At 69.7% G+C, this 57,252-nt stretch carries 47 protein-coding genes and 3 pseudogenes (1 of these 50 only partly in view); 25 read left to right on the forward strand and 25 right to left on the reverse strand.

The genetic code is table 11. The features are described from left to right. Positions 1–90: 90 nt before the first annotated feature. Positions 91–3,741, reverse strand: a complete 3,651-nt coding sequence (locus tag ACGFW5_RS21265; RefSeq protein WP_393835829.1) for an FG-GAP-like repeat-containing protein — start codon at positions 3,739–3,741, stop codon at positions 91–93. A 975-nt stretch (positions 3,742–4,716) separates the two neighbouring features. Here ACGFW5_RS21265 and ACGFW5_RS21270 point away from each other — a divergent pair. Both ACGFW5_RS21270 and ACGFW5_RS21275 read left to right on the forward strand, forming a co-directional pair. Beyond that, positions 4,717–11,445 carry an RHS repeat-associated core domain-containing protein gene (locus ACGFW5_RS21270; RefSeq protein ID WP_393835830.1) on the forward strand — a complete coding sequence of 2,243 codons (6,729 nt, stop codon included), beginning with the start codon at positions 4,717–4,719 and terminating at the stop codon, positions 11,443–11,445. A gap of 26 nt (positions 11,446–11,471) precedes the next feature. Continuing rightward, on the forward strand, positions 11,472–11,873 hold the full coding sequence (locus ACGFW5_RS21275) for a hypothetical protein (RefSeq protein ID WP_393835831.1): 402 nt from the start codon (positions 11,472–11,474) through the stop codon (positions 11,871–11,873). Positions 11,874–12,022: 149 nt separating this feature from the next. On the opposite strand, the pseudogene ACGFW5_RS21280 reads toward ACGFW5_RS21275, so the two are convergent. The 4 genes and pseudogenes from ACGFW5_RS21280 to ACGFW5_RS21295 form a co-directional block, all read right to left on the reverse strand. Continuing rightward, positions 12,023–12,450 (reverse strand): annotated as a pseudogene (locus ACGFW5_RS21280) (tyrosine-type recombinase/integrase); the annotation flags it as partial. 311 nt (positions 12,451–12,761) lie between these two features. Next, positions 12,762–12,965 carry a hypothetical protein gene (locus ACGFW5_RS21285; RefSeq protein WP_393835832.1) on the reverse strand — a complete coding sequence of 68 codons (204 nt, stop codon included), beginning with the start codon at positions 12,963–12,965 and terminating at the stop codon, positions 12,762–12,764. Further along, entirely contained in the window at positions 12,941–13,153 is a 213-nt protein-coding gene (locus ACGFW5_RS21290) for a hypothetical protein (protein ID WP_393835957.1), read from the reverse strand. Before ACGFW5_RS21290 ends, ACGFW5_RS21285 begins: the two co-directional genes overlap by 25 nt. A gap of 174 nt (positions 13,154–13,327) precedes the next feature. Then, positions 13,328–13,606: pseudogene (locus ACGFW5_RS21295) on the reverse strand (helix-turn-helix domain-containing protein); the annotation flags it as partial. Positions 13,607–13,856: 250 nt separating this feature from the next. On the opposite strand from ACGFW5_RS21295, the gene ACGFW5_RS21300 reads away from it, so the two are divergent. Further along, the gene (locus ACGFW5_RS21300) at positions 13,857–14,018 is read left to right on the forward strand and encodes a hypothetical protein (protein ID WP_393835833.1); all 162 of its coding nucleotides are present in this window, start codon (positions 13,857–13,859) and stop codon (positions 14,016–14,018) included. 355 nt (positions 14,019–14,373) lie between these two features. Here the strand turns inward: ACGFW5_RS21300 and ACGFW5_RS21305 are convergent, their stop codons facing one another. Next, entirely contained in the window at positions 14,374–15,606 is a 1,233-nt protein-coding gene (locus ACGFW5_RS21305; protein WP_393835834.1) for a magnesium and cobalt transport protein CorA, read from the reverse strand. A 518-nt stretch (positions 15,607–16,124) separates the two neighbouring features. Between ACGFW5_RS21305 and ACGFW5_RS21310 the strand changes: the two are divergent. Both ACGFW5_RS21310 and ACGFW5_RS21315 read left to right on the forward strand, forming a co-directional pair. After that, positions 16,125–16,196: pseudogene (locus ACGFW5_RS21310) on the forward strand (hypothetical protein); the annotation flags it as partial. Between the two features lie 15 nt (positions 16,197–16,211). Next, entirely contained in the window at positions 16,212–16,352 is a 141-nt protein-coding gene (locus ACGFW5_RS21315) for a hypothetical protein (RefSeq protein ID WP_393835835.1), read from the forward strand. A gap of 169 nt (positions 16,353–16,521) precedes the next feature. On the opposite strand, the gene ACGFW5_RS21320 is transcribed toward ACGFW5_RS21315, so the two are convergent. Next, complete coding sequence (locus tag ACGFW5_RS21320; RefSeq protein WP_393835836.1) at positions 16,522–16,866, reverse strand: SAV_915 family protein; 345 nt, start codon at positions 16,864–16,866, stop codon at positions 16,522–16,524. Between the two features lie 238 nt (positions 16,867–17,104). Further along, positions 17,105–17,764 carry a LysE family translocator gene (locus ACGFW5_RS21325; RefSeq protein WP_393835837.1) on the reverse strand — a complete coding sequence of 220 codons (660 nt, stop codon included), beginning with the start codon at positions 17,762–17,764 and terminating at the stop codon, positions 17,105–17,107. A gap of 358 nt (positions 17,765–18,122) precedes the next feature. On the opposite strand from ACGFW5_RS21325, the gene ACGFW5_RS21330 reads away from it, so the two are divergent. Both ACGFW5_RS21330 and dmpI read left to right on the forward strand, forming a co-directional pair. Beyond that, positions 18,123–19,007 carry a LysR family transcriptional regulator gene (locus ACGFW5_RS21330; RefSeq protein ID WP_393835838.1) on the forward strand — a complete coding sequence of 295 codons (885 nt, stop codon included), beginning with the start codon at positions 18,123–18,125 and terminating at the stop codon, positions 19,005–19,007. 115 nt (positions 19,008–19,122) lie between these two features. Next, complete coding sequence (gene dmpI / locus ACGFW5_RS21335) at positions 19,123–19,305, forward strand: 4-oxalocrotonate tautomerase DmpI (protein WP_393835839.1); 183 nt, start codon at positions 19,123–19,125, stop codon at positions 19,303–19,305. 264 nt (positions 19,306–19,569) lie between these two features. Here the strand turns inward: dmpI and ACGFW5_RS21340 are convergent, their stop codons facing one another. Beyond that, entirely contained in the window at positions 19,570–20,796 is a 1,227-nt protein-coding gene (locus ACGFW5_RS21340; RefSeq protein WP_393835840.1) for an MFS transporter, read from the reverse strand. A 63-nt stretch (positions 20,797–20,859) separates the two neighbouring features. Between ACGFW5_RS21340 and ACGFW5_RS21345 the strand changes: the two genes are divergently transcribed. The 3 genes from ACGFW5_RS21345 to ACGFW5_RS21355 all read left to right on the forward strand — a co-directional run bounded on the left by ACGFW5_RS21345 (position 20,860) and on the right by ACGFW5_RS21355 (position 25,071). Next, positions 20,860–21,675 (forward strand): helix-turn-helix domain-containing protein, encoded by an 816-nt coding sequence (locus ACGFW5_RS21345; protein ID WP_393835841.1) that lies wholly within the window; start codon positions 20,860–20,862, stop codon positions 21,673–21,675. A 124-nt stretch (positions 21,676–21,799) separates the two neighbouring features. Beyond that, a complete protein-coding gene (locus ACGFW5_RS21350) occupies positions 21,800–23,341 on the forward strand; it encodes an AMP-binding protein (protein WP_393835842.1) in 1,542 nt (513 codons plus the stop codon). A 122-nt stretch (positions 23,342–23,463) separates the two neighbouring features. Then, positions 23,464–25,071 carry an AMP-binding protein gene (locus ACGFW5_RS21355; RefSeq protein WP_393835843.1) on the forward strand — a complete coding sequence of 536 codons (1,608 nt, stop codon included), beginning with the start codon at positions 23,464–23,466 and terminating at the stop codon, positions 25,069–25,071. A 70-nt stretch (positions 25,072–25,141) separates the two neighbouring features. On the opposite strand, the gene ACGFW5_RS21360 is transcribed toward ACGFW5_RS21355, so the two are convergent. After that, positions 25,142–25,867 carry a hypothetical protein gene (locus tag ACGFW5_RS21360; protein WP_393835844.1) on the reverse strand — a complete coding sequence of 242 codons (726 nt, stop codon included), beginning with the start codon at positions 25,865–25,867 and terminating at the stop codon, positions 25,142–25,144. Between the two features lie 298 nt (positions 25,868–26,165). On the opposite strand from ACGFW5_RS21360, the gene gcl reads away from it, so the two are divergent. Continuing rightward, a complete protein-coding gene (gene gcl, locus ACGFW5_RS21365; RefSeq protein WP_393835845.1) occupies positions 26,166–27,947 on the forward strand; it encodes a glyoxylate carboligase in 1,782 nt (593 codons plus the stop codon). 67 nt (positions 27,948–28,014) lie between these two features. On the opposite strand, the gene ACGFW5_RS21370 is transcribed toward gcl, so the two are convergent. After that, positions 28,015–28,809: an ArsR/SmtB family transcription factor gene (locus ACGFW5_RS21370; protein ID WP_393835951.1), complete on the reverse strand. Its 795-nt coding sequence runs from the start codon at positions 28,807–28,809 to the stop codon at positions 28,015–28,017. 162 nt (positions 28,810–28,971) lie between these two features. Between ACGFW5_RS21370 and ACGFW5_RS21375 the strand changes: the two genes are divergently transcribed. Then, entirely contained in the window at positions 28,972–29,193 is a 222-nt protein-coding gene (locus ACGFW5_RS21375; protein ID WP_100579962.1) for a hypothetical protein, read from the forward strand. A 250-nt stretch (positions 29,194–29,443) separates the two neighbouring features. Here the strand turns inward: ACGFW5_RS21375 and ACGFW5_RS21380 are convergent, their stop codons facing one another. The 3 genes from ACGFW5_RS21380 to ACGFW5_RS21390 form a co-directional block, all read right to left on the reverse strand. Beyond that, positions 29,444–30,610 carry a serine hydrolase domain-containing protein gene (locus ACGFW5_RS21380; RefSeq protein WP_393835846.1) on the reverse strand — a complete coding sequence of 389 codons (1,167 nt, stop codon included), beginning with the start codon at positions 30,608–30,610 and terminating at the stop codon, positions 29,444–29,446. Between the two features lie 188 nt (positions 30,611–30,798). Continuing rightward, on the reverse strand, positions 30,799–31,440 hold the full coding sequence (locus ACGFW5_RS21385) for an HAD family hydrolase (RefSeq protein WP_393835847.1): 642 nt from the start codon (positions 31,438–31,440) through the stop codon (positions 30,799–30,801). 124 nt (positions 31,441–31,564) lie between these two features. Continuing rightward, positions 31,565–32,122, reverse strand: a complete 558-nt coding sequence (locus ACGFW5_RS21390) for a YciI family protein (RefSeq protein WP_393835848.1) — start codon at positions 32,120–32,122, stop codon at positions 31,565–31,567. A gap of 147 nt (positions 32,123–32,269) precedes the next feature. Between ACGFW5_RS21390 and ACGFW5_RS21395 the strand changes: the two genes are divergently transcribed. Then, positions 32,270–32,578, forward strand: a complete 309-nt coding sequence (locus ACGFW5_RS21395; protein WP_393835849.1) for an antibiotic biosynthesis monooxygenase — start codon at positions 32,270–32,272, stop codon at positions 32,576–32,578. A gap of 289 nt (positions 32,579–32,867) precedes the next feature. Here ACGFW5_RS21395 and ACGFW5_RS21400 read toward each other — a convergent pair whose 3' ends face one another. The 5 genes from ACGFW5_RS21400 to ACGFW5_RS21420 all read right to left on the reverse strand — a co-directional run bounded on the left by ACGFW5_RS21400 (position 32,868) and on the right by ACGFW5_RS21420 (position 38,682). Beyond that, positions 32,868–33,359 (reverse strand): hypothetical protein, encoded by a 492-nt coding sequence (locus ACGFW5_RS21400; RefSeq protein ID WP_393835850.1) that lies wholly within the window; start codon positions 33,357–33,359, stop codon positions 32,868–32,870. A 231-nt stretch (positions 33,360–33,590) separates the two neighbouring features. Continuing rightward, positions 33,591–34,775, reverse strand: a complete 1,185-nt coding sequence (locus ACGFW5_RS21405; RefSeq protein WP_393835851.1) for a helix-turn-helix domain-containing protein — start codon at positions 34,773–34,775, stop codon at positions 33,591–33,593. A 450-nt stretch (positions 34,776–35,225) separates the two neighbouring features. Next, a complete protein-coding gene (locus tag ACGFW5_RS21410) occupies positions 35,226–36,683 on the reverse strand; it encodes a catalase (RefSeq protein WP_393835852.1) in 1,458 nt (485 codons plus the stop codon). 208 nt (positions 36,684–36,891) lie between these two features. Continuing rightward, on the reverse strand, positions 36,892–37,797 hold the full coding sequence (locus ACGFW5_RS21415) for a 2-hydroxy-3-oxopropionate reductase (RefSeq protein ID WP_393835853.1): 906 nt from the start codon (positions 37,795–37,797) through the stop codon (positions 36,892–36,894). Between the two features lie 51 nt (positions 37,798–37,848). Next, complete coding sequence (locus ACGFW5_RS21420) at positions 37,849–38,682, reverse strand: TIM barrel protein (protein ID WP_393835854.1); 834 nt, start codon at positions 38,680–38,682, stop codon at positions 37,849–37,851. Between the two features lie 124 nt (positions 38,683–38,806). Here ACGFW5_RS21420 and ACGFW5_RS21425 point away from each other — a divergent pair, with 124 nt between their 5' ends. The 8 genes from ACGFW5_RS21425 (at position 38,807) to ACGFW5_RS21460 (ending at position 46,380) form a co-directional block, all read left to right on the forward strand. Then, entirely contained in the window at positions 38,807–39,058 is a 252-nt protein-coding gene (locus ACGFW5_RS21425) for a hypothetical protein (protein WP_393835855.1), read from the forward strand. 218 nt (positions 39,059–39,276) lie between these two features. Beyond that, complete coding sequence (locus ACGFW5_RS21430) at positions 39,277–39,597, forward strand: helix-turn-helix domain-containing protein (protein WP_393835952.1); 321 nt, start codon at positions 39,277–39,279, stop codon at positions 39,595–39,597. 167 nt (positions 39,598–39,764) lie between these two features. Further along, positions 39,765–40,277, forward strand: coding sequence for a 2-oxo-4-hydroxy-4-carboxy-5-ureidoimidazoline decarboxylase (uraD, locus tag ACGFW5_RS21435; protein WP_393835856.1), 513 nt, complete (start codon positions 39,765–39,767; stop codon positions 40,275–40,277). Then, positions 40,277–40,684, forward strand: coding sequence for a hydroxyisourate hydrolase (gene uraH / locus ACGFW5_RS21440; protein WP_393835857.1), 408 nt, complete (start codon positions 40,277–40,279; stop codon positions 40,682–40,684). The genes uraD and uraH overlap by 1 nt, the downstream gene beginning before the upstream one ends. Positions 40,685–40,689: 5 nt before the next feature. Then, the gene (pucL, locus tag ACGFW5_RS21445; protein ID WP_393835858.1) at positions 40,690–41,613 is read left to right on the forward strand and encodes a factor-independent urate hydroxylase; all 924 of its coding nucleotides are present in this window, start codon (positions 40,690–40,692) and stop codon (positions 41,611–41,613) included. A gap of 67 nt (positions 41,614–41,680) precedes the next feature. Continuing rightward, entirely contained in the window at positions 41,681–43,081 is a 1,401-nt protein-coding gene (locus tag ACGFW5_RS21450; protein ID WP_393835859.1) for a nucleobase:cation symporter-2 family protein, read from the forward strand. A gap of 51 nt (positions 43,082–43,132) precedes the next feature. Beyond that, positions 43,133–44,524 carry an 8-oxoguanine deaminase gene (locus tag ACGFW5_RS21455; RefSeq protein ID WP_393835860.1) on the forward strand — a complete coding sequence of 464 codons (1,392 nt, stop codon included), beginning with the start codon at positions 43,133–43,135 and terminating at the stop codon, positions 44,522–44,524. A gap of 416 nt (positions 44,525–44,940) precedes the next feature. Further along, positions 44,941–46,380, forward strand: coding sequence for a nucleobase:cation symporter-2 family protein (locus tag ACGFW5_RS21460; protein WP_393835861.1), 1,440 nt, complete (start codon positions 44,941–44,943; stop codon positions 46,378–46,380). A gap of 164 nt (positions 46,381–46,544) precedes the next feature. Here the strand turns inward: ACGFW5_RS21460 and ACGFW5_RS21465 are convergent, their stop codons facing one another. Both ACGFW5_RS21465 and ACGFW5_RS21470 read right to left on the reverse strand, forming a co-directional pair. After that, a complete protein-coding gene (locus ACGFW5_RS21465; RefSeq protein ID WP_393835862.1) occupies positions 46,545–47,027 on the reverse strand; it encodes an excalibur calcium-binding domain-containing protein in 483 nt (160 codons plus the stop codon). Positions 47,028–47,216: 189 nt separating this feature from the next. Beyond that, positions 47,217–48,083: a chitosanase gene (locus ACGFW5_RS21470; RefSeq protein ID WP_393835863.1), complete on the reverse strand. Its 867-nt coding sequence runs from the start codon at positions 48,081–48,083 to the stop codon at positions 47,217–47,219. Between the two features lie 276 nt (positions 48,084–48,359). Here ACGFW5_RS21470 and ACGFW5_RS21475 point away from each other — a divergent pair, with 276 nt between their 5' ends. Next, on the forward strand, positions 48,360–49,199 hold the full coding sequence (locus tag ACGFW5_RS21475; protein WP_393835864.1) for a pentapeptide repeat-containing protein: 840 nt from the start codon (positions 48,360–48,362) through the stop codon (positions 49,197–49,199). 72 nt (positions 49,200–49,271) lie between these two features. On the opposite strand, the gene ACGFW5_RS21480 is transcribed toward ACGFW5_RS21475, so the two are convergent. Beyond that, positions 49,272–49,880 carry a TIGR03086 family metal-binding protein gene (locus tag ACGFW5_RS21480; protein WP_393835865.1) on the reverse strand — a complete coding sequence of 203 codons (609 nt, stop codon included), beginning with the start codon at positions 49,878–49,880 and terminating at the stop codon, positions 49,272–49,274. Positions 49,881–50,223: 343 nt separating this feature from the next. Next, the gene (locus tag ACGFW5_RS21485) at positions 50,224–51,402 is read right to left on the reverse strand and encodes an FAD-dependent monooxygenase (RefSeq protein ID WP_393835866.1); all 1,179 of its coding nucleotides are present in this window, start codon (positions 51,400–51,402) and stop codon (positions 50,224–50,226) included. Positions 51,403–51,665: 263 nt separating this feature from the next. Here ACGFW5_RS21485 and ACGFW5_RS21490 point away from each other — a divergent pair, with 263 nt between their 5' ends. The 3 genes from ACGFW5_RS21490 (at position 51,666) to ACGFW5_RS21500 (ending at position 54,824) form a co-directional block, all read left to right on the forward strand. Then, complete coding sequence (locus ACGFW5_RS21490; RefSeq protein WP_393835867.1) at positions 51,666–52,052, forward strand: hypothetical protein; 387 nt, start codon at positions 51,666–51,668, stop codon at positions 52,050–52,052. Positions 52,053–52,225: 173 nt separating this feature from the next. Then, the gene (locus ACGFW5_RS21495; RefSeq protein WP_393835953.1) at positions 52,226–53,860 is read left to right on the forward strand and encodes a YfcC family protein; all 1,635 of its coding nucleotides are present in this window, start codon (positions 52,226–52,228) and stop codon (positions 53,858–53,860) included. 178 nt (positions 53,861–54,038) lie between these two features. After that, positions 54,039–54,824 carry an MBL fold metallo-hydrolase gene (locus tag ACGFW5_RS21500; protein WP_393835868.1) on the forward strand — a complete coding sequence of 262 codons (786 nt, stop codon included), beginning with the start codon at positions 54,039–54,041 and terminating at the stop codon, positions 54,822–54,824. 61 nt (positions 54,825–54,885) lie between these two features. Here the strand turns inward: ACGFW5_RS21500 and aceB are convergent, their stop codons facing one another. Both aceB and ACGFW5_RS21510 read right to left on the reverse strand, forming a co-directional pair. Then, positions 54,886–56,505 carry a malate synthase A gene (aceB, locus tag ACGFW5_RS21505; protein WP_393835869.1) on the reverse strand — a complete coding sequence of 540 codons (1,620 nt, stop codon included), beginning with the start codon at positions 56,503–56,505 and terminating at the stop codon, positions 54,886–54,888. Positions 56,506–56,783: 278 nt separating this feature from the next. Next, on the reverse strand, positions 56,784–57,252 hold the 3' portion of the coding sequence (locus ACGFW5_RS21510) for an NTP transferase domain-containing protein (RefSeq protein ID WP_393835870.1). Its footprint extends 191 nt past the window's final position; the window shows 469 of its 660 coding nt (coding positions 192–660); the start codon falls outside the window, past its right edge — the gene reads right to left on this strand; its stop codon occupies positions 56,784–56,786.

A 57,252-nucleotide genomic window follows, 5' to 3' on the forward strand; every position in this document is an offset into this window, starting at 1 on the left:
CGCTACGACAAGCGCGGCTACGTCTACCTCGGCACCGCAACCGCCGCAGCCCTCACCATCTGGCTCCGAACATGATCGGCAGGACAAGTCCTAGCTGACGAGGGGCATGCCGCCCCATGTGCTGTCCGGCCACATGGAGACGGAGTCACTCAAGTGACCGGCTCCGTCACCGGCGTAGAGGTGAAGGCTTCCGTCAGGCCACACGGCCGCAAGATCTGTCCTGCCGTCGCCCGAGAAGTCACCGGCTACGAGGTGTTCCACGGAGAGCCACGTATTGCCTCCGATCATCTGGGAGCCGGCAGACAGACTGCCGTGGTCGTTGCCGAAGTAGAGATGGAGAGACCCGTCACTCCACTCGGCCAGAAGGTCGGCGAAAGTGTCGCCGTTGTAGTCGCCTGCGGCCAGAAGTTTCATGTCGCCCCACTCGTTACCGGGCCACATGGATGCGGCGCCATTGAGGCCTCCTGTCCCACTGTTGGTGTACAGGTGCAGGCTGCCGTCACCCCAGATGGCCACCAGGTCCGTCTTGCCGTCTCCGTTGAAATCACCGGCGGTCAGCTGCTTGGCGGTTCCCCACGTGTTGCCCCCGGTCAGCTGCGTGACATTGGAGGCGTCCAGACCACCCTGTCCGTCGCCGGGGTAGAGGTGGAGGCTGCCGTCATACCACTCGCCCGCCAGGTCCGCGTTGCCGTCCCCGTTGAAGTCGCCGGTAGTCATGAGCTTCACCGCGTCCCACGTCTTGTCCCATATCTGGTGGCCCGGAACGAGGCGGCCCCCGGAGTCACCGGCGTACAGGTACAGACTCCCATCGCCCCTCTCGGCGACGATGTCGGGCCGGGCATCGCTGTTGAAGTCGCTCCGGCTGGTGGGCAGATAGGGCGAACCCTCGATGGACTGGGCGGTGGAGGTCCAGCCGCGCCGGCTGAGGTCGCTCGGAGCTCCAAGAGATATCAGGTCCCCGTTCGGGTTCTGGCCGGGGAACTCGGCCAGCCGGCCGTCCCAGCCGACAGCGAGCAGGTCGGGAAGGCCATCGGCGTCCAGATCACCGTCGCTGGTGAGCGCGGGATAGGAGAGTGGTGCCAGGCGGCTTCCGATCTGTTTGCGTGTATCGCCGTCACCGACTCCGGTGGGGTCTCCGGCACGGTTGGGGTAGACGTACATGGCACCGCTGGTCTTGTCGCGGGCCCAGAGGTCCGGTAGGCCGTCATTCGTGACATCACCGGGAGCGACCGCTGTCATCGCGTTCCAGCCACCGGGCCCGAGCAGGCGAGGAGAGAGAAGTCGTCCGCCGCCGTTGCCGGGGAACAGCCAGAGTCTGTCGCCCTCAACAGTGATCAAGTCATTGTGATGGGCGCTGTCGCCGTCGACATCGCCGGCGGCGATGATCTGGCCGGCCTGCGACCAGTCCGCCGCATAGCCGGAGCAGTCGGTGACCGCGGGGTCGCATGGCGGTCTGCTGACCGTTGTCGCCTCCGCCTTGATGAAGTTGCCCGGGCCGGGGTTGAGATAGATGTACAGCTTGCCGTTCTTGAGAACGAACAGGTCGTCCACACGTGCCGAGCCGTGCATGGCGCCGCGATGGGCGAGGATCGCGCCCTTCCACGTCTTGTCGGCTGTCGGCGCCTGTGACGTTGCGACGGGGACGCTCAACGCGGGGTCCGTTCCCACCGTGTAGAACCGGATTTGACCGTCCTTGCCGACGACGGCAGTGTCGGGGATGCCGTCACCGGTGAGGTCACCCGGAACGGCGTGGGCCGTCAGGTTGTCAGGGACGTAGAAGGCGTACTCGAACGACTGCGAGTGATTGCCGGCCTTGTCCACGGCGCTCACGACGAGGAAGTTGGTACCCCAATGGTCTGGTGCCACCTTGATGTTCGCCGAGCCGTTCGCAGCCGCGACGGTGCTGGCGCCGCCAACGGGAAGCGGCTTGTTGAGGGCGTACTCGAAGTGGTCGACACCGCTGTTGCCGTCAGTCGCCGTAACGGTGAAGTTCCCTTGGAACCCGTCGCCCATGACGTGAGTAGGGGCGGTCGTCGAGCCGGCGAGCGGGTAGTCGTCCGACGAGACACCGGGCTGGCTCGGCGGGGTTCGGTCGATCTGGAAGTGACATGCAGGGGTGGGGGCAGATCGGTTGATGCCGTCATCGGTACGCACGTTCCAGCTGTACGTGTGCCCATCCTCCAGCGCGCCCACCGCCTTGTCGACGGTCGTATTGCCGGAGACCCAGGGCGTGCTGGAGTTCGCATCGCCGGCCGAGATGATCCAGGCGTCGCTCGCGTAGTCCCACAAGGCAAACTGGCCACGCACCTGCTGGCCTGTGTCTGGATCGGAGATGGCGGCTCGCAGGTGGATGCCGTCACTGGCGACGTTGGTCGAGCCGATCCAGCCAAAGGGCGCGTTCACGCCGCAATCCGGCGTCGCCGGCGACTGGGTCGCGGGGACAGTGGCAGGCGCGCTCGGCACCTGCGGAGTGGAGTTGTACTGAACCGTCAGGCTCGGGTTCGTCGAGAACCGCTTGAACGCGTTTTTGTCCCCTTCATTCGCCGCGAAGACTCCCACCGAGAGACTGCTGCCGGCGTTCGACACCGCGGAAGTGATGTCGGCGACCGCGGGCTGGGAACCGGGACAGTCGTTGTTGCGCGTACCTGTGACGGACGCGCTCCCGATCCGCTCGTGAGTCGCCGGCGCGGTGTTCCAGGAGATTCCGGCGTTGAACGAGTCGGCGCGGTAGACGTTGACCCCGTACTTCTCACAGCCGCCTGACGCCGAGTAGGTCTCCAGCATGTTCAGTGTGGCCGAACTGATGGTCTTGCCCGAGTAGAAGGACGTGTCGAACTTGTAGAAGACACGCTCGATGCCGGTGGTTGATTGCCAGCCCTGGTAACCGACTCCGGGGTCGTCCCACTTGGCGGTGTCCCACGGCTCGGATTTGTGAGCCTCCCAGACACCACCCCAGGTTGCGTTGCCGGTGTTGCGTGGTATCCAGTTCGGGTCGATGTAGACGGGGAAGTGTGTGTCCGGCGCCGTCAGGAGCTTTTGATCGGGCGTCAGCGTGATTCCACCCTGCCCTGTGGTGGTCCGCAGTTCCGCCTGCTTGGCACCTTCCGGCGGGCCGGAAACCGCCTTGTCGGCGACGTTGCCCGGAGCCGGGTCCTGCATGAACAGCGCCCGTGACCTGGCCGGGGCGAGAACAGACGTGCCCGAGTCCCACATGACCGGGGTGGGCGCGGAGAAGACCGTCCTTCCCGAGCTGTCCTTGGCGTCGAGGGCGCCGGTGCTGTCGTTCGTCACGGTGAGACCGCTTGTCGTGGTGCTGAGCCGTACCACGGCGAGCTTGGGATCGCGCGCCGCCTGAGCGGTCTTGACGATGAGTACCTGAGTGAAGCCGCCCTGGTCCTGCGCGGTGACACGGAGGTCGACATCCGGAAGGACATCGGCATACAGCGCGCTGGCGCCGGACAAGTGCGGAGCGGGAAGAGGGTCGGGCCAGGTGAGGGCCAGTTCCTTCCCCTCAGGAGAAGTCATTTTGGCGAGGGGGCCGGTGCCCCCCGGGGAGAAGACGAGAGCGGTGGGGGTCGCGACGGTTGCGATGGTCCCTTCCGCGTTCCGCTGCAGGGTGGGGTCGATCGGGACCCAGGTCCCCCTTTTGTCGACCCGCACCGGGTCAAGGCTCTGGGTCTGGGTGAAGCTGCCATCAGGATTGGCGGTGAGGGTGGTGGTCGGCGTCGTCGCCGCGCTCACCGGGACGGCGATGTGCGCCGTCCTGGCCCTGGCCGAGGCCGAGATCGCTTCCGCTTGGACGGGGGACGACGGCGTGTCTGCCGAGCCAACCCCACTTGCCCGGAGGGACGCCGGCGGCCTGTCGTAGGCCAACGCGGTGCCTGGGTCGACGCCAAGCGGAACGAGCCCCGCACCCAGGCCCAAGCCCAAAAGTGAGGCCATGCCTCGTCTTCTATATCGGCTCTGTGTCTTCATGATGCTCCCAGACCACCCCTAAATCAACGATTTGCGTCGCGTAGCTGCGTGCTTTCCGGAGCATATCCGGCATGAAAGCAAGCGTTATCGAGGGGCGTCATCGAAGGCGATTCCGTTCGGCCTGCCGCTGTTTTCGTGCGTCAGATATGGCCAGTTAAAACGCAGATGCCCCTAAATCATACCTATGCGGTCAATCGGGCGCTCGTCTGTGAAGGCACTGTGCCCATTCTGTGCACTCTGTCGCCTTGTGTGTGCAGTTGCGCTCATTGCATTACCATTCTTTGGCCTATTATTTTCTGATCCCTTATCCCCACTTGGGGGTGCGAATAGGAACCCGCTGGTAATTTTCCCATCTCTTTTGTTTCCAGGGGTGGGGCTTTAGTGAAGAGCAATAGCGGAGGTTTCTCGCCGATTTTTGGCTGGATTCGACAGGCTTGCGCACGGCGTAATGCGGTCGTTCTGGCGACCTGTCTGGCGTTGATGGTCACCGCACTGGCGGGGGCGCCTGTCTTCGCCGACGGCCATAAACTGCCGAAACTGTGGTCACCTCGGCCGCTCGACAAAAAGCAGTCCGTATCCGGACATGACGGTGTATCAGCAGCGCCGTCCGTGGGATCGGCGGCGGCCGCCCCCGTGCGGTCTGCGCCCGCGCCGACGGGGGCGGCTCCCGTGGCCTGGCCCAAGGCCACCCGCACACTGGCGAATCCGGCGGGAGGCGCCCCTGGATCCGCCCGGTCCCTCATGCCCAGCACTGCTCCGTCCGTGGAGCCCGGACCCGCTCCTGTCCTGGGGACACCTGTCTGGCTGGGCCGCCCCGGATCCCTCACCAAGAACCGCCCGGCCGACGCCTCCGGTCGGACACCGGACGAGGTGGCCGTCTCCGTCGCGGGTCGCGACGAGGCGCAGCAGGCAGGGATCAACGGGGTCCTGGTGTCGCTCAGTGACACCGCGACGAACAAAGGGGACGGCAAGGTATCGGTAGGCCTGGAGTATTCCGGCTTCGCCAACGCCTATGGGGGTGACTACGCCTCTCGGCTCCAGCTGGTCCAGCTGCCGGCATGTGCACTGACCCAACCCGCGGCGGCCCAGTGCCGCACCGCCACGCCGCTGCCCTTCCACAACGACTATGCGCATCATCGACTGGTCGCCGACGTGACGCTTCCTGTCGCGGACGCAGCGCCCAAGACGGCTTCGCCGTCGGTGGCTCGGTTGAACAGTGCCTCCACCACGTCGCGTGCCGCCTCGGCCGCCGCGCAGCCCATGGTCCTGGCGGCCGCGCCGGCGCCGGGCGGCGCCGGGGGCACATATACCGCCACCGCCCTTGCACCGTCGGGCAGTTGGAGTGCCGGTACTTCGACGGGGGACTTCAACTGGACGTATCCGATCAGCGTCCCGCCGCCGTTGGGCGGCTCCGCCCCCGGCGTCTCGCTCTCCTACGATTCGGCGAGTCTCGATGGCAGGACGTCGGCCACCAACAACCAGGCGTCCTGGATCGGTGACGGTTGGGACTACGATCCCGGGTTCATCGAGCGCTCGTACAAGCCCTGCTCGAAGGACGGCCAGCCCGACACTGTGGGCGACAATTGCTGGTCGGGCGAGGACATGACCATGTCGCTGGGCGGCCGGTCGGTGAAGCTCGTCAAGGACGACGCCACCGGCACCTGGCGCGAGAACGGCGACGACGGCTCGAAGGTCGAACACCTCACAGGGGCGGCGAACGGTGCTCAGAACGGTGAGTACTGGAGGATCACCGCGACCAACGGTGAGCAGTACTACTTCGGACTGAACCATGCACCGGGCAGCTCCACCACCCCCGCAACCAATTCCGCCTGGACCGCTCCGGTCTTCGGCAACAACGCCGGCGAACCGTGCCACGGGTCGACCTTCGACACGTCCTGGTGCCAGCAGGCCTGGCGTTGGGGGCTCGACTTCGTCGTGGACGCCAACCAGAACGTCACCACGTACGCGTACAACACGGAGTCCAATTACTACGCCAGGGGCACGACCGACAGCCTGACGCCGTACGTACGGGGCGGTTACCTGACCGCCATCACGTACGGACAGCGGCTGTCGGATGTCGTCGCCGGTACGAAGGCGGCCGCTCAGGTTGTGTTCACCACCGGCGAGCGCTGCCTCCCGGATACGAAATTCACCTGCGCCTCGAACCTTTTGAACGCGACCAACGCGGGTCACTGGCCGGATGTTCCGTTCGATCAGAACTGTCCCGCCACCGGCACGTGCACGAACCACGCTCCGTCGTTCTGGAGCACCAAGCGTCTGACCACCATCACCACGCAGGTTCTCGTAGGTAACTCGTACTCCACCGTCGACACCTATGCGCTCACCCACCAGTTCCCGGCGCCGGGAGACACCGGCAAGCCGGCGCTGTGGCTCGCTTCGGTTACCCGTACGGGGCACGACGGTGGCACGGAGACCACTCCAGCGGTCACCTTCATGGGGCAGCGGATGGCCAACAGGGTCGGGGCGGCGGACAATCTTCCGCCGATCTTCCGGCTGCGGATCAATGCGATCAACACGGAGTCGGGCGGCCAGATCGACGTCGTCTACAAGGACCCGGAGTGCGTCAAGGGCACCACCATGCCCGCATCACCCGACAGCAACAGCATGGCTTGCTACCCCGTCTACTGGACCCCTCAAGGCGCGAGCGACCCCGTACTCGACTGGTTCCACAAATATCTGGTCCAGCAAGTCACCGAGGTCGACGAGACCGGGATCGGCGCGGCCGCCAAAACTACGTCGTACGACTACGTCGGTGGTGCCGCCTGGCACCATGACGACGAGGAACTCGCCGACCCCAAGAACCGTACGTGGGGCCAGTTCCGCGGCTACGGCGAAGTCATCACCCGCACAGGTGCCGCTCCCCAGACACTCACGCAGGCGTCCACGCTGTACATGCGGGGCATGAACGGCGACGTGAAGGCCGATGGCTCCAAGCGCTCCGTCACCGTGACCGACTCATCAGGCGGGAAGCTCGACGACAACGACCAGCTGGCGGGGTTCGCTCGTGAGAGCCGCACGTACGACACCAACGGCGGCGCACTGCAGTCGGCGACGTTGAACGACCCGTGGTCCGGTCGCGTCACCGCCACCCACAAGCGCACCGGGCTGCCCGACCTGACCGCCCGTCTGGGCGGAATCGGCTCCGTGCGCCAGCGTGCGCTGCTGGCGGACGGCTCCTGGCGCGCCACCGAGACCGATAGCACCTATGACTCCGATGGCTTGGTCGTCTCCGTCGACGACAAGGGCGACGGCACCGCCGCCACCCCCGAGACGTGCACCACGACCAGTTACGCCCAGAACGCCGCGGCGAACATGCTGGCGTTCCCCGCCGAGGCCATCAAGATCTCGGCGGCGTGCGGCACCACCCCGGACGCGTCCAACACCCTCGCCGACACCCGAAACATCTACGACGGCAAGGGCTTCGGCACGCTTGGTGCCACCGGAGACATATCCGAGACCCAGGCTCTGGACCACTACGACTCCTCGGGCGTTGCACAGCTCAAGACCATCGGCACCACGACATACGACGATTACGGACGTACCACCAGCGTGACCAACGCGGTTGGGGCCACCACGTCCTCCGCCTTCACTCCCACCACCGGAGCGCTGCCGACGTCGATCACCAGTACTCAGCCGGCCGTCGCCCCCGCCACCACCGGGTGGAAGAGCACGACCACCTATGACCCGATGCGCTCCGTTCCGCTGACCACGACGGACCCCAACGGGCGCATCACCGACGTCACGTACGACCCGCTGGGACGAATCTCCGCCGTGTGGCTGCCGGGCCGGGCCAAGGCGAACAAGTCGCCCAACACCAAGTTCGCCTACGCTCTCAACAACACGACCCCCAGCGTGGTGACAACGGAGACGCTGCGCGAAGACGAGTCCTACGGCATCGACTACAAGCTCTACGACGGGCTCCTGCGCCTGCGCCAGGAACAGCAGAACAGCGGTGACGGTGGCTCGGGGCGTCTGATTTCGGACACCTACTACGACAGCCACGGCTGGACGGTGAAGTCCAACGCCGACTACTACAACACGGCCGACCCCTCCACCACGCTCTACGTCGTCAATGACGACCAGGTGCCCTCGCAGACCGGCACCTACTTCGACGGAATGGGCCGGCCCGTCGCCCAGGCGCTCTCCAGCTACGCCGTTGAACAGTGGCGGAGCACAACCGCCTACCCCGGGGCAGACCGGGTCGACGTCACGCCGCCTCCCGGTGCGTCGGCGACGAGCACCGTCAAGGACGCCCTCGGCCGTACCACCGGACTGCTCCAGTTCCATGGCCCCACTCCCTCCGGATCCGCTGACACCACTCACTACCACTACAACTCCGCGGGCCAGCAGGATCGGGTGACGGACAGCGCGGGCAACACGTGGAGCACCAGCTACGATTTGCGGGGCCGCAAGGCTTCCTCCACGGACCCGGACACCGGAACCACGAAGTACACGTACGACGACCTGGACCAGGTCACGTCCACCACGGACGCCCGCGGCAAGACGCTGGCCTACACCTACGACGCGCTTGGCAGGAAGACCGCCGAGTACTCAGGGTCGGCCTCCGGAACCAAGCTCGCGTCCTGGACGTACGACAGCCTGGCGAAGGGCTACCCGACCTCGTCCTCCAGGTTCGTCGGCGGCAACGCGTACACGACGTCGGTGACCGGCTACGACACCGGCTACCGGCCCACGGGATCGTCGGTCACGATTCCCGCCTCCGAGGGAAAACTGGCGGGTACGTACAAGACGGGCATGGTGTACACGCCGAACGTGGGGCTGCTCGATTCCACGACGATGCCCGCTGCGGGCGGGCTGACCGCCGAGACCGTGTACTACGCGTACAACATCGCCGGACAGCTCCTCCTGGCCAGCGGTGACGCCGACTACCTCAGCGGCATGAACTACACGCCGTTCGGTGAGGTCCAGCGGAGCACCACCGGTGACGTCCCCAACCAGGTGGTGCAGACCAACAGTTACGACGCGGCCACCGGCCGTGTCGTGAAGTCGACCTTGGACAAGGAGACCAACACCGTCTCGTCGGCCGACGTCATCAAGTACACATACACGCCGGCCGGAGCCGTCACATCCGTCTCCGACGTCCAGGACACGGGCCAGACCGACACGCAGTGCTTCACTTACGACTACCTCGACCGGCTCACCGAAGCCTGGACCGACAAGGGCGGAACCAGCACGGAGCCGGCCCCGAAGGCCGCGGGCATCGGCGGCTGCACCAACACCCGGCCCAGTGCCGCGAACCTGGGTGGCCCGAGCCCGTACTGGCAGTCCTTCGGCTACGACCTGACCGGCAACCGCACCAGCGAGATCGACCATGACGTAACAGGCAACACGGACAAGGACGCCACCCACACCGAGGTCTATCCGGCCGCCGGCCGGGCGCACCCGCACGCCGTCCAGTCCATGACCACCACCAGCAAGGCAGCCGGGACGAGCACGGACACCTTCGCCTACGACGAATCGGGCAACACAACCGCCCACACAACCGGTGCCGGTACCCAGAACTTCACCTGGACCGACGAAGGCACGCTCGACACCATCACCAAGACACAGCAGGGCGACGGTACCGACTTCGTCTACGACGCCGACGGCAACCAACTCCTGCGCCACGACGCCGACACGGCGACCCTGTATCTGCCGGGCACCGAGGTCGTGCTCAACAAGGCGGCCAATACCACAACCGCCACCCGCTATTACGGCGCACCCGGCAGCCTGACCGTCGCCCGCAGCACCGACGGTCGCCTGACCTACCTGGCTTCCGACCCCAACGGAACCGACACCGTGGCGATCGACTCCGCCACCCTGGCCGTCCAGCGTCGCCCGATGACTCCCTTCGGCCAGAGCAGGAGCGGCGCCCCGGCGCCAACGAAGTGGCCAGGCGACAAGGGTTTCGTCGGCGGCACCATGGACACCGAAACAGGCCTCACCAATCTCGGGGCCCGAGAATACGACCCGAGCTTGGGCCGCTTCCTCTCCGTGGACCCCCTCTTCGACGCGTCCAACCCGCAGTCCATCAACGGCTACGCCTACTCAGGCAACACCCCGGTCACCAGCAGCGATCCGACCGGCCTCATGCAGATGTGCGGCGCGAGCGGAGCGGCCTGCTACCCAGACGAATGGAACAACGACGGCACGCCCAACACGGACGGCAACCGCAGCACCACGGCCGACAAGCCGAAGCCGCGCGCCAGCCACCCGAACCCGAAACCGAAACCGAAGAAGCACCACCACTTGTGGGAGAAGGCGATCGACTGGGCTGCGGACCACGTTGTGGAGATCGCGGTGACCGTGGTCGTCGTCTCCGTGGTCGTGGGATGCGTCGCCGCTACGGCAGGAGCCTGCGCCGGTGTACTGGTGGCGGCCGCTGAGGGATTCACGGCTGGCGCCGAATTCGGAGTGGCGACAGCGGTCGTAGGGGCCGCCGTCGGGGCGGGAGCCGAGGCCGTCTCGGTGCTGGGCGTCGGATCCGCCATCGTGGCCGGCGCTGCCAAGATGGCGAAGTCGGCAAGGAGCGAGGCGGGCAAGGCAGGAGCCGAGGGCGAGGCGGCGGCAGCCAAGGGGGAGGCCGGCGTGGCCGCCGGTAAGGGAGAGGCCCCTGCGCCGAAAGAGTGCGACAGCTTCCCGGCCCCGACGACGGTGCTCCTCGCCAGTGGCGCTGCCATTCCGATCAGTCAGGTCCAGGTCGGCGACACGGTCGAGGCGACGGATCCGCTGACCGACACGACAAAGGCCGAGAAGGTCACCGATGTCGTCGTCACTTTGACGGACAAGGACTTCACCGACACCACGGTCCGCACGGCAGACGGTGATCAGACGATCACTTCGACACAACATCACCCCTACTGGGATGCAAGCCGTGCACAATGGGTCGACGCGACAGACCTGAAGCCCGGCGAGCTTCTCCGTCAGCCCGACGGCGCGCTGATCACGGTCGTCAAGGTGCGGAGCTACCACCGTTCCGTCACCACGTACAACCTGACTGTTGACCACATCCACACGTACTATGTGCTGGCTGGGGCTACGCCGGTCCTCGTTCACAACTGCGGAGGCAGCACCGCAGGTCACTCGACTGCTTGCGCTTGCGCTACTGGGACTCAGCCCAGGCTGGCCAACGGCCAGATGGGTCCCAGTCTTAACCCGCGGCCGATGTCGGCTCCATCCACTCACGGAAACTCGCGCAACAGTACCGCGACGAACTACCTGTACGTTCTGGAGGACGCAAGTGGGGGTTACCTCAAGACGGGTATCACCCAAGACCCGGCAGGTCGGTATTCGGCGAGGGATATGGCCGCGATGGGCGCAGATCGCATGCGCGTTCTGACTAGCGGATCACGCTCGGATATGCTCGATCTTGAGAAGTGGATCGTGCAGCGTTGGGCTGGACCGTTCAATAAGGAATCGCATGCCGGCAAATTGGATCTAGGGTTGTGATGTCGGAAACTGATGGAAACGCGAACATGCCTCTCACCCCCCTGTCTCTGAAGTCAATCATCGGGGGAGGGCTTGAGGACAAGCGGTGGACCTCCGCACTCGACTCCTTGAGGGGGACGCCGTCAGGTATCGATACACTGTCTGATATTCCGTTCAACCTGACGGTTACCTTCCTCGTCCCAGGAGAAACGTACGGTCCGAAATTCTCCGGCGTCAGAGTCGGGTCATTCCTGGAGGGGTTTCGATCGCTGGTTGTTCAGGTAGCACTCCCAAGACATCCCGAGGGGGATGCGCGAGCAGAACTACTTGACCTTCTCGATGAGGCCATCACCAGGGCAGAGGGATGGGGAAAACGAAAGAAGCTGCTTTCTGGTCCGCTCGAGGCGGCCAGGAGGGTGGCGTCCAACCTGAGGGAAAATTCATTTTGATCGGAGAATAGTTCAGGGACGCGCCGCCGACGATGCCGTGAACATCAACTCCCTCGCGCAGCGAATTATGCAGTAGCAAATTGGAAGCCCCGCCAGGTGCGTCCTGGCGGGGCTTCTGCATGCTGTGACGGCAGTAGTCGACGGCAACGTCAGCGGACGACTGAGGCGCAGGGTGGCGGTTCGTCGCCGTCGGAGCGAGCCGTTTCGGTGGTCTCCCGGTCGACGAGCGCGGTGCTGAGGGCGTCGATGGCGTCGCGCTGGAGGCGGAGCCGGACGTGGGCGTAGACGGTGGCGGTGACGCCGATGTGGGCGTGGCCGAGTAGTTCCTTGATGACGACGAGTTCGACGCCCTGTTCCAGGAGCAGGGAGGCGGCGGAGTGCCGTAGGCCGTGAAGCGGATGCGACGGAGGCCGGCCTTGTGGAGGAGCGTGGTGAAGGCTCGGGTGAGGTTGGTCGGGTCGATCGCTCTGCCCTGCGCGGCGGCGAACACGTGCCCGCTGTCCTGCCACGTGGTGCCTGCGGCTTCCCGTTCGCGCTGCTGCCGCTCGTGGTGGTGCTTCAGCGAGTGGAGGCAGCGTGGTGAAGGGTGGTCGGGGTCGTGGGAGGGGTCCCTCATCGCCCGGCCACCGGAGGTGTACCAGGAACCCCCCGGGGGCCGCAAAGGCCAAGCGCTAGCGTCACCCGGTGAGCTTTGGCGGCCCCCGGAGAACCCTGGTACGGCGAAGCTGCCCGACCGACGAGGACCCTCCCGCTCAGGCCCCGATCTTGCCGGGGGCCCGGCCTGCATGCTCGGCGGCAAGCCGGTGATGGGTCACCGCTCCCGGCGAGTATCTGCCAAAGAGCCTCTGGTTGATTCGCCTGACCGGCGTACCGTGGCGCTGGAGGTGGTCAGCTGATGACTACGGAACTGGCGGACAACCTCGCTTCGTCCAGTCGGCCCTGGCGCAGGAGCAGCCAGCACATCCCGATCACGCCGGATCTCCCGGTGAGTGTGTCCCCGGCCCGGCGTGCGTCGGTGATCGCGCCGGCCAGCGCGGTGTAGGCGAGGTCGTACTGCCGTACCTGCGTCAGGTACCGCGCGGCCAGCTGCAATGCCTCGGCACCGCCAGGAGTGCCAGGCTGTGCTCCTCGCCGCTGTCGAAGTGGGCAACCGCGCTGTTCGCGTCCTGCAAGAGCGTGGGCAGCTGGGGTGCGACGCTCTTGTAGCTGTCGGAGTGGTAGAGGACCGCACCGTCGTGGACCGTGCGGTGGAAGCGGCGAAGGTTCGGCTCTACCTCCACGCTCTCACCGTCGGGGTCTGCGAGTCCCACTGGTGGGGTGAGGGCCACGCGAAGCTGGATTAGGTTGACGCGGTTCGGGTCCTCCGAGCGTCCTACCGGTTCAGGAGCGTACGGCGCAAGCAGCGTTGCTGTGGTCACGCTCAGCGCACGGGCGAGGGCGTGAAGGATTTCCATGCGGACCGTGCCGCCCTGCTCTACCTTGCGCGCTGTCCCCGGCGAGACGCCTGCGGCGTGGGCCAGTTCTTCCTGGCTCACCCCGGCCCGACGCCGGTACTTACAGCCGAACAACTCGCCTCCCAGACCGCCGACCTGATCGAACCGAGACTGTCCCGAGCGACGCCAGACGAATGCGCGGCATGGGGTGGCTGGCACTTCGCGCCGCGGCTGCCGCAGGCCGCAACAACCGGCCCCAGGAAGCCCGCCACTACCACCGCGTCGCGAACACGGCGGCATCCGCCGTGGGACGGGGAGTACACCGGCTCGTTCTTCCGGCACTAGACGACCTTCGGGCCGCTCACTGTCGGCATGAAGGGCGTGGAAGACGACATGATCGTGGGAGACGCTCGCGCGGTCGTCCGCAAATCCGGCGAGGACGCCATGTCACCCAAGGCGTGGAAGAGCGCAGGGCGGCCGAGCGGCGAAAACTGGAACCGCCATCGCCTGGACGTGGCCCGCGCGCACGTCCGGACCCAACGACCTGTCCGTGGCGACGGACGAGCTGACCGGAGTCCGCCGTGCATCCCCGGAGTGGCTGAGGCATCAGCGAATGGCCGCCGAGATCATGCAGGAGATCCTGAAGAAGCGCAAGCGAACCCTCACCGGAGAGATGCGCGACATGGCCTCCCACCTGACCGTGGTCGGATAGGTGCCACGCAACGCGATAGTTCCGACACCCACAGTCGCCAACTGGCATGTCTCGCGGATGGAGTGACGGACAGTAGGCCCCCACGGTCGCCGTATTCCATTCGGCGGCCCAGGTGGGGGTGCACGGTGAGCACATCTAGGACCGACGCGGACCGCATGCGCCGCAGAGATCACCACGACGCGGCAGCAGGCGTGACCGGTCCTCGCTTACTGCCATGGACCACTCAGGACGGGAACCCCTGCTATCTCAGCACCGATGGCAGGGGCTACCTCTCCTCGCTCGCCGACAGCATCGAAAGAGCGGCGTGTGCGGTTGGTGGGATCGAGGCGGATGCTGATCGGTGCGAGCCGGCTACTCAGAGCCATCCGCGGCGCTTGAAGACGAGGTACAAACCGGCGCATACGACGCCCATCAAGGCGATCGCGAAGGGGTATCCGAACGCCCAGCGCAGTTCCGGCATCTCCGTGAAGTTCATGCCGTAGATCGTTCCGACCAGCGTCGGGGCGAAGAGGATGGCTGCCCAGGCGGAGATTTTTTTGATCTCCTCGTTCTGTTCGAAGCCCGCTTCCGCCAACGCCCGCATCTCCGCGTTCTGTTGCTGGGTCACCAGGGTGGCGTTGACCGTCAGGATGTCGGCGAGCGCCTGGCGGAATCCGTCCACGCGTTCGCTGATGTGGGTCACGTGGTCCGCGACGTCGCGGAGGTAGCGCTGAAGTTCCTCGTCCGTGCCGTACTTCGCGAAGCCTGCCATCAGGCCGTGCAGCATGCCCACCAGGGGGCGGGTGGCGCGCTGGAACTCGACCATTTCCCGGGAGAGTTCGTAGATGCGGCGGGAGACCGCCGGGTCGCCGCGGAAGACCTCCGTCTCGATCTCGTCGATGTCGTTCTGTACGCCCGCGACCACCGGGGCATACCCGTCCACCACCGCGTCGAGGATGGCGTACAGCACCGCTTCCGGGCCCAGGGCCAGCAACTCGGGGTCCTCCTCCATGCGGCGGCGGACCGCGGAGAGGTCGGGGGCGGCGCCATGGCGGACCGTGATGAGGAAGTCCTGGCCGACGAAGACGTGGAGCTCACCGAAGTCGACCTCCTCCGGGGCGTCGAGATAGCGTGCCGCGCGCAGGACGACGAAGAGGGTGTCGCCATAGCGTTCCAGCTTCGGACGCTGGTGGGCTTCCAGTGCGTCCTCCACCGCGAGTTCATGGAGGTCGAACTCCGCTGCGAGGGAGCGGAGTTCGGCTCCGGATGGGCGTTGCAGTCCGATCCACGCCATGCCGTCCGGCGTCTCGCGCAGTTGGCGGAACGTCTCGGCGAGGGTGCCGGGCGAGGCGACGTGCCGCCCGCCCCGGTACAGCGCGGACTGCACGATGCTGCCGACCCGTCCGTCGGCCTGCCCGCCGCGCCGTCCGGTCTCGGCCGGTACGTCGCCAGGGGTGCGGGGCGTTTCCGGGGCTGCGTCCGCTCCTCCGCCGTCGGGGGCGCCAGTGGGAGGCGTGGCATCCGGGGAGGCCGTGGCCTCGGCCGGGGTTTGCCTGCGCCACGAGTGCTTCTTGGGCGGCCGCGCGGGGCGGGCGCGTCGTTCGGGCATGGCCACCTCACCTCCCGCTCCGCGACCGGCCCGACGCCGGCCGAACGTTCGCCTTTATACCCCCGGAGCAGGATATACGCCTCAAATGACGCGGGCCTGGGCGCAAGCCCGGGTGACGGGCCGGGGCCCAGCCAACGGGCTCGGGCCCACGCCCCGGCTGAGGCTCGGGTAGGAGTGCGGGCACGAGCCAGGCGTGGCCGCGTGCGGCGCCGCCGGCGTGCCCCCGCGCGCGACGCCCCGGTCGCAGCCTCCATACGGGCGCCGGACCGAGAGCGCGACCACGCAGCGACAAGGCTGGGCTTGCGGGCGTCGCCCCTGGCCTCCCGCATCCTGGATACGGTGCTGCCCCTGACCGCCCGCATCCTGGATACGGTGCTGCCCGTGGCCTCCAAGGCCGGCACCAGCGCCGCCCGGCGCTCCCACCCCGTTCTTGCACCCGACCGCGGCACTCTTGCCCGTCACTCCCTCTTGCGGCGCAGTGACGCGCTTTCGCTCAAGGGCGACGTCGCCCACCTGCTCTGGGGCAGGCGCAGAACGTCAAGCCGCCCTACTTCGCCCTCTGGTCGCGGCTCGCCGCCTTCGGGTCGGAAGCGCTCTCCGAGCTGATGGAGTGGCGCGAGCTGGTCCGGATCGTCAGCTGGGCAGGCCTCACCGCGCCGAGGTGGCCCGAGGAGGCGGCGTGGCTCGTCGCCGACATGACGTCGGCCACCTCGTACGACGTACAGTTCGGGGACTTCGCCGCTTGAGCGCCTCATGAGAGCCCGACTTGTTGTTGGCGGATGAGAGCGCGTCCGGCGGCCTGGGGCGGCCTCTGCCCGTGTGGAGACCTGAGAGCGCTTCCAGCGCACCGTCGCGTCCGCACCCCAAACCGCCCCACCCCCTGAGAGCGCTCCCAACCCAACCCAACCCTCCCCGCTAGAGCATCAGCGCGCGGCGGGCGCACAACGGCGGGGTCTGGCCGCCTCGGCTCTGCGGGGCGGGTGGCGCGAGCAGGGGGTCGATCGTCACCCGGGTGACGCCCAGGGGTGCCGAAAGCGCTCTCAACGCGGGTTCCGCGAGCCTGATCCAGCGCTGGTCGCAACCCAACACGGCGTTCAGTCGGTCCTGGCTGGTGAATCCGACCGCCGTGCGGACGCCGAACTCGTCGCGCAGGAAGCGCAGTTGATGTCCTCCGGCAGAGCCGAGCCGAACCGGCACATACAGCGGCCCTGCCGGGCGGCGTTCCTCGGGGTCGGCGTCCTCGATGGTGAGGCTGTCCATGATGTCCTCCGGTGCGGAAGTGCGGATGCCGTGCCGTACGCGTCGATGCGCCCGTACCTCTGAAGTTATGCCCCCGGCGCCGGCCCCGTGTCCCGCGATGGCACCGTATTGACCCCGCTGCCCTGGATTTTGACGCGTTCGTGGCGCAGGTCGGCGCGCGAGTGCCCGCCTGGGGAAGCCGTCCGTACGGGGCGGTGCCGCGCGGGGATTTCATCCCACCGGGTGTCGGCGTCGAGGGTCAGTCCGCGCGGCCGGTCGCCGCGACCGTCACGCCGAGCCCGATCATCGCGAAGCCCCCCGCCCCGCCGATCAGCGAGAGCCGGCGCTCGGAGCGGGCGAACCAGCCGCGGGCCGCCGCCGCTCCCAGACCCCACAGGGAGTCCGTGACCAGGCCGATGGTGATGGGGATCAGGCCGAGCAGCAGCATCTGGGACGCCAGGTGTCCGGCCGTGTGGTCCACGAACTGCGGCAGTACCGCGGCGAAGAAGACGATGCCCTTGGGGTTGGTGACACCCACCAGGACTCCGTCGGCGACGGTCCGCAGATCGCCGCGGGCCGGCCGCGTCGGTGCCGCGGCCTCGCTGACCGGCGCCGCCCCGAGCTGCATCTCCTTGCGGTGCCGGTACGCCTGCACCCCGAGAAGTACGAGGTAGGCGGCGCCCGCCAGCTTCACCGCCGTGAACACGGACGCGGAACGCTCCACCAGCGCGCCGACCCCGAACGCCACGGCGCACACCAGCACATACGAGCCGAGCACATTGCCGAGCACCGTCGCGAGGGCGGTGCGACGGCCATGCGCGAGGGCCCGGCCGATCACGAACAGCACGCTCGGCCCCGGGATCGCGATCACCAGCAGGGACATCGCGGCGAAGGCGAGACAACGATCGGTCGACACCATGGATGGCATTCAACCGCACGCGCGTGCGGGTGCCCAGGGTGCGGGCGCACGCACGGGGGATGCGGGCAGCCTTGCACTGTTGCCCAGGACGGTCACGCGGAAGCGGCTTGCCCGCCGGGCGCACCGGACCCCGGACCCTCACCCGGGTGGCCCCCCGGACCCCTGGGCCGTCTCGCGGAGCCGCACCGCCCGCCGGGCGCCCCGGACCGATGTCCAGGACGGTCACGCTGAAGTGGCTCGCCCCCCCGGGCACCCCGGACCGACACCTGGGGCGGACCACCCGCCGGGCGCCCCCGGGCCGTCGCGCGCAAGCCACGCGTTCTCCCGGCGCCCGGCACCCGCTGGATACAGTCGCCGCATGGAACTGCGGCAGCTCAGCTACTTCGTCACCGTCGCCGAGGAACTGCACTTCGGTCGGGCCGCCGAACGGTTGCACATCGTCCAGTCGGCGGTCAGTCAGCAAGTGCGGCGCTTGGAGCGGCAGTTGGGGTGCGACCTGTTCGACAGGTCACCCCGGCACGTGCGGCTCACCCCGGCGGGGGAGCGCCTGCTGCCCGAGGCCCGTGAGGTGCTGGCCGCCGCCGAACGCGCAAGGGCGTCCGTCCGTGAACGGCCCACGCTGCGCCTCGGCACGAGCAACGGGCTCGGCGAGCACCTGGACCGGGTCCTCGGCGCATTCACTCAGCTCGCCCCGGACACACCGGTCGAGCTGGTATCGGCGCCGACGCACGACCGCCTCGCACAGGTCGCCGACGGCCGGCTCGACGCCGCGTTCGTGCGGTCCCCGGCGCCCGCGCCGGGTCTGCGGCTCGTGCCGCTGTGGGAGGACACCCTGGTCGTGGCGCTCCCCGCGGCCCACCCTCTGGCACGAAACGAGGAGATAGCGCTCTCAGACCTCGCCCCGCTTCCCCTGTGCATCACCGATCGCCGCAACAACCCCGCCCTGGTCGACCTGGTCGTGGGCGCCTGCCACGCCGCGGGCTTCGAGCCGAGACCGGGACCGGTCGGCGGCTCGCTCCAGAACGCTCTCGCGGCCATCGGGGTGGGTTCGTTGTGGACCGTGGTGTACGCGGCCCACGCACGCGCGCTGCACAGTCCCCGCGTCGCCTTCCGGCCGGTGCGTGCTCCCGGTCTGTCCCTGCCCACCGCTCTCGCGGTCGCCGCAGAGCGCGCCCCGGCCGCCGTGGAACTGCTCCTGAAAGCGTGTTCAACTGCCCTGACCAGCAGCGATCACGTTTTCTGATCGCTACGGTCGCGCTCTGCTCCTAGGTCGGGCGGCGCGGATCGGATGGACTGAGGTCACGCCGGTGAGCGGCCCGGAAACACCGGGAAGCCGCCGCTGATCCAAGGAGTCGGTCATGCCCATCGTCACCGTTCAGCAGGGTCCCCGCGACGTCGAGCTCAAGCGCGACCTGGTCAGGCGCATCACCGATGCGTTCGTCGACGCGTACAAGATTCCGGCGGAGACCGTCCAGGTGTGGATCCAGGAGGTCCCCAAGGACAGCTGGGGCGCGGCCGGCACGCTGACCGCCGACAAGTAGTCACCGTACCTGTCGGCGGGTCAGAGCCCCTGGGGCCGCCCGGCCGTGCAGGGGTCGCATGGGCGCGGCCACCTCGCGCGACGTGGCCGGCGCCCTGACCGCCGACCGGTAGTCGCCGTACGCACCGGTGGGTCAGGGCCCCCGTGTCCGCCTGTCCGTACGGGGGTCGCATGGGCGCGGTCCGTCGCGTGATACGGCCGGCACGCTGACCGCCGACCGATAGTCGCCGCGCCCCGCGCCCCCGGCGGTCAGAGCCCCCGGCGGTCAGAGCCCCCGGGCCCGCTCACCCGTGCAGGGGCTGGGCGGAGTGCGGTCCGCCGTGTGGCGGGAGCGCTTTCGGCGCGGCGGGCCGCCGTCCCCGAACCGGTGCCTGCCGTACGCCGCGAGGACGGTGAGCGGCACGGCGCACGCGGCAGCCACCCCGAACAGGCCCTGGAATGAGCCATGTTGGGCGGGGCCCGCGGCAAGTGACGTACCCAGGGCGCTGCCCAGATACAGGGCCACCCCGAACAGGGCGATCGCGCTTGCCCGGGCGTCCGGCACCACCAGCGTCGCCCACGCCTGCACCGTCGAGTGGAGGAACGCCCACCCGCCGCCGAGCAGCAGCGCGCTCATCCCCAGCGTCACCAGGGACAGGTGCGCCGCGGCGACGGCGTAGGCGAGCGTCACCTGGGCGCCGCCCGCCACGATCAGGGCGACCGGGCCGAGCCTCCCGGCAAGCCGCCGCACCATCTGGGCGCCGCCCATCGCCGCCACGCCGTACAGGGCGGTCACCGCACCCGCGGTCGTCGAAGACGCGCCGAGCGACTGCACTGCGGGCGGCAGACAGGTGAAGCAGCCGAGCAGCACGCCCCCTTCGAGCAGCGCCACCCCCATCACGTACCACTGCCGACGCGACCGTACGACGGTCCGCAGCGCGCCGCCGTCGCGACGGGCGACGACGGGTTCGGGCAGGTCGCGCAGTGCCAGTGCCAGCCAGCCGGCGAGCAGTCCCGGCAGTGCGAACACCAGGCGCCAGCCCGCCCAGTGGGCCAGCGCCCCGGCGACGACGGTCGCCAGCGTCGTGCCGAGCGCGAACGCCGTCATCAGGGAACTCAGCGCGCGCTGCCGCCCGGCGGGCGCGACCGTGTCGCCCACATACGTCAGGGAACCCGCGATGGCGGCTGCGAAGCAGGCACCGGTGAACCCGCGCGCCACAATGAGGGGGACCGCTCCGGGGGCCACCGCGGACGAGAGCGCTCCCAGCGCGGCGACCGCCAGTGACAGGCGCATCACCCGGACCCTCCCGAAGCGGTCGCTCGCCATGCCCCAGGCCGGCTGAGCGAGCCCGTACCCAAGGGTGTACGCGCTCGCGGCGAGCGCGACCGTGCGGAACGGCACACCCAGGTCGGTCCCGATGAGCACCAGCATCGGTGCGATGGAGAAACGGTCGAAGTTGCTGAGGAAACCGGCAGCGCCCAGCAGCCCCCTCGGGGGCGGTGAAATCGTCATGTCCCCAGCTCAGCAGGGTCTTCGAGGTCCATGTCCGCTCAACCGATTACCATCACTCACACCGTGACGCACTCACTCGACCCCCGAGCGGAACTCGGCGCGTTCCTCCGCTCGCGCCGCGAGCGTCTGACCCCGGCCGCGCTGGGACTGCCCGTCACGCCCCGCCGCCGCACCCCGGGGCTGCGCCGCGCGGAGGTCGCCGAATGCGCGGGCGTCAGCCCCTCTTGGTACGCATGGCTGGAGCAGGGGCGGGTGTCCACGTCGCAGCAGGTGCTGCGGAGCGTCGCCCGGGCCCTGCGGCTGGATCCGGCCGAGACCGCGCATGTGCTGTCCTTCGCCAAGGACGCGGCGGCGCCGCGCGCCGCGCCGGCCGGCTGGGTCTCGCCGCATCTGCGTTCCCTGGTCGACGCGCTGACGCCGCACCCGGCGATGGTCGTCGACCCGCACTGGGACCTGCTGGCATGGAACACCTCGTACGCCGCGCTCGTGACCGACCTCGCCCGGCTGCCGCCCAAGCGGCGCAACATGCTCTGGCTGGTGTTCTGCTGGCCGCCCTGCCGGACGCTGCTCGCGGACTGGGAGCCCGAAGCCCGGGCGCTGCTCGGCCAGTTCAGGGTCCGGGCCGCCCGGGCGCCGCACGATCCGCGGTACGCCGAGATCACCGAGGCGATCCGGCCGGACCCGTGCGCCGCACGCTGGCTGGAGGAGCGCGAGACCGCCGCCTTCCACCCGGCCGTGAAGCGCTTTCACCACCCGGTGGCGGGCGAGTTGCTGCTGCGTTCGGTCAAACTCGCCGCGGTCGACGAGCCCGGCCACCACCTCCTGACCTACCTCCCCGACGGCCCGAAGTCCGAGGCGGCCCTGCGCGCGCTGATCTGAGGCGCCCGCGGCCGGCGGCCCCGGGCAGGCCACTTCGTGGTTTCGGCCACCCGCGGGCGCCGGTAGGGACCAGAATTCGCACGCACACAGGCTGCGGATCTTGCGGACACAGGAGAGTGGAGCGATGCGGACACCGATGACGGTCTCGGACTTCCTCGACCGGGCAGAGCTGGGGTTCTCCTCCAGTACCGGCGTCGTCGACGAGCCGGACCAGCCGGGCCCGCCGGTGCCGGGGCTGACCTATGGACGGCTCGCCGAGCGGGTCCGCGCCTGGCAGGCGGGATTCGACGCGCTCGGCGTCGGCGAGGGCGAGCGGGTGGCGGTGGTCAGCCACAACTCGGCGCGCCTGCTGGAGCTTTTGTTCGCGGTGCCGATGAGCGGACGGATCTGCGTACCGGTCAACTTCCGTCTCAAACCGGAGGAGGTCGCGTACGTGGTGCGCCAGAGCGGCGCATCGGTGCTGCTCGTCGACCCCGAGGTGGACGAGGCGCTGTCCGGTGTCACGGCGCGCCACCGGTTCGTGCTGGGCGAGCGGACCGAGACCGGTCTGATGCGCTTCGGCGTGGAGCCGCGGCCGTGGTCGAACCCGGACGAGGACGCGACGGCCACCATCAACTACACCTCGGGAACCACCGCGCGCCCCAAGGGAGTTCAGCTCACCCACCGCAACATCTGGGTCAACGGCCTGACGTTCGGGCTGCACACCCGGGTGTGGGAGCGCGACGTCTACATGCACACCCTGCCCATGTTCCACTGCAACGGCTGGGGCATGCCGTATGTGATGGCCGGGCTCGGCGTCAAACAGGTCGTGCTGCGCAAGGTCGACGGCGCGGAGATCCTGCGCCGGGTGGACGAGCACGGGGTCACGCTGATGTGCGGGGCGCCCGCCGTGTGGAACGCGGTGCTGGACGCAGCGGCGTCGTGGGACGGCGAGATCCCGGGCCGCAACCGGGTGCGGATCGTCTGCGCAGGGGCCCCGCCGCCGAGCCGGATGATCCAGCGGATGGAGGAGGAGCTGGGCTGGGAGTTCCTGCAGATCTACGGGCTCACCGAGACGTCCCCGCTGCTCACCGTGAACCGGGCCCGTCCGGCCGACGAGGAACTGCCCGCGGGGGAGCGGGCGCGCAGGCTGTCCAGGGCCGGTGTGCCGGCGCTCGGCGTCAAGCTGAAGGTGTCCGGGGCGGGCGAGGTGCTTGCCCGCTCGAACGTCGTGCTCGACGGCTACTGGGAGAAGCCTCAGGAGAGCGCGACGGCCCTGCGGGACGGCTGGTTCCACACCGGCGACGGCGGCACGATCGACGCGAGCGACGGCTGTCTGACGATCTCGGACCGCAAGAAGGACGTGATCATCACCGGTGGCGAGAACGTGTCCTCGATCGAGGTGGAGGACACGATCTTCAGTCACCCGGCGGTCGCCGAGGTCGCCGTCATCGGTGTGCCGCACGAGAAGTGGGGCGAGACGATCAAGGCTCTGGTGGTGCTGGCGCAGGGCGCCGCGGCGACGGAGGCCGACATCATCGCGTACTGCAAGGAGCGGATGGCGCGTTACAAGGCACCCACCTCCGTCGAGTTCCGCGACGCCATCCCGCGGACCGCCACCGGCAAGATCCAGAAGTTCAAGCTGCGCGAGCCGTACTGGTCCGGACTCGACCGGGACATCAACTGACGCGGCGCGGCGGCGCCGCCTGAAGCCACCCCGGATCGATCTTCCCCGTGCCTGAGCCTATGCAGGTCACGGGGGATCGGGGCATGCTGAGGGTCACGGCTGGGGAAGTGAGGCGCACTGCGATGGTGACTGACTCGTACGCCCACGGGGTGAGCGCCACCGCCCTGCTCGGCGACACGATCGGCGGCAATCTGGACCGCGCGGTCCAGGCGTACGGGGAGCGCGAGGTGCTGGTCGACCTCGTGTCCGGACGGCGCTGGACGTATGCCCGCTTCGGCCGGGATGTCGAGCAGTTGGCGTGCGCCCTGCTCGCGGAGGGCGTCGCGCAGGGTGACCGGGTCGGCATCTGGGCGGTGAACTGCCCCGAGTGGGTGCTGGTCCAGTATGCGACCGCGCGGATCGGTGCGGTGCTGGTGAACATCAACCCGGCTTACCGCGTACACGAGTTGGCGTACGTGCTCAGGCAGGCCGGGGTGTCCGTCCTGTTCGCCTCGCTGTCCCACAAGTCGAGCGACTACCGGTCGATGGTGGAGCAGGTGAGCGGCGACTGCCCGGCGCTGCGCCGCACCGTCTTCATCGGCGACCGGGGGTGGGACGTCCTGATGGCTCGCGGCGCCGGGGCCGACCGCGCCGAACTCGCTTCCCGTGAGGCGCGGTTGTCCTGCGACGACCCGGTCAACATCCAGTACACCTCGGGCACGACGGGCTTCCCCAAGGGAGCCACCCTTTCCCACCACAACGTGCTCAACAACGGTTATTTCGTGGGGGAGTTGCTGGCTTACAGTGAGGCCGACCGGATCTGTGTGCCGGTGCCGTTCTACCACTGCTTCGGCATGGTGATGGCCAACCTCGCGGCCACCTCGCACGGCGCGTGCATCGTGATCCCCGCGCCGTCCTTCGACCCGGAGGCGACCCTGCGCGCCGTCGAGGCGGAGCGCTGCACCTCGCTGTACGGCGTGCCCACCATGTTCATCGCGGAGCTGAACCTGCCGGGCTTCGCCGCATACGACCTCTCCTCGCTGCGCACCGGGATCATGGCGGGCTCGCCGTGCCCCGCGGAGGTGATGAAGAAGGTGGTCGCCGAGATGCACATGGCCGAGGTGTCCATCTGCTACGGCATGACCGAGACCTCCCCGGTCTCCACGCAGACCCGCACCGACGACGACCTGGAGCGGCGTACCGGCACGGTCGGGCGGGTCATGCCGCACGTGGAGGTGAAGGTCGTCGACCCGGTGAGCGGAGTCACCCTCCCGCGGGGCGAGCCGGGCGAGCTGCGCACCCGCGGCTACAGCGTGATGCTGGGCTACTGGGACGAGCCGGAGCAGACCGCCGAGACCATCGACGCGGGGCGCTGGATGCACACCGGCGACCTCGCGGTGATGCGTGAGGACGGCTACGTCGAGATCGTCGGCCGTATCAAGGACATGATCATCCGGGGTGGCGAGAACGTGTACCCGCGCGAGATCGAGGAGTTCCTGTACGGGCACCCCAAGGTCGCGGACGTCCAGGTGGTGGGGGTTCCCGACGAGAGGTACGGCGAGGAGATCCTGGCCTGCGTCGTCCCGCGCGACCCCGCCGACCCGCCCACCCTGGACGAGGTGGACGCGTACTGCCGTGAGCAGCTGGCCCACTACAAGATCCCCCGCCATCTGCGCATTCTCGACGCCTTCCCGATGACCGTCAGCGGCAAGGTGCGCAAGGTGGAGCTCCGGGAGGGCTACGGGGCCTGACGCGCGGCCCGCGCGGGGCTCGGGCGGGGCTCGGGCGCCGGACCAGGCCGGCTTTGGGGCCGCGCCGGGCTCAGGCGCCGGACGAGACCAGCTCCCGGGCCGCCTGGTTCACCGGCTGCGGGGTCCCCGTGAGGTCGAGCACGAACAGGGGGACACGCAGGGCGTCGGCGCGCTCGCGGGCGTCCCGCGCGTACCCCGCGAGCGAGAAGTGGACGCCGCACGCCGACGCCGTCATCGCGTACAGCCACAGGCACTCGACCGCCCGCAGTGAGGCGGGCCGTGTTGTCGGGTCCACCCGGGCCACCAGCCCGCGGCCGCGCAGGTCGATGCCGGAGGCCGGGCGCGGCTCGGCCCTGAGCAGGTCGCGGAAGCCGAGCCAGCGCAGATAGAGCGCCGCCGCCGTCACCGTGTCCCGCGCGGTACGGATCGTGCGCGGCCGGAACGCGCCGCGCGCCCGGGCTTCCGCGGGCCGGGGCGCGGGCACGGGAGCGGGCGGCCGGGCCGCGGGCGGCGGCGACGCGGCCGGCGTCGTCACCGGGCGCACCGGCACCCTGAGGACCGCCCCGCAGGAGCAGCCGAGCTCGGGCTGCGGCCACTGGCTCTGCCGGTCGCAGACGCGGCACCGCACGGTGACCCATGTGTCCGTCCAGGTGCGGTGGGTGATCGGGGAGGGCGTGGCGCCGCGCTGGATGGGGGGCGCGAGCGGGGCGCCGCAGGCGCAGGGGTAGGCGGGCGGCACATAGACGTGCTCACGCCGGCAGCCCGGGCAGCGCACCGGTACGCCCTCGCCGTTCATCGGCCCCCCACCTCCACGACGACGCGACCCCGCACGGGGTTCCCGCGCCACGCCGGACGGAGTCTCCCGGCGTCCGCCCCGGGGCTCCCGCGGTCCATGGTCCACCACCCGCGTCCCCCGTGTGGCCGATTCGCGCATCCCGGCACTCCCTTGACGCGCTGACGGAACCCGTCCTACATTGCTTCCACATAGCAGAATGATACTTCCGCATTACGGAAACAGGCTCGAAGGTGGCGCGGCCAGGCGGCGCGCCTGAGCCCACTCCGCCCGGCCGAAGCAGGAGCACCCCATGCCTCGTATGACCGCTGCCCGAGCGGCAGTTGAGATCCTCAAGCTCGAAGGTGTCAGCCACGCCTTCGGCGTGCCGGGCGCGGCGATCAACCCCTTCTACCGGGCGCTCAAGGAGGGCGGTGGCATCGACCACACGCTCGCCCGCCACGTCGAAGGCGCCTCCCACATGGCGGAGGGGTACACCCGCGCCAACCCGGGCAACATCGGTGTCTGCATCGGCACGTCGGGCCCCGCGGGCACCGACATGATCACCGGTCTGTACTCCGCGATCGGCGACTCGATCCCGATCCTCTGCATCACCGGCCAGGCCCCGGTCGCGGTGATCCACAAGGAGGACTTCCAGGCGGTCGACATCGCCTCGATCGCGGCTCCCGTCACCAAGGCCGCGACGACCGTCCTGGAGGCCGCGCAGGTCCCCGGCGTCTTCCAGCAGGCCTTCCACCTCATGCGCTCCGGCCGCCCCGGCCCGGTCCTCATCGACCTGCCGATCGACGTGCAGCTCACCGAGATCGAGTTCGACCCGGAGACCTACACGCCGCTGCCGGTCTACAAGCCGGCCGCGACCCGCGCCCAGATCGAGAAGGCCATCAGCTTCCTGCTGGAGTCCGAGCGCCCGCTGATCGTCGCCGGCGGCGGCATCATCAACGCGGACGCCTCCGACCTCCTGGTCGAGTTCGCCGAGCTCACCAACACCCCGGTCATCCCGACCCTCATGGGCTGGGGCACCATCGCGGACGACCACGAGCTGAACGCCGGCATGGTCGGCCTCCAGACCTCGCACCGCTACGGCAACGCGACGTTCCTGGAGTCGGACTTCGTCCTCGGTATCGGCAACCGCTGGGCCAACCGTCACACCGGGTACAAGCTCGACGTCTACACCCAGGGCCGCAAGTTCGTCCACGTCGACATCGAGCCCACCCAGATCGGCAAGATCTTCGCCCCGGACTACGGCATCGCCTCCGACGCCAAGGCCGCCCTTGAGCTGTTCGTCGAGGTCGCCAAGGAGTTCAAGGCCGCCGGCAAGCTCCCCGACCGCTCGGCGTGGGTCGCTTCCCACCTGGAGCGCAAGTCCACGCTCCAGCGGCGTACGCACTTCGACAACGTGCCGATGAAGCCGCAGCGGGTCTACGAGGAGATGAACAAGGCCTTCGGCCCGGAGACGCGTTACGTCACCACCATCGGCCTCTCCCAGATCGCCGGCGCGCAGATGCTGCACGTCTACAAGCCGCGCAACTGGATCAACTGCGGCCAGGCGGGCCCGCTCGGCTGGACCATCCCGGCCGCCCTCGGTGCCGCGACCGCCGACCCCGAGGTTCCCGTCGTCGCGCTGTCCGGCGACTACGACTTCCAGTTCATGCTGGAGGAGCTGGCGGTCGGCGCGCAGCACAGGATCCCGTACGTCCACGTGCTCGTGAACAACGCCTACCTGGGCCTGATCCGTCAGGCGCAGATCGGCCTGGACATCAACTTCCAGGTCAACCTGGAGTTCGAGAACATCAACTCCCCGGAGCTGGGCGTCTACGGCGTCGACCACGTCAAGGTCGTCGAGGGCCTGGGCTGCAAGGCGATCCGCGTCACCGAGCCGGACCAGCTGCTGCCCGCGTTCGAGGAGGCCAAGAAGCTGGCCGCCGAGTTCCGCGTCCCGGTCGTCGTCGAGGCGATCCTGGAGCGGATCACGAACATCTCGATGAGCCGCACCAACGACATCAGCGACATCAGCGAGTTCGAAGAGCTCGCCACCGAGCCGGGGCACGCCCCGACGGCGATCCGTCCGCTGACGGCTTCCTGAGCCACCCGAGACGGTCCGGCCCCCGTTCCCCCGCACTGGGGAGCGGGGGCCGGACGCATGCGGGGGATCACGCGTTCGCGCCCATGTCCTCCTGTTCGATGAGCGTCTTCAGGGTGGAGAGGATCATCACCCAGTCGTCGCCGACACCCCTGAGCGTGTCGCTGTCCGGGCTGTCGAATCCGTCGTGGGTGAGCGTCAGCCGCACGCCGGGGAAGGCCGGATCGGCGGGCTCGATGTCGAAGGCCACCCGGGACCGCTCCTGCCGCGCGCCTTCGAACCCGGCCTCGCTGTCGGGGAGTTGACGGCGCGTCGGCTGAAGCCGGTGCCAGGTGTACGCGAGCCGCCGGCCCGGCTCCGCGTCGAGGACGACCTGATCCAGGTCCTCGTACGTTGCCTCGGGCCCCGTCCTCCACAGCACGGGCGAGCCCACCCGCCACACCGACATGGGGCCCCCGCCGCCGAAGTACCGCTGGGCGAACTCGGCGTCGGTGAGGGCCGCGTAGAGGCGTTCGGGGGTGGTCCGGATGTAGAGGGCGTACGTGAACTCGGGCCTCTTCCCCGTGAGTTCCCTCTCCGGCCCGCTCGGGCGGTCCTGGGGCCGGTCGCGCTCGTACTTGCTGATCCAGCGCTCGGACAGCTCCCGTATCGGGCCCGGATCGAGGTGGTGCAGCTTCTCCCGGCCGCGCCGGACCGAGGTGACCAGGCGCGCCGCCTCCAGCACCGCCAGGTGCTTGCTCACCGCCTGCCGCGACATCGCGAGCCCGTCGCACAGCTCCCGCAGGCTCTGTCCGTCGCGCATCCGCAGCCGGTCGAGCAGCCGGCGCCGGCCGGCGTCGGCCAGCGCCCTGAAGACGTCGTCCACCACCGCCTCCGAGCCCTTGGGCAACCTCACGGTTGCGTTTCAATTCGTGACGATTTTCGCACCGATACGCGTTGCGGGCGAAGGCGTGGAACGGATCGATTCCCCATCGTCATCCGACGGGCCTGCCCCTGGGGCCCTTCGACAGCGCATACTGGGGTGACGATGACGAAGCCATCCGCGCCCCGGCGCCACCTGCCCACCAGCCCCTTCAAAGCCCCGGACGCCCCGGCGGCCAAGCACTTCGTCCTGGGAGACCGGGTCACACACGACCAGTTCGGCCTGGGCACCATCATCGGGGTCGAGGACGGCGTCGCCATGCTCGTCGACTTCGGCTCCCGCCAGGCCCGAATCGTCAGCCCGTACACCCGCATGGACAAGCTCTAGGCCGTGTCTTCAAAGTCCCGTCCGGCCTGCGGGCGGACGAGGCCATTTTGAAGACACTCCCCAGCCCCGCCGCCCCAAGGAATGCCCCGGTCCGGACCGCAGTCGTGGCCCGGACCGGGGGCGTTTTCCATCCCGTTGAGGACGCGGCCGACGCACGACGTGTGACGAGGTGCGACGCCGCGCGCGGCTGCCCGTCCGGGTGAACCTCGCGCGCGGCCCGCGCAGCCGCGCCTGCCGCCGCCGACCCCGTTCAGCCGCACAGGGCCGCCCGCTGTGCCGCGAGCGGGCCGATGCTGGGCGGGATGGGCGGATCGCCTCTCAGGTCCGCGCCGAGATCGTAGACATTGGCCGCGAGCACCAGCTGCCGCTCACCGTCGGCGGAGATCAGGGACGCGCTGGTGAAGCCCGGCCCGCCCCCGTCGGCCTCCCACACCACGACCGGCGCTGACGTGGCGCCCGACCCGCAGGACACCTCCATGCGCTGCACCCCGAGCCCGTACGCCGGCGCGTCCGGGAAGCGCACCGTGGTCAGAAGTTCGCGCTGCTGTGCGGGGCGCAGCAGCTCACCCGTGAACAGGGCCCGGTGGAAGCGGGCCAGATCATCGACCGTGGAGATCATGGCGCCCGCCGTCCAGTCGTAGGACGGGCTGAACCTGGTCACATCACGTCCGGAAAGGTCGTACCCGTGCAGATGGGGGCCGTGGATGTCCGGGTCGGTCAGGGGGAAGGAGGTGTCCTTGAGGCCGAGCGGGGCGAGGACGCGCCGCTGGATCTCCAGGGAGGCGGGCCGGTGGGTGACGGCCTCGATCACCAGGCCGGCCAGCAGATAGTTGGTGTTCGAGTACGACCATCCGGTGCCCGGCGCGAACAGCGGCTTGTGCCGGACGGCGCGGGCGATCACCTCGCGCGGTGGGTAGACGTAGCCCCACTGGTGGCGCTTTAGATACGGCGCGAAGAACGCGGGCTCGGTGGTGGGGTCGTAGATGCCGGAGGTGTGCGAGAGCAGTTGGCGCACGGTGACGGCCCGGCCGTCGTTGCCGTTGCCCTGGACCACGCCGGGCAGCCACTTCTCCACGCTGTCGTCCAGCGAGAGCCGCCCTTCGCCCTCCAGCTGCAACAGCACGGCCGACACGAACGATTTGGTGTTGCTGGCGATCCTGAACCGCTGGTCCGGCCGGGCGCGCTCGCCGGTCGCCGTGTCCGCGAGCCCCGCGGCGAGCCGCGACTCCCGCTCTCCTCGTCCGGCGTACGCCACGGCGCCCGGGAATCCGTCCGCGACGCTCTGCTCCAGGGCCTGCTGGAGCCCGGCGGGCGGCGGTCCCGGAATCCGCTCACCGGCGCTCGCGGGACCGATTCCCGCCACCGCCACCGCGCACAGCCCCGCCCACAGCGCCACGGCCCTCGTACGTGCCTTCACCGATCGCTCCCGCTCCTCGCCCACCCGTCCCGTCTCCCGCCCAGCGTGCCCAAGCGGGCGGCCGGGGCCCATCCGGCTGACGCCCGGCCCGATACGGGGGCTGCCCCCACCCCGGGCCGGCCGTCGAGGCCAACTCCGTTCTGCGGTACGGATGGTGACGGACCCTCAGAGCCCGGCCGGTGTCGGTGTCAGTCGGCGAGGATGGACGCCAGCTGCGTCAGGGAGTCGAGCCGCCAGTCCGCCGCGGCGACGACCTCGGGGTCCTGCGCCCACCAGTGCCCCCACGGGCCGCGCCGCAGATGCGCCACGCGCAGCCCGGCCGCCTTGGCGGGATACACGTCGTGCACGGGGTGGGAGCCCACGTACACGGTCTCGTGCGGGCCGCTCCCTGACGCCTCCAGAACCCGCTCGAAGAACGCGGGCTCCGGCTTGGCGACACCCCACTCCTCGGAGGTGGCGACGAGGTCGGCGGGCAGATCGAGACCGCGCAGGAGCTCGCCGGCCCGAGCCGACTTGTTCCCGGCGACGACGACCCGGACGCCGAGCTTGCGCAAGCCCCCCAGGGCGGGCCGCACGTCGTCGTACAGGTCGGTCTCGTCCAGGTGCTCGCCGCGGCCCGAGGCCTCCCGGGCCAGATACGCCTCGCGCACGTCCATGCCGGGCTTGAGTATGCGCAGCGCGTCCGCCGGGTCGCGGCCCTGCGTGACGACCGCCCCCACCAGGACGGAGAGGGTATGCCGGGGCACGCCGATCCAGTCGGCCCAGGATGCCCAGTAGCGGTCGTCGCGTACCAGCGTTTCGCCCATGTCGAGCACGATCGTCTCAATCATCGTGGGGCGATCCTAGGCGCTCGCCTGCGCATATGCCGGGGACGACGCCACGTCGGGGTGCGCGGTGTTGTCCGTTTCGCGCGGCGGCCCGTGGGTGCGGCGGTCAGGGCCGGTCACCGTCGGGTCATTGCCGCCCGCCGAACTGCCAGCGGTGGACCTCGACGACGGCGTACCGGTCCCGAGCGAGTACGGCACGGGCCGTGTCCGGGTCGGGCGCCCGCACGAGGGCCGCCGCGCCGAGGTGGGTCGCGCCGTCGTCGGAGAGCAGCGGGCCGAACGCGATCAGCTCGTCCGTGTCGGCGGGCAGGGTGAGCCCGTCGGTGCCGTTGGCGCCTTCGCCGCCGAGCCCGAGCACCAGGAACCTGTCCCCGTCCACGCGGCCGCCGGGAAAGTCCCACATGGTGCGTCCAAGGAGGTTGCGCCACCGCCGCAGCTGCACGTCCCGATAGACCCCGGCCTGGTATCCCGGCTCGTCGAAGACGAACGCGCGGGCGCTGGCGGCGTCGGGCAGGTCGAGGATGTGCACGCTGCCCGTGGGCGTCTCGCCGTCGTCGGACAGGGTGGGGCCCCGGGCGATCATCTCGCCGGCGTACCGGTCCATGTAGGACCAGTGCTCCTCCAGCAGTTCGGCACGCAGAGCGAGCGAGCCCGGCCGGTCCCGGTGATAGCAGAAGAACTCCATGACCAGGGACTCTTCCGCAGCCGGGCCGGCAGAGCAACGGGGTTTGCGCGCGCGGGATGCAGCGGGACACAGGGCCCGGACGTCCGTTCCCGCCGTCGACTACTGTCGTGATCAAGAAATGAGCCGGGACGAGGAGAGGAACCCGCGATGTTCGCGGTCATCTACCGCTGGGACCTCAAGCAGGGCAAAGAGCAGCAGTTCGTGGACGGTTGGCACCGCGTGACCGAGGCGATCCTTGAGCGCTGCGGCAGTTACGGCTCGCGGCTGCACCAGGCGGACGACGGTACCTGGGTCGCCTACGCGCGCTGGCCCGACGAGGCCAGCCGCGACCGGTGCGCGATGCCCGACCCCGAGGGGGCGGCCATGATGAGCGACGCGATCGCCGAACGCCACCCGGAGACCCGCCTGTTGCTCGTGGACGACCTGCTGACGGAGCCGGGCGCCGCGACGCGGTGATGCCACCGACGCGATCGGCGTGCCCCTCGCGGGCCGTACGACTTGCCGCCGCATCCGGGGCAGCCGTTCTTCAAGCGTGCTGCTCACGGCGCCAGTGTGGCGGGGCCGCCCCTCGCGGACGCAACCGTGGGCGCGCTGTGGCAAGCGCAACCGCACGTAAGGCGCTCGATCGGTACGGTGCTCGGTGACAGCCGTACTTCGGCAGGGCCGGGACAGAGCAAGTGGCCCTCCTTCCAGGAGAGGTTGCGCGCTTCACGGCACTCGGGTGTGACGTAAGTCCGCGGGGCCGTCACGCGTCGGCTTCCTCGTCGAGCGCGGCCGTGCCGGCGCGGATGAGTCCCAGGACGCGGTTCGGGTCGCACAGGTTGGCCGGTGCGGACATGGGGATGGCCCAGTAGCTGGACCACGTCTCGGTCTGCTGGTCGTCTCCGACGCGCGGTACGCCGATGTAGTGGCCGAGGCCGAGGTACGTCGCGTGGGGGCCGAGGTCCGGGCCCGGTGGGGCGGGTGGCAGGAGGGCGTAGTAGCGGCTGCCGCGCGGGTCGTGGATGACGGGGCCGGCGAGGGTGCGCAGGATGGTCGTGGGGGTGGGGAACCCGGTGGCGTTGCCTGCGGCGTGGACGAGTTCGTCGGCGAGACGGAACGCGCAGAACCGGCGGCCGAGCGCGAGGACGGCGAGGCGGCGGTCGGCCCACTGGGTGTAGGCGTCCTCGGGACGGTTGAGGCTGGCTGCCAGCCAGGCGGCTGTGGCGTTGCGCACGGCGCTGGACATGGTGGTCATCGGGTGTCCGACCTCGCCAAGGCCGGGTGCGTTGCGGGGTACTGCGGGAGCGGCACGGGCAGTCCAGCGACGGCGTCCGCGATGGTGCGGCGGCGCTCGGGATTGCCGGCGGTAGGGCGCGTGAGCATGGTCGACTCCATGTCGTCGGGGCTGGTGACGACAGGTTCCACCCACGCCAAGGCCCCGACTGTCACGACAAGTTGATAGCCGGGGCCAGGGGTTGACGGCCCGTCAGGCACCCAGCCAGGAGCCATACGACAGAAACGAGTCGGGCAGCTGTCGTCGGGCGGCCTCCAGCCCGGCATAGGTCTCTCGCACCGTCGGGTGGTAGCGCGCCTGTTGCGGCGCAGCCTTCCGGGCGCGCAGGAGATTCCGGAACGCGTCATCGAGGGCACCCGTCCACATCTGCGCGCGCGCCACCTCTGCGTAGTGGTGGCTGCGACGCGACGCCGGCCAGTCACTGGGGATCGTCAGCCCCTGTGCCGCCTGCGTGGCGTCTCCGTACTGGTCCAGCTCGGCGAGCACGCTGACCCTGTGGACACTGACGTTCGTCGGGCCGAAGGCCAGCCAGTGCACGTTGACCGCCTCGCCCGTGGACGACGCCAGCCGGTCCGCCTCGTTGAGGTGGCCGACCGCGCGGGTCTCGTCCTTCGAGCGCCCCGCCATGACGGCCGCTCCGAGGTGGAGTTGCCCAGTCATGACGTCTCGCTCGCGGCCCGGATCGGCCTGCTCAAGGGTGGACATGCCGAGCTTCACGAGGCGTTCCCCGGTGCGGTACTGGCCGTCCCGCAGATAGGTCAGGGCCCGCATGTACCGGTACATGCCGCCGACCACCGGGTCCGAGCCGCGCTGCGCGGCCCAGTCCATGCGGGACAGGGCGATCGTCGCGAGGTCGTAGAACCCCAGTTTGCTCGCGACGTCGTACGCGGTGCGGTAGGTGCTGGCGAGGAGGAGCCACGTCTCGCGGCCCGGGGCAAGGTGCGCCGCGGTCGTCGCCTCCTGGATCAGCCCCGGGAGGTCGGCCGCGACCTGCTTGATCTCGCCTGCGCGGACGGAGACGAGAAGCGCCTCGGCGTCGCGCGCCAGGAGGAGATGATCGCGGGGCCGGATGTCAGGGTCGGCGCCGAGGTCGTAGACGTCAAGGGCTTCCCGGATGGGCCTTATCAGGACGTCCAGCTCATCGGCGCGGAGCTCGGTCACGTAGGGCTGGCCAGTCACAGAGGCGATGTCAACGCGCAGCGCCCGGGCCACGGCGCTGATGACGTACGGGCTGGCAGGGATGACGCCTTGTTCGGTCTTGGACAGAGTGCTGTACGGGACTAGGGAGAGGTCCGACAGAGCCCTTTGGGTGAGGTGGCGTTCGAGGCGCAATCGCTTGATGCGAGCGCCGGTGTGGTCATGGGGCAGAGCGTGCACACTGAACTCCGTTCTGACTCGACACCAGAACGGTACTCGCGGGCGGCTTCCGCATGGAAAAGATCAGCCGATGCCTGCGTTTCCGCAGGTCATCGGCTGATCATCGGACGCTCGGTTCGGGACCGTAAACCGAACCCAGCGCCCTGGCTGGGAGGCGTGGCCGTCCGGCGGGACGAGGCCGGCGCGACAGGACGTTCGTGGCCGCCGGACGGGGTCGGGGAGATCTGGGATCGCGGCGGCGGCGATTGGCGTGCGTGCCGGGTCCCTTCCTTCAGGTCAGGAAGGGGGACGCACACGCCTTCACCACCGCACTGGCATCGCCACACCGCCGCGATCCTCAGGTTGTCCGAATCCGCCGACCACCCCTCATCCGGGTCGGCGGACCGGACGGTGCAAGGAAGTTGACCTCCCGTCAATTCCCTTGCACGGTCCATGGGTTGAGCCGGGCCGCTAGTCCTCGCGCAGGGCGCGGACGGCCTCCTCGACGCGCTTGCCGTAGTCGGCGTCGGCGGCGTGGAAGTGGGCCAGGTTCTTCTCGACGACGTCGTCACGGGTGACCTGCGAGAGGCCGCCCGCGATGTTCGCCACCAGGCGGGACTTCTCGTCCTCGGACATCAGACGGTAGAGCTCGCCCGCCTGGAAGAAGTCGTCGTCCTTGTTGTGCAGCGGCGCCTCGTGCGTGCCCGTCCAGCCGTGGATGGCGAGCGGGGCCGACAGGGCGGCGTCGGTCTGCGCGGGACCCGCGTACGAGTTGGGCTCGTAGTTCTTGTCGGTGCGACGGCCGTAGCGGGTCGCCATCAGGCCGTCGCGGCCGTAGTTGTCTGCCGTGGTCGCCTTCGGGGCGTTGACCGGGAGCTGGGTGTGGTTGACGCCCAGGCGGTAGCGGTGCGCGTCCGCGTAGGCGAACAGGCGGCCCTGGAGCATCTTGTCGGGCGAGGGGCCGATGCCCGGAACGAAGTTGTTCGGGGAGAAGGCGGCCTGCTCGACCTCGGCGAAGACGTTGTCCGGGTTGCGGTCGAGGACCAGCCGGCCCACGCGCTGCAACGGGTAGTCGCTGTGCGGCCACACCTTGGTGAGGTCGAACGGGTTGAAGCGGTAGTCCGCGGCCTCGGCGACCGGCATGATCTGCACATACAGCGTCCAGGACGGGTTCACACCGCGCTCGATGGCCTGGAGCAGGTCCGTCTGGTGGCTGTTGGCGTCCTTGCCGACCGTCTCGGCGGCCTGCTCGGCGGAGAGCGAGCGGATGCCCTGGTTCGTCTTGAAGTGGTACTTGACGAAGAAGGCCTCACCCTTGGCGTTGGTCCACTGGTAGGTGTGGGAGCCGTAGCCGTTCATGTGGCGGTAGGAGGCCGGGATGCCGCGGTCGCCCATGAGCCAGGTGATCTGGTGGGTCGCCTCGGGGGCGTGCGCCCAGAAGTCCCAGACGTTGTCCGGCTCCTGCTTGCCCGTGAAGGGGTCGCGCTTCTGGGAGTGGATGAAGTCGGGGAACTTGATCGGGTCCTTGATGAAGAACACCGGCGTGTTGTTGCCGACGAGGTCGTAGTTGCCCTCTTCGGTGTAGAACTTCAGGGCGAAGCCGCGGGGGTCACGGACCGCGTCGGCGCCGCCCAGCGAGTCGGCCACGGTGGAGAAGCGGATGAACGTCTCCGTGCGCTTGCCGACCTCGCCGAGGAAGTCGGCCTTCGTGAAGCCGGTGACGTCGTCGGTCACCTCGAAGTAGCCGTACGCACCGGAGCCGCGGGCGTGCACCACACGCTCCGGAATGCGCTCACGGTTGAAGCGCGCGAGCTTCTCCAGGAGGTGCTGGTCCTGGAGCAGGAGGGGGCCACCGACGCCGGCGGTGGCGGAGTTCTGGTTGTCGGCGACGGGGGCGCCGGACTCGGTCGTAAGCACGCGCTTCGACATCGTGACCTTCCGTACTGGAGCTGCACCGCTGACTGTTCGGCGGTTCCTGGAGCGTAAGGACGCCCGGAACGGAACGTCAACAGTTTGTTGAAAATGAAGGAGTGAGCTTCCGGCCGACGGCGACGCCTGGGCGCGACAGGACAGGTGTCAGCGCCACCGCCGACCGGAAATCTGGGGCCCCCGAGGGGGTGTTTCAGCGGGTCGGACCTCAGACCTGCGAGCCCGACAGGCGCTCGACCGCGCGCAGCAGGGCGGAGTGGTCCAGGCCGCCGTCGCCCTGGGCGCGCAGCGAGGCGACGAGCTGGGCGACGACCGCGCCGACCGGCAGGGCCGCACCCACGTTGCGGGCGGCGTCGGTGACGATGCCCATGTCCTTGTGGTGCAGGTCGATCCGGAAGCCGGGCTTGAAGTCCCGGTTCAGGAAGTTGTCCTTCTTGCGGGTCAGCACGGTCGAGCCGGCCAGGCCGCCGTTGAGGACGTCCAGGGCGGCTTCGAGGTTCACGCCGGACTTCTCAAGGAAGACGACGGCCTCGGCGCACGCCTGGATGTTGACCGCGACGATGAGCTGGTTGGCGGCCTTGACCGTCTGGCCCGAGCCGTGCGGACCGCACAGCACGATGGTCTTGCCGAGGGCCTGAAGGATCGGCAGCGCCTCGTCGAAGTCGGCCTGCTCGCCACCCACCATGATCGACAGGACGGCTTCGATGGCACCGGCCTCGCCACCGGAGACGGGGGCGTCCAGGACGCGAATGCCCTTCTCCGCGGCGTTCTTGGCCAGGTCGACCGAGGTCTGCGGGGTGATCGACGACATGTCGACGATCAGCGCGCCCTTCTTGGCGTGGGCCAGGATGCCGGCCTCGCCGTAGGCGATGGCTTCCACCTGGGGGGACGCCGGGACCATGGTGATGATCACGTCCGCGTCCTTGACCGCCTCGGCGATCGAGGGGGCGGCGGTGCCGCCGGCGGCCGCGAGGCGGTCCAGCTTGTCCTGCTCAAGGGTGAAGCCGGTGACCGAGTAGCCGGCCTTGATCAGGTTCTCGGACATGGGGGAGCCCATGATGCCGAGGCCGACCCATGCGATGGCCGGGCGGGAGGTGCCAGCGGGGTTGCTCATGAGGGTGCCTCTCTAACTGCGGTGGTACGTCAAGAAGTTCAGGTGGCGCGGTCAGCTCGCCGCGCGGGCCTCGGCGGGAAGCCAGGCGAAGGAGGCTGCGGCGTCGGCGGCCTTGTACTCCAGGCCGACCCAGCCGTCGTAACCGGCCTTCTTCAGCTGGTCGAGCAGTCCCTCCAGCGGCAGCGAGCCGGTGCCCGGCGCGCCACGGCCCGGGTTGTCGGCGATCTGCACATGGCCGGCCCTGTCGGCGTACGCCTCGATGACCTCGCAGACGTTCTCGCCGTTCATCGACAGGTGGTAGATGTCGAGCAGGAACTTGGCGTTGCCAAGGCCCGTCGCCGCGTTCACCTTGTCGATGACCTCGATGGCGGAGGGCGCGCTCACCAGCGGGTAGAGCGGCGACTCCGGCTTGTTCAGGGTCTCGACCAGGAGGATGGCCCCGACCCGGTCGGCCGCGCGGGCCGCGAGTACGAGGTTTTCCAGGGCCAGGGTGTCCTGCACCTGCGGGTCGGCGCCGTCGACGCGGTTGCCGTAGAGCGCGTTGAGCGCCTTGCAGCCGACCGAGGCGGCGAAGTCGGCCGCCACGTCGATGTTGGCGCGGAAGCGGTCCGACTCCGCACCGGGAATCGACAGCGCACCGCGGTCCGGGCCCGGCAGGGCGCCGGCGTAGAAGTTGAGGCCCACCAGCTGAGTGCCGGCGTCGTCGAGCGCCTTCTTGAGGGCGTCGAGCTCGGCCTGCTCGGGGGTGGGGGAGTCGATCCAGGGCCACCACAGCTCGACCGCCGTGAAGCCCGCCGCGGCGGCGGCCGCGGGGCGCTCCAGGAGCGGGAGTTCCGTGAAGAGGATCGAGAGGTTCACATCGAAGCGCTGGTCCGTGTATCCCATGAGGGTGTGGCGCTCCTTCCGTATTGCGGAAGTTGTTTTCTGCTTGATGGAAGGTTGCAGGGGGACCGGCGAGGTTGTCAAGTGGGCCTCCCGGATTTCGCCGACCTCGCAGTAGGTTGAGCGCGTGCGATTGAGAGTGGAGTTCACGACCGAGCCCTTCGACCTGGACGAGGCGCCCCCGCATGCGGTGGTCGCCCGGGACGTCATCCAGGCGGCCCAGCTGGACGCGGTGGACGTCGGCCCGTTCGGCAACACCGCCGAAGGCGCCGCGGACCAGGTGCTGACCGCCGTGGACGCGCTGCTCCGCAAGGCGCTGGCGGCGGGCGCCACCCGCGTTTCGCTCCAGGTCAACGTGCTCGGGGAGGGCGAGAAGTGACCGAATCGGTGGATCAGCCCCCGGCACCCGCGGTCGAATCGGCGGACCGGCCCCCGGCGCCCGAAGCCGCGTCGGTGGATCAGCCCCCGGCTCCTACGGTCGCATCGGTGGACCAGCCCCCTGCGCCCGAAGCCGCACCGGCGGGGGTCCCCCTCGCGCAGGTCACCGAGCCCGCGGACCACCCCCTGCTCCAGGCGGTCAAGCCGCTGGTCGACGCCATGGGCGCGGAAATGCTGCTCCCGGCCCTCGCCCGGCCCGACGACGTGGTGCTCGCCTGGGAGGGCCAGGACGTGGTGGCCGTGCGGCTGCCGCAGCTCTCCGACTCCCTGGATCACATCCTGGCCGCCATGGAGCGCCGGCACGGCATGCCGCTCGCGGCCCTGGACCGCAAGGCCAAGCAGTCGGCCGTACGGACCCTGGAGGCGCGCGGCGCCTTCTCGGTGCGGCACGGCGTGGAGACGGTCGCCTCGGCGCTCGGGGTCAGCCGCTTCACGGTCTACAACTATCTGAACAGGGAAAACGCCGCCAAGGACGACTGAGCGTGCACGCCCGGTGGCCCTTTGGGCACCCCCCGCGCAACGAACCGCCGTCCGGACACCGGGCGGCGGTTTTTGTAACCCCAAGTTTTCAACAAAGTGTTGACGGGATGTTTCTCAGGGCGTTAGCTATCCGCAGCCCGTTCAGCACCAAGGCCACGGAGGCCGCCGTGACTACGACTTCGACACCGGGCCTCGCCCGGTTCAACACCTCACAGGACAGTGCGGCGCTCGCCGCGCTCCACGAGGTGTGCGCCAGTTCGGCGTGGGGGAGCAAGGTGCTCGCCCAGCGTCCGTACGCCACCGCAGAGGACCTTTTCGCCGCCAGTGACGCCGCTCTGGCCGAGCTGACCGTGAAGGACCTTCAAGAGGCGATGGCCGGGCACCCGCCGATCGGCCGGCCGAAGCCCGGTGACCCCACTTCCGCTCGTGAACAGCGCGGCATGGCCGGGGCCTCCGAGGCCCTGAAGGCCGAGCTGCTCGAACTGAACCTGGCCTACCAGGAGAGGTTCGGCCACGTCTTCTTGATCTGCGCCACCGGTGCCACCGGCGAGCAGATGCGCGACGCGGTGAAGACCCGGATCGGCAACACGTCCGAGGAGGAGCGCGAGATCGTGCGCACCGAACTCGGGAAGATCAACCGAATCCGGCTGACCCGTCTCGTAGAAGAGGACAAGGACTGATGAGCACCGCCACCACCGCATCGGTGTCCACGCACATCCTGGACACCAGCGTCGGACGCCCCGCCGAAGGCGTCGCCATCTCGCTCGCGGCCCGCTCGGGCTCCGACGCCGAGTGGATCGCGCTCGGCGGCTCCGCGACCGATGCGGACGGGCGCTGCAAGGACTTGCCGGCGCTGCCGGAAGGCACCACCCACGTGCGGCTCGACTTCGAGGTCGAGACGTACTTCTCCACCCACCAGCACAGCGACAAGAAGCAAGCCGAGGCGCAGCAGGACGCCCCCCGCGTAAGGGACAGCGGTGCGTTCTTCCCGGAGGTGGCGATCACTTTCGCCGTCACCCCGGGCGAGCACTATCACGTACCGCTGCTGCTCAACCCGTTCGGCTACTCCGTTTACCGAGGGAGCTAGCAGACATGCCCACGATTCTCGGCCAGAACCAGTACGGCAAAGCAGAGAACCGCGTCGTCAAGATCACGCGGGACGGCGACACGCACCACATCAAGGACCTGAACGTCTCGGTCGCCCTGTCCGGCGACATGGAGGACGTGCACTACTCCGGCTCGAACGCCAACGTGCTTCCGACCGACACCACCAAGAACACGGTGTACGCGTTCGCCAAGGAGTACGGCATCGAGTCCGCCGAGCAGTTCGGCATCCACCTCGCGCGGCACTTCGTGACCTCGCAGGAGCCGATCAAGATCGCGCGGATCCGCATCGAGGAGTACGCGTGGGAGCGCATCGAGACCTCCGAGGCCAACTCGAAGTTCATCGGCTCCGACGACGTCAAGCACTCCTTCGTCCGCAAGGGCCAGGAGACCCGGGTCACCCAGATCACCTACGACGGTGAGAAGTGGGAAGTCATCTCGGGCCTCAAGGACCTGACGGTGATGAACTCGACGAACTCCGAATTCTGGGGTTACGTCAAGGACAAGTACACGACGCTCAAGGAAGCCTACGACCGCATCCTGGCGACCAGTGTCTCCGCCCGCTGGCGGTTCAACTGGACCGACGACGAGCAGAAGGCGCCGAACTGGGAGAAGTCCTACGAGCAGGTGCGCAAGCACATGCTCCAGGCCTTCGCCGAGACGTACTCGCTCTCGCTCCAGCAGACCCTGTACCAGATGGGTTCGCGCATCATCAACAGCCGGTCCGAGATCGACGAGGTTCGCTTCTCGCTGCCGAACAGCCACCACTTCCTGGTGGACCTCGAACCGTTCGGGCTCAAGAACGACAACGAGGTCTACTTCGCGGCGGACCGTCCGTACGGTCTCATCGAGGGCACCGTCCTGCGTGACGGTGCCGAGCCGCAGATCCCGGTCGACATGACCAACCTCTGACGCGGCACTGAGCCGCCCCCAGCCCGCCCGCAGTCGGGCGGGGGACGGCCAGACCGGAGGGATTCTCATGGCACAGCCTGCAATGGGGCCGGCACCAGCCGACGGCCCATGTCCCACCCCACCTCAGGGTGCCGTGCACCCGGTGGACGAAAAGCTCCCCGCTTCGCGGCTCGTCCCCGCCGCGCTCCAGCACATCGCCGCCATGTACGCGGGCGTCGTCACCCCTCCGCTCATCATCGGTCAGGCCGTCGGCCTCGACACCGCGGGACAGACCCGGCTCATCGCGGCCAGTCTGCTCATCGCGGGGCTCGCCACCGTCCTGCAAACACTGGGCGTCGCGAACTTCGCCGGAAACCGGCTCCCGTTCGTCAACGCCGCCTCATCGGCCGGCATCGCGCCCATGCTCGCGATCGCCGAGACCAGCGAGCCGGGCCATCAACTCCCCGCCATCTACGGCGCGGTGATGGTCGCCGGAGTCTTCTGCCTCCTGGTCGGTCCCTTCTTCGGACGGCTGCTGCGCTTCTTCCCGCCGCTGGTGACCGGTGTCGTGATCACGCTCATCGGCGTCACGCTGATGCCCGTTCCGGTGTCCTGGGCCCAGGGCGGCGACAAGACCGCCGCCGACTTCGGATCCATGAGCAATCTGGCGCTCGCCGCCTTCACGCTCGTCGTGATCCTCCTCTTCCAGCGCTTCGGTCGCGGTTTTCTGCGTCAAGTCGCTCTGCTGCTGGGCCTGTTGGTCGGTACCCTCGCCGCGATCCCGTTCGGCATGGCCGACTTCGCGGCGATGAAGTCCGCGCCCGTCGCCGCTCTGCCGACGCCCTTCTCCTTCGGCGCCCCCGAGTTCCACCCGGCCGCCGTCCTCTCCCTGTGCATCGTGATGCTGGTCCTGATGACCGAGTCCAGCGCCGGCATGCTCGCCATCGGCGAGATCTGCGAGCGCCGCACCGACGGGCGGACCATCGCCCGGGGTCTGCGCACGGACGGCATCGCCACTCTGCTCGGGCCGGTCTTCGGCGGCTTCCCCACCAGCGCGTTCGCCCAGAACGTGGGCGTGGTCTCGCTGACTCGCGTACGCAGCAGGTACGTTGTCGCCGTCGCGGGCGGCGCCCTCCTGGTGCTCGGCGCCTTCCCGGTGCTCGGCGCGGTCGTCTCGCTGGTCCCGATGCCCGTGCTCGGCGGCGCCGGAATCGTCCTGTTCGGCTCGATCGCGGTGAGCGGCATCCGCACCCTCTCCGAGGCCGGGCTCGACGACAGCTCCAACATCATCCTGGTGGCCGTGGCGCTCGGGGCGGGCATCATCCCGCTCGCCGCGCCCGCCTTCTACGCCGGATTCCCCGCCTGGGCGCAGACCGTGCTCGGGTCCGGCATCAGCGCGGGAGCGCTCGCCGCGGTCCTGCTCAACCTTTTCTTCCACCATCTCGGCACCCGGAGCAGCGTCGCGGCCCCGGCACTCAAATCCTCGTAGGGTCCTGCCGTGCCCCAGTCACCACCGCCAGAGAGTAAAGAAGGAAGCACCATGGCACCTTCGGCAGCCCCCCAGCGCATCGTCATCGAGAACTGTGCGATCGCCACCGTGGACGCGAATGACACCGAGTACGCCTCCGGTCACCTCGTCGTCGCCGACAACAAGATCGAGTCGATCGGAGCCGGACAGGCCCCGAAGGACCTCGCGCATGTGGTCCGCCGCATCGACGGCACCGGCCATCTGGTCACCCCCGGCCTGATCAACACGCACCACCACTTCTACCAGTGGATCACGCGTGGTCTGGCCACCGACCACAACCTCTTCAACTGGCTGGTCGCGCTCTACCCGACGTGGGCGCGCATCGACGAGCAGATGGGCCGCGTCGCCGCACAGGGTTCGCTGGCGATGATGGCGCGCGGTGGTGTCACCACCGCGATGGACCACCACTACGTCTACCCGCGCAACTCGGGCGACCTGTCCGGCGCGATCATCGGCGCGGCCTCCGAGATGGGCGTCCGCTTCACCCTGGCCCGCGGCTCCATGGACCGCAGCGAGAAGGACGGCGGCCTGCCGCCGGACTTCGCGGTCGAGACCCTCGACGGCGCGCTCGCCGCGACCGCCGAGACCGTCGACCGGTTCCACGACGCCACCTTCGGCTCGATGACCCAGGTCGCCGTCGCGCCCTGCTCGCCGTTCTCGGTCTCCACCGAACTCATGAAGCAGGGCGCCGAGTTGGCCCGCGCCAAGGGCGTACGGCTGCACACCCACGGCTCGGAGACCGTGGAGGAGGAGCAGTTCTGCAAGGAGCTGTTCGGCATGGGCCCCACCGACTACTTCGAGTCGACCGGCTGGCTCGGCAACGACGTGTGGATGGCGCACTGCGTCCACATGAACGACACCGACATCGCCGCGTTCGCCCGCACCGGCACCGGCGTCGCCCACTGCCCGTCCTCCAACGCGCGCCTCGCCGCCGGCATCGCCCGCGTCCCGGACATGCTCGCGGCCGGTGTCCCGGTCGGCCTCGGCGTGGACGGCACCGCCTCCAACGAGTCGGGCGAGCTGCACACCGAGCTGCGCAACGCGCTGCTCATCAACCGGCTCAACGCCCAGCACCGCGAAAGCGCTCTCAATGCCCGCCAGGCGCTGCGCCTCGGCACCTACGGAGGCGCCCAGGTACTCGGCCGCGCCGATGAGATCGGCTCCCTCGAAGCCGGCAAGCTCGCCGACTTCGTGCTGTGGAAGCTGGACACCATCGCGCACGCGTCCATCGCCGACCCGGTCACCGCGCTGGTCTTCGGCGCCGCCGCACCGGTCACCGCCTCGTTCGTGAACGGCAAGCAGATCGTCGAGAACAGCCGTCTCACCACGGTCGACGAGGACGCCATCGCGGTGGCGACCCGTGAAGAGGCCCAGCGCCTCGCCCGGATCGCCGCGCAGGCCTGACCCCAAGGAGTCCGGCCGAGGGGGACGGCCCTCGGCCGGTCGCCGTGCACCCGAGCGGGGCGCCCGGCAGCTGGGCCGGGGGGTGCGTACTGCAAGGACGTACGCACCCCCCGGAACGGTGAAACCCGTCGCCATAACGCACTGGTTGAGCAACTTCCTTGTGCGGAACGCAAGTTGGCGTTCCGTCACCCGACGTACCGGCGCCACCCACGCCCATCCGGCCCAAGCCCGCCCGCGTCACGAGCCGCCACCGCGCACCGTCCGGGCGTTCTTGTCGCACCTGACAGCCGAGCCGCGCTGTCCGTACTGCCCCGCGCTCCACGCACCACCTGTTCCAGCTGCTCAAGGCACCACAACGCACCACCTCCATGACACCCGCGTCCACCGCCGACGTGTAACCGACCGGAGGAACCGCCGTGGCCGCACAGCCCAGGTTTCGCAACGCAGTCAACTCCGCCCGGACCGGCGAGAAGCATCCGGTCGACCCCGCCCAGACCGGCGAGAAACATCCGGTCGACGAAACGCTCCCCCCGCTGAAAATGTTCACCAGCGGCCTCCAGCACGTGGCCGCGATGTACGCGGGTGTGGTGGCCCCGCCCATGATCGTCGGCCCCGCTGTGGGGCTCGACGCCAAGGAGACCGCTTTCCTGGTCGCCGCGAGCCTGTTCACCGCAGGACTCGCCACGCTCCTCCAGACCCTCGGGATCTGGAAGATCGGCGCCAAGTTGCCCTTCGTGAACGGGGTTTCGTTCGCCGGCGTCACACCGATGATCGCCATCGGCAAGGAGCACGGCGCCAACGCCATCCCCGTCATCCTCGGCGGGGTCATCGTAGCCGGGCTGCTCGGATTCGTAGCGGCGCCCTACTTCGGCAAGCTCGTCCGCTTCTTCCCGCCGGTCGTCACCGGCACCGTGATCACCCTCATAGGTGTCTCGCTGCTGCCCGTCGCCTTCAACTGGTCCTCCGGGGGCAACGAGAAGGCCGCCGACTACGGCTCGCTCTCCAACCTCGGGCTCGCCGCGATCACGCTGGTCATCGTGCTGGCCCTGCGCAAGCTGCTGCACGGCTTCATGCAGCAGATCGCGATCCTGCTCGGTCTCATCGCCGGGTCGCTCATCGCGATCCCCATGGGCAAGACCAGTCTGGATGCCATCAAGAACGCGGACGTCGTCGGCTTCCCGACGCCGTTCCACTTCGGCGCCCCGCAGTTCGACGTGGCCGCGATCGTCTCGATGTGCATCGTGATGCTGGTCTGCATGACGGAGTCCACCGCCGACATGCTGGCCCTCGGCAAGATCGTCGAGCGCCCGGCCGACCAGAACACCATCGCGGCCGGCCTGCGCGCCGACACGCTCGGATCCGTGCTCAGCACCGTCTTCAACGGCTTCATGGCCAGCGCCTTCGCCCAGAACATCGGGCTTGTCGCGATGACGAAGGTGCGCAGCCGGTTCGTCGTCGCGACCGGCGGGCTCATCCTGGTCGCCCTCGGTCTGTGCCCGGTCGCGGCCTCGGTGATCTCCCTCGTACCGCTGCCCGTGCTCGGCGGCGCGGGCATCGTCCTGTTCGGCTCGGTCGCCGCGAGCGGCATCCAGACCCTGTCGACGGCCGCCCTCGAAAAGGGTGAGAACGCTCTCATCGTGGCCGCATCGGTCGGCATCGGCCTGATCCCGATCGCCAAGCCGGACTTCTACCATGCCTTCCCCGACAAGCTGCTGGTCGTCCTCGACTCGGGCATCTCCACCGGCTGCGTGGTGGCCATCGTCCTCAACCTGGCCTTCAACCACTTCGGATCGAGGCGGGCCGAGGACGAGGCCGAGGTCCTGCCCATGGCGGAACCGGCGGCCGCCCTGCATTGACCGGCCCGCCCTGCGGGACGAGCGGGGGCCGTGTCCCGTCGTGCGGGACACGGCCCCCGCGCCTGTCCCGCGCCCGGCGGTGACATCGCTCTCCTCGGAGTCGCCCCGCCGGCCGGCCGGGGCGGACGACCCGGCGGCTCACCCGACGGCACGCGGCCGAGGGGCTATTCGCAGGCGACGCCGTCGCCGTCCCGGTCCAGGTGGGCGGCGTAGCCGGGGTCGCCGCGATGCAGAGGAGTGACCCCGGCGGCGCGGGCGGCGGCGCAGTTCTGGTAGGAGGCGCTGCTGCCCCCGCCGCCACCCCCGCTGACCTTGTTTCCGCCGCCGTTCATCGGGGGCGGCAGGCTCGGGCCCTTCGGCTTGGGCTTCGGCTGGATCGTGACGGCCGGGGGCTTCGAGGCGGGGGGCGCGGCCGGCGTCGCGGGGTGCGTCCGGGCCGGGCTCGGCGTCGGGGTCGCACTGGCCGTCGGCGTCGCGGAATCGGACGGCGAAGGCGAAGGGGACGCCGAAGGGGTGCCGGGCGAGACGCTTGCCATCGGCTTCTTCGTCCTGGGCGTCGAGTCCTGGCAACCGGTCGTGGTGAGGGCGAGCGCACCGAGCAGCCCAAAGACGAGCAGAGTGCGGACGGCTGGGCTGGATATGCGCATGCGGCGGCTCTCTCGGACGATCGGAATGCTTGTGATGATCTGGTGAAGGAGAGAATACGGGCCGCACACCTCCCGGTGAGGGGAACGGGGCAACTCGCCCGTTCGCAGCCACCGGTGAGAGCGCGACCAACGGCGACGGCGGGTACGGCAGCACGCCGCTGCCGTACCCGCCGTCACCCGGAACCGGTGCTATCCGATGTGGTAGGGGTCGCCGTAGACCTTCCAGTCGAGCGGCGTGTCCAGGTGGAGGTTCCCCTTCTTCAGGAAGACCCGCTGCTCGGTGTCGACGCGGCTGGTGTCGCTGTGTGCCTCCTCCTGCTTCATCGCCCAGACGCGGGCGTCGAGGAAGGCGTTGAGGTACGCCGTCTCGTTGCCGCCCTGCGACGGGGGCTTGGCCTTGGCGAGCGCCTTCCTGCGGATGGAGCTGAAGCTGGTCGGGTCGCTTCCGTCACCGTGCATCACGATGGCGTCGTAGTAGATGAACTGCCCGAGCGTGCCGACCCCGTCGGACTTGCCCTGGCGGACGGCCGGATCGAAGTACACCCGGTCCCGCTCGTCGTTCTGCGCCTCCTTGAAGGCCGTCTCGGAGGCCGCCGTCTTCCAGTCCTTGGTGAAGTTCGGGTCGAGCCCCTTGTGCGAGTCGGTCCCGTCGACCTTCTCCAGGGCCGGCAGGTACTTCGTGAGGACGTTGCCGGGGTTGCGGGCCGTGTAGAGCTTGACGAGGTCGAGCATGTCGCCGGTGCCGGAACAGAATCCGATGATGCCGGCGGTGTAGCCCCGCCCGTCCTTGATGTCCTCGATGTACTTGTACTGCGCCTTCCAGTCCAGCGAGGAGTTCTCCGCGCTGGAGACGAGCTGCATGGCTATGTCCTTCTTCGCCGGGTCGTCGAGCCCGGTCGCGGCGGCATTGATCACCGCCACATTGTCCGCCGGTGCGGCGGCCGGACCGTCGGCGGCGTACGCCGTGACCGGAACCGTGAGCAGCGCGGTGCCGAGCAGGACGCGTAGGGCGATCTTGGTACGACGTGCGGTGGTCTTGCCGTGGGGGGTGTGCACGTGAACCTCCAGGGAGTCGGTCGCTCCGGGTGTTCTGTTAGGAAACTTTCCTACCATTGCTCGGAAGTGCCCGTACAGCCCTGTGACACAAGGAAGTTGAGGACTGGCCGACGGCCGTGGCGCCCCGGCGGGGCCCGCTCCGGACGCGTAGCGGGGGGCGTCGGCTCTTCCGCGCACGCCCCGCATCCGGGGGCCCGGCCCGCGATGTGATGCCGTCGGCGGGGCGGCTTTAGACTGTCAGGCCGCCATCGCCGCCAGTCAGAGGAGTTCCGTACGGTGTCCGAGAACCACGAGGCAGTCGCCCCCGCGCCCGGCGCGACCCGTCTCGCCCTCGTCTCCGACTGCGGCGACTGCTTCGGTCTGTGCTGTGTGGCCCTCGCCTACGCGGCGTCCGCCGACTTCGCGATCGACAAGCCGGCCGGGAAGCCCTGCCCGAGCCTTCAGCGGGACTTCCGCTGCGGCATCCACCAGAAGTTGCGCACGAGCGGCTTCCAGGGCTGCACGGTGTACGACTGCTTCGGCGCCGGCCAGAAGGTCTCCCAGCACACCTTCGGGGGCCGCGACTGGCGTGCGGCACCCGAGAGCGCCGCTTCGATGTTCGAGGTGTTCCCGGTGATGCGCCAGCTCCATGAGCTGCTGTGGTACGTCACCGAAGCACTCGCCCTGCCGAGGGCCCGGCCCGTCCACGCCGAACTCGACGCGGCCCTGCGGGAGACCGAGGCGTTCACCCTGCTCGCCCCCGAGGCGCTGGGAGACGTGGACGTGCCCGCCCACCGCGACAAGGTCAACAAGCTGCTCCTGAAGGCGAGTGAGCTGGTCAGGGCCGAGTTCAAGGGCAAGAAGAAGGACCGGCGCGGCGCCGACCTGATGGGGGCGCGGCTGACCGGCGCCGACCTGCGCGGCGCGAACCTGCGGGGCGCCCTCCTGATCGCCGCGGACCTGCGCGGCGCCGATCTGCGTCTCGCCGACCTGATCGGCGCGGACTTCCGCGACGCGCGACTGTCCGGCGCCGACCTGACCGAGGCCTTCTTCCTCACCCAGTCCCAGCTGAACGCGGCACAGGGCGACGCGACGACCCGGATCCCACAGTCCCTGGTGCGCCCCGCGCACTGGTGAGCCGGGCGATCACCCCCTGGAGGGGTGCGTGGGGTACCAGGGGCGGGGCGCGCCACGGACGGCGGACACCCCCTAGGCGGTCCACCCGGGGTCGCGGCCGCTCAGGCCGATGACGCGGTCCAGCATGGGCGCGTCACGCGGTACCTCGATGGCCGGGCCGAACGCCGTGCCGCGGGCGGCCGGGTTGTCCTTCGACGGAGCGAGGAAGGCGTAGGACACTTCCAGATCCGCGGCGGCCGGCCGGTACGCCCGGTTGGTGGCCCTGGCCACGTCCCAGCCGTGGACGACCAGCTCGTCGAGGGCGACGCGGCCCGCGACCGTCGCGGGCAGGTTCAGGCCGCCCACCTGGGTCTCGCCCTCCCAGGCCGCCGGGTCTCGCCAGGCCGCCGCCATGGCGGCCAGGTTGTCCGGCAGCGACGTGCGCCAGTCGTCGGGCAGTTCGGGCGGCGGCGCACTGCTCGGCGCGGTGTTGGTCGACGGGCCGAATTCCTTGCGCGCGGCATCCTGAAAGGCGCCGCTGAGGCCGAGGACGTGCGCCAGCAGGTCCCGCAGCGCGTACGTGGAGCAGGGTGTCGGCCCGGCCAGCTGATCATCGCGTACGCCGTCGAGCAGGCGGGTCAGCTCGGCCGCCGCGGGGCCGAGGTCGGGCAGGGTGGCTTGGGCATGCGCATCGCTACTCATACAGGGGAGACCGCGCGCGAGCCGGAAACTCATCGCGGTCCCTGCGACCGCCCTCGCGGCGTGCATCTCCGCGCGCCGTTGCCGGACGGGGGCGCGGAGAGTGCCGGCCGGTCGACGGTGGTGGGCGGTGAGCGCCGGCCGGTCGACGGTGGTGGGCGGCGGCGAGTGGTTGGTCGGGCGACTGTGGTGCGCGGGGCGTGGTTGGCCCGTGGGCCGTGGTGGGCGGCGTCTGCTCGGTTCGGCGACCGCGATGCGCCGCCTCCGTGACGCGCCACGGATGGTCCGCCCGGGGCGCCGGTCGTGGGGGCGAGCAGTTCGGCGCCCTGGGCCGTCCCGCGTGTCCTCAGGAGAGTCCGCGGCCGCCGAACGCGCTCGACCCGTCGGCCTGGCGCCACCACTTCTCCAGACCGCTCTGATCCATCGCGTTCCAGTCGGGGCTCTGCGAGACGAGTCCGAGGCCCAGGGAGCGGCCGAGCTCGACCATGTTCCGCCCTGGCTCGGAGCGCTCCGCGTGGTAGGCGGCCGCCGCCTCGGGCCAGCTCGTGGCCGAAGCCAGGGCGGTTGCCAGGGCGTTGGCGTCCTGGAGCGCCTTCACCGCGCCGCCGCCGGTGTGCGGGCGGGCCACCGTGGCGGCGTCCCCGGTCAGCGCGAGGCGGCCGGTGCCGTACCGGGGCGCGGTGAAGTCGTACATCGGCTGGATGAAGAGTTCAGCGGGCTCGGTCAGATGCACCAACTGACCCCAGAACGGCGGCAGTTGGGTGTCGGCGATGTCCAGGGCCCGGGCGCGCAACGCGTCGCTCAGGGTGCCGGGCGGCAGACTGGTGGGGGAGTCGAGCGGGAGCCCGTGGTCCAACGGCGGCGCGGCGTAGAGCACCCAGTTGACGCGGTGGCCGCCCCGGCCGTCGGGGATGCGGTAGATGACCACGTGCCCGCCCGCGAAGACGACGTACACGCAGTCTCCCACCGGCCAGCGGTCCGCTTCGGGCAGCCGCGCGACGGGGAAGGCGCCGCGCCAGGCGAGATACCCGGCGTACTCGGGACGCACGTCGGGACACGCGGCCGAGCGGACCAGTGAGCGGTAGCCGTCGGCCCCCACGACGAAGTCGAACCGGTCCGATCCGCCATCGGGGGTTCCCAACCGGACGCCGTCATCGGTGAGTTCGAGCCGGTCGACCACGGCGCCCGGGCGGAATTCCACGGACTCCGGTACCCGGGCGCGCAGTTCGGCCCAGAGCGGGCCCCAGTTGTACGTACGGAAAGGGAAGGGCAGCGTGCCGACGGTCCGGCCCATCGGGGTCGCGCCGTCACGCACGTACCAGCGGCGCCTCGTCAGCTGGAGCCATGGCATCGACGGGGTCACGAACCCGCCGGCCTCCAGTTCGGCGTAGCGGTCGTTGTGCATCGCGAGCCCCACGCCGCGGTCGGCCAGCCGGCCGGACGCCCGTTCGTACACCGTGATCTCGTCGGCGCCGCCGCGGTACGCGGCCAGTGCGGAAGCGCACCCCGCGATGCTTCCGCCCACAATGGCGACTCGCCCTCCACGCATCCCCAGCGCCCCCGCGATCCTCGTCGGACAGTGCCGCGCCCCCCGGTGGGCGAACACTTTCGCGGATTGTCGCAGCAACGGGTCGGACCGCGCAGGGGTGCCGGGGAAAGCGGCACCGTCCCGGGTGCGGGCGTGGCCGGTACGTCCATGACCAGGACGTCACGCGGGTGGGCCTGGAGGAACCACCCCGGGGCGGCCACCGGATGCGTGACCGTGCCCCGCATGGTCCCTTGAGTCCCATGGACGCGGACCAGGACCTGCCAATGGGAGTCGATGTGCTGAGGGAGGGCGCCCGCGCGGGGCTGCGCCCGCGCTTCCAGCTGCGACCGGATCCGCAGATGGCGCAGATGGCGCAAATGGCGGGGGGCAGGTTCGTCGCCCATGTGGAGGCACCGCATCCTTGGCTCCGCCTCATCGCGCTCACCGGCGTCCCGGGCGAGCGCGCACCCGGCTCGGAGCCCGTGACCGGGGCGCAGCACAGCCCGCGCACTCCGCACGCCTCGCACATCCCGCATGCCCCGAACGTGCGTGCCTTGTTCCCCGTACCGCGCGGCCCGCTGAGCGGTCGGGCGGCGTTCCCGCAGGAGCGGGAGTACGCGGCAGCGTGCACGAGGAGCCGGCCGTGACGGCCTCTCCGCCGCCGCCGCCACCGTCCGATCCGGGTCCGGGGTCGGGGTCGGGGTCGGGTGCGGGGACGGTGCGGGCCGGTGGGGCGGCCGTCGGCGGGACGGGCCAAGTCCCGCCGCCCGAGCCGCCGTTCGAGGAGCCGCCCGCGGGGGAGGAGGGCGGGAGCAGGGGGCTGCGTTTCCCGAGCGCGCTGACGGTCCTCGCGATCGTCACGGTGGCGGTGTGGCTCCTGGCGTTCGTCATCCCCTCCGGCGCGTACGACCGCAACGCCGACGGCGCGCCCGTCGAGGGCACCTACCACCGGGTCGGCAACGGCCAGAGCGTCGTGGACCGCCTGAACGACCTCTTCCTCTCCCCGGTCAACGGCCTGTACGGCATCCAGGACGCCAAGTCCGGCCAGGTCGGCCCCGCCCTGGCAGGCGATCTGTACGGCAGCGCGGGGGTGTTCCTGTTCGTGCTGGCCATCGGGGCGTTCATCACGGTGGTGTTCGCGACCGGCGCGCTCGACCGTGGCATCGGCCTCCTCGCCCACCGGCTGCGCGAACGCGGCGCGCTGCTGATCGCGGGCGTGATGACGGTCTTCTCCGTACTCGGCACGGTGGAGGGCTTCGCCGAGGAGACCCTGGGCTTCTACGGTCTGATCGTGCCGCTGATGCTGGCACTGGGCTACGACCGCCTGGTGGCGACCGGCACGATCATCGTGGGCGCGGGCATCGGCGTGCTGTGCTCGACGGTCAACCCCTTCGCGACGGGCGTCGCCTCGTCGGCCGCCGGGATCTCCCTGGGCGACGGGATCGTGCTGCGCTTCGTGATGTGGGTGGTCCTGACGACGGTCTCGATCCTCTACGTCGTCCGCTACGGCAGGCGCGTCCAACGGGACCCGTCGGCGTCCTTGACGGGATTTCTGCCCGGGGACCGGGACCGGGACCGCCGCGGGGGTGGAGGCGCACCGGACGCGGCGCGGAAGACCCCCGCGCAGGGCGCGTCCCCGCGGGGTGCGTCCCAGCCGGGTGCGACGCCGCCGGGTGCGACGCCGGTGGACGCGCCCCTGACGGGTGCGACGCCGCCGGGTGCGACGCCGGGCCCGGCCGGACCGGCGGCGGACGAGCCCCCGGAACTGACCCGCACCCACGCCCTGGTCCTGATCCTCCTCACCCTCGTCTTCGCCTTCATGATCTTCTCCGTGGTGCCGTGGTCGAGCGCCCTGACGGGCAGGGCGGACGCGACCCCCTACACCTGGGAACTGGGCTGGTCCTTCCCGCAGTTGGCCGCCCTGTTCCTGGTGGCCGCGGTCCTGGTGGGCGTCGCGGCACGGCTCGGCGAGGCGGAACTGAGCTCGACGGTCATCCGGGGCGCGGCCGACTTCATCTCCCCGGCTCTCGTCATCGTGCTCGCCCGGGGCGTCACCGTCATCATGAACAACGCGCGGATCACCGACACGGTGCTGCACGCGATCGAGGGCGCCGTGAAGGGCGCGCCCTCCGCGCTGTTCGCGGTGATCGTCTTCGTGGTGAACCTGCCCCTGGCCTTCCTGATCCCCTCCACCTCGGGCCACGCGACCCTGGCCATGCCGATCCTGGCGCCGCTCGCCGACTTCGCGGGTGTGTCGCGGGCTCTGGTGGTGACCGCCTGGCAGGCGGCGAGCGGCTGGATGAACCTGTGGGTCCCCACCACCGCCGTCACCATCGGCGGCGTGGCCCTGGCCAAGGTCGGCTACAACCGGTACCTGCGCTTCGTGGCCCCGCTGCTGGCCATCCTGCTTGTGCTGATCTGCGCGTTCGTGGCGGTGGGTGCGGCGTTCACGTGACGTGCGTCGGCCTGGACGCGAGCCGCCCAAACGGTCGTGGCCGCCGTAGCGCCGTTGCCCGTCGGAGTCGTCGGAGTCGTCGGAGTCGTCGGAGCTGTCGGCCGCGCACGGGCCGCAGGTGGGCCGTGTGCGGGGAAAACGCGTGACCCCTCGATCGTGTGTTCCCTAGACTGCCGAGATGGCAAGTGATCTTCTGCGACTCACCGTCCTCGGCTCCGCGACGCCCTACGCGAGCGTGGACAATCCGTGCTCCGGCTATCTGGTGTCAGGGGGCGGGACCCGTGTCTGGGTGGACGCGGGCAGCGGGACGCTGGCCGGGTTGCAGCGGCATGCCCGGCTCGACGAGGTGGACGCCATCTGGATCTCGCACCTGCATGCCGACCACAGCGCGGATCTGCTCACGGCCTACTACGCGGCGCTCTTCGCGGACATCCGCCTGAGCGCGCCCATCCCCCTGTACGGGCCCCCGGGCATCGCCGACCGGCTGGCCCACTTCCTGACCAACGGCCCGACGCGCAGCCCGGTCGAGTCGGCCTTCGCCGTGCACGAGCTGCATGACGGACACCGGGCGCGGGTCGGCGCGTTCACCCTGACCAGCAGGGCAGTGGCACACGGCGTTCCCGCCTTCGCCGTGCGCATCGAAAGCGAGGGCCGCTCCCTGGTGTACTCCGGTGACACGGCACCGTGCGCCGGCCTCACGCGGCTGGCCGAGGGATGCGACGTGCTGCTGTGCGAGGCCGAGAGCGACCACGCGCCCGGCGAGGGCTCGCAGGTGCACCACACTCCGGAGGACACCGGTGACACGGCGGCCGCCGCCCGGGCCGGCCGGCTGATCGTCACCCACGTCGGGCGCTTCCTCACGCCGGAGCAGGCGGTGGCCCGCGCATCGGCCCGGTACGCGGGCCCGGTGGACTACGCCGCACCCGGCGCGACCTTCCCGGTTCGCCGGGCGCCCGGCGCGTGAACGGCTCCGCCCCCGGTGCTGTGCGGTACCGGGGGCGGAGCCAAGGGGTGAACGGGCGGAATCAGCCCACCAGTTGGTCGTACGCCGGGAGGGTGAGGAAGTCGGCGTAGTCGGCGTCGAGGGAGACCTTCAGGAGGAGGTCATGGGCCTGCTGCCACTTGCCGGCCGCGAAAGCCTCCTCGCCGATCTCCGCGCGGATCGCGGCCAGTTCCTCCGCCGCGACCTTGCGGGCGAGCTCCGCCGTCGCCTTCCGACCGTTCTCGAAGACGACGCCCGCGTTGATCCACTGCCAGATCTGCGAGCGCGAGATCTCGGCGGTGGCCGCGTCCTCCATGAGGTTGAAGATGGCGACCGCGCCGAGGCCGCGCAGCCACGCCTCGATGTAGCGGGTGCCGACCTGGACCGCGCTGACAAGGCCCTGGTAGGTGGGCTTGGCGTCGAGGGAGTCGATGGCGATCAGATCATCGGGAGCCACCGAGACGTCCTCGCGCAGCCGGTCCTTCTGGTTCGGCCTGTCGCCGAGCACCGCGTCGAAGGACTCCATCGCGATCGGGACCAGGTCGGGGTGGGCCACCCACGAACCGTCGAAGCCGTCGCCCGCCTCGCGGTCCTTGTCGGCCTTGACCTTCTCGAAGGCGACCTTGTTCACCTCGGCGTCACGGCGCGAGGGAATGAACGCGGCCATGCCGCCGATGGCGTGCGCGCCGCGCTTGTGGCAGGTGCGCACGAGGAGTTCGGTGTACGCGCGCATGAACGGGGCCGTCATCGTCACCGCGTTGCGGTCCGGCAGGACGAACTTCTCGCCGCCGTCCCGGAAGTTCTTCACGATCGAGAACAGGTAGTCCCAGCGGCCCGCGTTCAGCCCCGCCGCGTGGTCGCGGAGCTCGTACAGGATCTCGTCCATCTCGTACGCGGCCGTGATCGTCTCGATCAGGACGGTGGCGCGGACGGTGCCCTGCGGGACACCCACATAGTCCTGTGCGAAGACGAAGATGTCGTTCCACAGGCGGGCTTCCAGATACGACTCCGTCTTCGGGAGATAGAAGTACGGGCCCTTGCCGAGGTCGATCAGGCGCTGGGCGTTGTGGAAGAAGTACAGGCCGAAGTCGACCAGCGCACCCGGCACCGGGCGGCCGTCGAACTGGAGGTGGCGCTCCTCCAGGTGCCAGCCGCGCGGCCGCATCACGACGGTCGCGAGCCGGTCGGCGTCCTTGAGGGCGTAGGACTTGCCCGACCTGGGGTCGGTGAAGTCGATGCGACGCTCATAGGCGTCGATCAGGTTGAGCTGGCCAAGGACGACGTTCTCCCACGTGGGGGCCGAGGCGTCCTCGAAGTCGGCGAGCCAGACCTTGGCGCCCGAGTTCAGGGCGTTGATGGTCATCTTGCGGTCGGTCGGACCGGTGATCTCCACGCGGCGGTCGTTCAGCGCGGCCGGAGCCGGCGCGACCTTCCAGTCGGCCGCCCGGATCTCGGCGGTCTCGGGCAGGAAGTCGAGCGTCGAGGTGCGGGCGATCTCGGCGCGGCGGTCCTGACGGCGGGCGAGGAGCTCGTCACGGCGGGCCGTGAAATTCCGGTGCAGCTCGGCCACGAAGGCGAGGGCCGCGTCGGTGAGTACCTCTTCCTGCCGGGGCAGGGGCTCGGCATCGACGATGGCCAGCGGGGACGGCGCTGGTGCGGACATGAGCTGTCACTCCTTCGCGGGCGGTGCCCTGACGGCCGCCGGGTCGCCATGAAATGGCACTCAGTGCCAGGGCTCCGAGATACGACTGTGGGCGCCGGTTGATCTGACGGGCGCTTCTGAACAGTGGATACTAGTTTCCTCATGGTGGAAGTTCAATGGTTTGTTGATGTCGAGATTCTCCGAGTCGAGGCACTGTGGCGCAGGGTGCCACCTCGTTCACTCGGCGTCCTCCCTCCTCCTCCGGTCGTCTTTCCCGTCCGGGGGCGCGTACTCCAGGTCTACTGGAGGCGGCCCAGATCCGCCTCGGTGTCGATGTCGTACGGCTCTGCCACGTCGCCGCACTCGACGAGCTCGATCTCGTCCTCGTGGGCCTTCAGATAGGCGCGGGCGCCCCGGTCGCCCGTCGCCGTCGCGGCGATGTCCGCCCACCGGGCCGCCCCGAACAGGACCGGATGGCCGCGCCTGCCGTCGTACGAGGCCGCCACCAGCGAATCGGCCGAACGGTGGGCGGCGAGCACCCGCGCGATCGCCCGGGAGCCGATGCCGGGCTGGTCGACCAGGGAGACCAGCGCGGCTCGCGCACCGCCGGCCTGCCCGGCCGCCGCCCGGGCCGGTGCGGCTCGCTCGTTGCCGCCCTGCTCGGCCGCCGCCCGGGTCAGCGCGTCGAGGCCGGCCCGCAGTGAGGAGCCCATGCCGTCGGACCAGTCCGGGTTGTCGATCAGGACGCAGCCCGCCAGATCGGCGCGG

This window comes from Streptomyces sp. NPDC048416 (genome assembly GCF_043200435.1).
In the GTDB taxonomy this organism is placed as follows: domain Bacteria; phylum Actinomycetota; class Actinomycetes; order Streptomycetales; family Streptomycetaceae; genus Streptomyces.

Coding starts and splice junctions, on each gene's coding strand:
- ACGFW5_RS21315 (WP_393835835.1), top strand. CDS start 16,212: ATGGAGTGGCGCGAGCTGGTCCGGATCGTCAGCTGGGCAGGCCTCACC.
- pucL (WP_393835858.1), top strand. CDS start 40,690: ATGCCCACGATTCTCGGCCAGAACCAGTACGGCAAAGCAGAGAACCGC.
- ACGFW5_RS21500 (WP_393835868.1), top strand. CDS start 54,039: ATGGCAAGTGATCTTCTGCGACTCACCGTCCTCGGCTCCGCGACGCCC.
- dmpI (WP_393835839.1), top strand. CDS start 19,123: ATGCCCATCGTCACCGTTCAGCAGGGTCCCCGCGACGTCGAGCTCAAG.
- ACGFW5_RS21420 (WP_393835854.1), bottom strand. CDS start 38,682: ATGGGATACACGGACCAGCGCTTCGATGTGAACCTCTCGATCCTCTTC.
- ACGFW5_RS21465 (WP_393835862.1), bottom strand. CDS start 47,027: ATGCGCATATCCAGCCCAGCCGTCCGCACTCTGCTCGTCTTTGGGCTG.
- ACGFW5_RS21480 (WP_393835865.1), bottom strand. CDS start 49,880: ATGAGTAGCGATGCGCATGCCCAAGCCACCCTGCCCGACCTCGGCCCC.
- ACGFW5_RS21320 (WP_393835836.1), bottom strand. CDS start 16,866: ATGGACAGCCTCACCATCGAGGACGCCGACCCCGAGGAACGCCGCCCG.
- ACGFW5_RS21325 (WP_393835837.1), bottom strand. CDS start 17,764: ATGGTGTCGACCGATCGTTGTCTCGCCTTCGCCGCGATGTCCCTGCTG.
- ACGFW5_RS21490 (WP_393835867.1), top strand. CDS start 51,666: ATGGACGCGGACCAGGACCTGCCAATGGGAGTCGATGTGCTGAGGGAG.
- ACGFW5_RS21305 (WP_393835834.1), bottom strand. CDS start 15,606: ATGCCCGAACGACGCGCCCGCCCCGCGCGGCCGCCCAAGAAGCACTCG.
- ACGFW5_RS21395 (WP_393835849.1), top strand. CDS start 32,270: ATGTTCGCGGTCATCTACCGCTGGGACCTCAAGCAGGGCAAAGAGCAG.
- ACGFW5_RS21455 (WP_393835860.1), top strand. CDS start 43,133: ATGGCACCTTCGGCAGCCCCCCAGCGCATCGTCATCGAGAACTGTGCG.
- ACGFW5_RS21360 (WP_393835844.1), bottom strand. CDS start 25,867: ATGAACGGCGAGGGCGTACCGGTGCGCTGCCCGGGCTGCCGGCGTGAG.
- ACGFW5_RS21400 (WP_393835850.1), bottom strand. CDS start 33,359: ATGACCACCATGTCCAGCGCCGTGCGCAACGCCACAGCCGCCTGGCTG.
- ACGFW5_RS21340 (WP_393835840.1), bottom strand. CDS start 20,796: ATGACGATTTCACCGCCCCCGAGGGGGCTGCTGGGCGCTGCCGGTTTC.
- ACGFW5_RS21410 (WP_393835852.1), bottom strand. CDS start 36,683: ATGTCGAAGCGCGTGCTTACGACCGAGTCCGGCGCCCCCGTCGCCGAC.
- ACGFW5_RS21450 (WP_393835859.1), top strand. CDS start 41,681: ATGGCACAGCCTGCAATGGGGCCGGCACCAGCCGACGGCCCATGTCCC.
- ACGFW5_RS21385 (WP_393835847.1), bottom strand. CDS start 31,440: ATGATTGAGACGATCGTGCTCGACATGGGCGAAACGCTGGTACGCGAC.
- ACGFW5_RS21355 (WP_393835843.1), top strand. CDS start 23,464: ATGGTGACTGACTCGTACGCCCACGGGGTGAGCGCCACCGCCCTGCTC.
- ACGFW5_RS21415 (WP_393835853.1), bottom strand. CDS start 37,797: ATGAGCAACCCCGCTGGCACCTCCCGCCCGGCCATCGCATGGGTCGGC.
- ACGFW5_RS21270 (WP_393835830.1), top strand. CDS start 4,717: ATGCCCAGCACTGCTCCGTCCGTGGAGCCCGGACCCGCTCCTGTCCTG.
- ACGFW5_RS21350 (WP_393835842.1), top strand. CDS start 21,800: ATGCGGACACCGATGACGGTCTCGGACTTCCTCGACCGGGCAGAGCTG.
- ACGFW5_RS21375 (WP_100579962.1), top strand. CDS start 28,972: ATGACGAAGCCATCCGCGCCCCGGCGCCACCTGCCCACCAGCCCCTTC.
- ACGFW5_RS21330 (WP_393835838.1), top strand. CDS start 18,123: ATGGAACTGCGGCAGCTCAGCTACTTCGTCACCGTCGCCGAGGAACTG.
- ACGFW5_RS21430 (WP_393835952.1), top strand. CDS start 39,277: ATGGGCGCGGAAATGCTGCTCCCGGCCCTCGCCCGGCCCGACGACGTG.
- ACGFW5_RS21275 (WP_393835831.1), top strand. CDS start 11,472: ATGCCTCTCACCCCCCTGTCTCTGAAGTCAATCATCGGGGGAGGGCTT.
- aceB (WP_393835869.1), bottom strand. CDS start 56,505: ATGTCCGCACCAGCGCCGTCCCCGCTGGCCATCGTCGATGCCGAGCCC.
- gcl (WP_393835845.1), top strand. CDS start 26,166: ATGACCGCTGCCCGAGCGGCAGTTGAGATCCTCAAGCTCGAAGGTGTC.
- uraH (WP_393835857.1), top strand. CDS start 40,277: ATGAGCACCGCCACCACCGCATCGGTGTCCACGCACATCCTGGACACC.
- ACGFW5_RS21390 (WP_393835848.1), bottom strand. CDS start 32,122: ATGGAGTTCTTCTGCTATCACCGGGACCGGCCGGGCTCGCTCGCTCTG.